This is a genomic window from Tardiphaga sp., assembly GCF_041424195.1.
Classification (GTDB): Bacteria; Pseudomonadota; Alphaproteobacteria; order Rhizobiales; family Xanthobacteraceae; genus Tardiphaga.
The window spans coordinates 1-40,712 of record NZ_JBGMOE010000185.1 but is presented as its reverse complement, the minus strand read 5'-3'; the positions used below and the strand labels follow the sequence as shown (position 1 = coordinate 40,712).

Below are 40,712 nucleotides of genomic sequence, written 5' to 3'. Positions count from 1 at the left end.
AACACCGCAGGCGGAACGTCGGGCAATCGCCCGTGCTTTCCGAAAGTCCTGATGCATAGCCTTGCGGAAGACCGCATCGGCATCAGGCCCAGGGGTGCATCGGGCACCCGGCGTTCCGCACGCCCTCTCGCAAGGGGGCGGGAATGCAGGCGACGACGGCGCCCCCGCGCCGCAAATAACAGGGGCGATCACGCATGTCTGAATGGCAGTGGCTGTTTGACAGTTGAATCCGATGAGGCCGAAGCGTCAGGCCGTAGGAAGGGTAGAGCGGAGGCGCATCGCGCCGGAGCGAAACCCATCAACAAACGCGATGACGGCGATGGGTTTCGCGAAGACGCTCACCCCATCCTACGCTGTGCTCTCCTGCAGAGCGTCATCATGGCTATCTATCATGCCCGGCGCATGCCGCACATGAGAGGCCATAACGTGAGCGCATCATTAACCCTACCCTGCACATTCATCCCAGCCGCTCTCGCCGGGCAACCCAACGCGCATCATCTTGCGTTACGTCATGAGCGGACATCCACCGGGATCTTGGGTCATGGACGTGCATCGCCGCCATCTGCTGACTGCGTCCGGCGCGGGTCTCGCCGCCGGCGCATTTGCCGCATCCCATGACGCGGCACGCGCCGCCCCGCTCACCTCGACGCTCGGGCGCGACGCCACGCAATATGGCGTGCGCCCCAACAGCCAGGACGACCAGACCCGCGCATTGCAACGTGCCATCGACGAGGCAGCACGCACGCAGGCCCCGCTCGCATTGCCACCCGGCATCTATCGCACCGGCATGCTCAAGCTGGCGCGCGGCTCGCACATCATCGGCATGCGCGGTGCGACGACACTCACCTTCAGCGGCGGCGCATCGCTGCTGTCGGGCGAAGGCGCGGACTATGTCAGCCTCAGCGGCCTCACGCTGGACGGCAACTTCGCCAAACTGCCGCCGCGACGCGGGCTGCTGCACATGGTGCAGGCGCGCGACCTCCGCATCAGCAATTGCACCATCACCAATAGCGGCGGCGCGGGCATCTGGCTGGAGAACACCGCGGGGGCGATCACCGGCAATACACTCACCAACATCGCCACCACGGCGATCGTCTCATTCGATGCGCAGGGGTTGATCGTCGCGCAGAACACCATCGCCGGCACCAGCAGCAACGGCATCGAGATCCTGCGCACCGCGATCGGCGACGACGGCACGCAGGTGATCGACAACCGTATCGAGGACATCAAGGCCGGTCCCGGCGGCTCCGGTCAGTATGGCAATGCCATCAACGCATTCCGCGCCGGCAATGTCATCGTGTCCGGCAATCGCATCCGCAATTGTGATTACTCGGCCGTACGCGGCAATTCGGCGTCGAACATCCACATCACCGGCAACAGCGTCTCGAGCGTGCGCGAAGTCGCGCTGTATTCGGAATTCGCCTTCGAGGCCGCGGTCATCGCCAACAACACCGTCGATGGTGCGGCGCTCGGCGTCTCCGTCTGCAATTTCAACGAGGGCGGCCGCATCGCGGTCGTTCAGGGCAACATCATCCGCAACCTGATCCCGAAGCGCCCGATCGGCACGGCGCCCGACGACGATGCCGGCATCGGCATCTATATCGAGGCGGACGCAAGTGTGACCGGCAATGTCGTCGAGAACGCGCCGTCCTTCGGCATGATCGCGGGCTGGGGCAAGTATCTGCGCGATGTCGCCATCACCGGCAACGTCGTGCGCAACAGCTTTATCGGCATCGGCGTGTCGGTCGTACCGGGTGCCGGCACGGCCCTGGTGAGCAACAACATGATTTCAGGCGCGCCGCGCGGCGCAGTGGTCGGCCTCGATCATGCAAGGCCGGTGACGCCGGACCTCACCGCCGATGGCGCACAGCGCTATCAGCAGGTTGCCCTCTCCGGCAACACGGTGCGCTAAAGCGCCGTCCGCAGCATCGGATAGCGCGCGCTTATCACCAGTGGATCGAGCGCTTTCTGCCAATCCAGATCTTGCGGCGTCACCGTCGCTTCGCGTGGCGGAGCCTGCCGCAACAGGGTTTCGATCGGGATCAGGTCGAGCGAAGCCGCTTCAGCCACCGGCGCGACGTCGGGCTGCAATGGCGCGACCACTGGCGCAGCGACAGCAGCAGGCCGTGATGGTTCAGCAGCGCGCGGCGCGCGGTAGATCACCCCTTCCGGAGACAGCACGCGCCTCACGGCGGCGGTCTCGGCCTCGACCATCAGCCGCCAGCGTTCAACCGCTTCCTTGGCTTCCTGAATATTGTCGAGAAACTCGGCTTCGCTGTGAAAGCGGCGCCACCGCCCGCTCTCGAACAGTTCTGTCAGGTAATCCAGCCGGCTCTCGGCAAGATCGCACCAGCGCTGGGCCAATGGCCGACCAATGCCGGCAGGCGGGTAAGGAAAGTTCAGGTGAAGTGACATGGAAATGTCCGCAAGAGAAAAAACGGACGCAAAGCAACAAACGAATCACTCACCAATACTTGGAGAGTTTCTGTGGAAAAGTTCCCGGGGTCCAGCGCAATGTGGCCGAACTTGGACAGTTGCGTTGGAAACACGTGAGAAAGCCCCGTTAAACCTCAGGTATTGCAGTCAAGCCTTGCTTGAGCCTTGCTCGATGCCGGGCCATGCACCGGTAACCTATGACCTGAAGGTTAAAATTTTTGGTTAACAAAAACGAAAGACCCGTCCGGGGGGACAGCCGGACGGGTCAAGCTATACCGGGCGCAGATGTTTGGGCGCACGCGCCGGATATGGCCTCGTTGGGGAGGGAATGCCGCTCCCGCATTCATATGTCCGGCCCACCCGGCCAGACGTTCAACAATGGATCGATTATTTTTGCGGGCCTGATGCCATCGACGGCGACGACGCCTCGAGGGCCCGCGTGGTCGGTGCGGGCGCGGTCACGGCAACGGGCGTCACCGCCGCGGGCGCCGTCGCCACCGGCGGCGAAGTCCCCTGCACTGCCGACACCGCGCTATAGGCATCGGCCACTCCGGCGCCGAACAGGTCGTCACGCCCGGGCGCGCCAAGATCACGCGCGGTTGTCATCAGGATGCTGCGGATCTCGTCCGGCCGCAGTTGCGGATTGCGCTCGATCATCAAGGCGGCGAGCCCGCTGACGTAAGCAGCAGAGAACGAGGTGCCGGATGTCATCTGATATTTGTTGTCCGGCGCGGGCAGGAAGATATCGACGCCCGGCGCAGCCACTGCGATGTGGCTGCCACGGTTCGATGCGGCGAATAGTCTGTCATAGGCATCGGTGGCACTGACGGCGATCACGCTCGGGCTGGCCGCAGGATAAAGCGGCGGCGATTTCGGCCCGGCATTGCCTGACGCTGCGACCATCACGATGCCCTTGCTGGCTGACGCTGCAATACCGCGTTCGATCAGCGGATCCTGCGGACCGGCAAAGCTCATATTGATGACCTGTGCCCCGTTCATCGCCGCATGGTTGATGGCCTTGAGGATCACGAAGGACGAACTCTCGGCACCGCTCTGCGATACGCCAAAGGCGCGAATGGCAAGAATGCGCGCGCGCGGCGCGCTTCCCATCAGCCGTGCATGCGATACGATCGCCCCCGCAATGCCGGTGCCGTGCACATGCGCGCCCTCCTTGCTGCCAAGCGCATCGAAAGATCCGACGATGGCGTCAGCAAGTTCGGGATGGGCGACGTCGATGCCGGAGTCGATGACCGCGACCGTGACATTGGCACCGGCCGACAGCTTGTGGGCCTCGGGCAGACGTAGTTTTGCCAGCGCATATTGCGCGGGATCGCCCTCGCCCGGCACCGGTGTCGTCACCTGATCCTGCAGTAAATAACGGTAGTTGGGCTGCACGGCGCGCACGCCAGCCTCGGCGCGCATCTGGGACTCGACAGTCTCGACCGAACGGTTGTCGGTGATCCGGAACAGGTTGATCGTCGCACCGATGAGCGGAAAATCCTGCGACGACAGACGCTCCAGGCGCAACCGCTGGGCCAGCGCAGAAGCCTGATCGGGCGTCAGCGCGTCGTCGAGTTCGGCAACGATCTGCCGGGGAATATAACGCGTGTTGAGGGCCGCCTGCGGGCCATTGCTGCGCGATCCACCACCGGCATTCTGACTGCGCGGCGTCGGACCGCCGCCGCCGAGATCAGCAACGAACGGCCTCTCGTTGCATTCGCCGGATGCCGCGCGATTGGCATAGGCGCAACTGGGATATGTGTTCGGCGAATAGCGCACATAGGGAATGGCCGGCAGCACGGCGACAATCTTCGCTGGCGGCGTGCGCCCTGGCCGTGTGGGTGCAGGCGGTGTCCGGCTGGCTGTCGTACCGATTGTCGGCCCACGCGCACCGATACCGGTGTTGCCGACCCGAATAGCTGCCGGCCCGCGGCCAGCGATCGACGGCCCACGCCCGGCCATACGGCCCGCCCCGGCAGCGACATTCGGATTGATCCGTGCCGTTGTGCTGGGCGTGATCGTGGGAATACGTGAGCCGATATTGAGGTTCGGCGAACGCATCATGCTCTGCGCGCCGGCGACCGAAAGACCGAACAGCCACGCCACGGCGAGCGAGAGCACAATGGCCGTGCATTTCATCATTGGCCTAGAGGCGCCACGATCATGTCTCATGGAACAGGCCTCGCACGCGCAATGCGGATCGGATCAACCGACGGCGCTACTGCGCCTGAACCGCCATGCTGACGATCTTCTCGTTCTCAAGCCGACGAACCAGACCAGCGATCTGGTCCTTGGTCATGGCGCGATTGCCGAACTGAAGCCGGAACAGTCCGTCCTTGCCGCTATCGACGATCGTGCCCTGATAGCTGTCGAGCAACGCGGTGATGTCGGACACCCGCGCGGTCGGCGCAAAGCGGACGAACAGCCGCGTGGGGGCTTCTGTCGATGCCGGTGCCGGCGCCGGCGCGAGCGACCGGGTGACGGTGGTCGGTGCACTCGCTGGCGACGGCGCGGTTTCATAGGACGCGGTCTGGAATGTACGCGTATCACGCTGCATCAACACGGTGCCGATCACGCCGGCCTGCAGCATGATAGCAAGCGCGCCGACGGCGGCGGAAGCCGCCAGCGTCCGCGGCGACAGCGATGCGAAAAATCCGGAAATCCGCGCCGACAGACCAAGCGAGGTCGCCCCGCTGCGCGCCGGCTCGGCGTCGATCGCAGCAAACAGCTTCTGCATCGCCCGAGAGGACGGCGCACCGAGGCTCTCGTTGAGACCAATGGTCTCGGCATATTCTTCCTGGATCACGGCATATTGTTTCGCCAATTCAGGGTCATTGGCGAGCGCCTCATCGACGCGGCGAGTATCACGCGCGTTGAGCGTGCCTGCGGCGTGCCAAGGCAGCAACGCCTCGATCTCGCCCGGCTCCTGGGTCGGCACCTTGTTGCTCATCGCCATCATGGCCAGCCTCGTTCAATGCCGGCTGCCTTGAGCAGATCGGCTAATTTCTTGCGCGCGTAAAACAGGCGCGTCTTGACGGTGTTCTCGGGAATTCCGACGATCTCGGCCACCTCTTCCACGGACTTCTCGTGGTAGTAGACGAGATCGACGATTTCCCGATGCTCGGGCGAAAGGGACGTCAGGCACTTCCGCAACGCGTCACCGGTATCCTTTTTCTGAACCGACACTTCGGGATTATCGGACGTATCCTCGATCGCGTTGGCCGTCTCGTCGTCCAGTTCAGCATCCTTGCGCTTGCGCAGCGCGGACAGCGCCTTGAACCTCGTAATCGCCAAGAGCCAGGTCGAGACCGCTGAGCGACCCTCGAATTTGCCGGCCTGCCGCCACACATCCAGGAACACTTCGCTGATAAGATCTTCAGCAATCTGTTCGTTCCGCACCAACCGAAGGCCGAAGCGAAACACCCGGACATGGTGCCTGCCGTAAAGCACCTGCATCGCAAGACGGTCGCCCTGCGCAATCCGGGCGATCAGAACCTCATCCGATGCCGCCTGTGTCACGCTCAATGCCCGTCTCGCAATGTTGGTCTGAATGAGGATGTAAGAGGTTCGATTAACAAGGCAAAATCTTCTCGAATGGGCCGGAATATACCGGTTATGGCTGCTTTGACCGCACCGAAAGGGCTTTGGCCCGCCCTTTTATCGAGCGGACCGGGTGACAGGTAGCATAATGCTGAGGGATTTCCGACCCGGACACCAGCGATTCACGTGGCAACCTTACCAAGTCGTGGCTTCCGGAACAGCCTTGAGGCTGCGGAACCGGCATTTTTCAGCCACATCCCGAAACCCTCGTAAATGGATACCGTAACTTGTCCTGGCGGCCTGTCCGCCACATCAAGTGAACTCGCCCGGGCTCGTTCATCGGCCCGGGCATTTTACTTAAATAACAAAGCTACGCTTGTTATCCTCTGGTATTCCCGCAGCACTCGATCCGTTAACATTTTTGTCGCCGAGACCAGCGAATGAAGTAGCTGATTACCAGATTTGGCTGGCGGCAATAGATACCAAACCTAAAGGCTTTGAGCAGTAGAGTTCCGTCAGTAAAACCCGTCGATGGGCTCAATGACCGCAGCCGCTTTATCAGCCTTGAATCCAGTCAACGGCGACTTCGAAGCCGTCGACGGAGAGCTGCCGGCAGATATTCTGGCGCGCCGTCTGAGGCGTCGGCGTCAAATGCTCGCATTGGCGGCTGCCAGTCACACCGTCAACATCGCGTTGCTTCTCGTGTTCCTCGCCGCGGGCACGATCGACGGCATCATCGTCGCAGCCTATGCCGGCTGCGCTTTTGCCTCTGTACTGATCTTCCTCGCGATCTCCGAAAGCGGCCTGACGGACGGCTGGCGCGATCACTTCTTCACAGCGCCCTACACGGCTGTCACTTACGCACTTCAGCTGACCTTCGTTTATGCAGCGCCCAATGTCGCCGTCGTTTTTCTCTGTGCGCTCTTCCTTGTGGCCAATGTCATCGCCCTGCGTACCTCGCCCCGTGAGGCTGTCGGCGCCTGGACCGTCATAACCGGTGGCCTCGCACTGCTCTATTTTTTCTTCGACCTGCCCCTGACGTTGCCCTCCGGCAACTCGATCGAGCGCTTCGGTACCTTGCTGACATTCTCGATGACCATCGCCCGCAGCATGTTCATTGGCATTTTCTCCAGCTCGCTGCGCGATGCGCTGTTTCGGCGCCGCGTTGAACTTGAGGCCGCCTACAAGCGCATCGAAGAACTCGCAGAGCTCGACGAACTGACGGGATCGCTCAATCGTCGCTGCATCATGCGGCAGCTCGACGACGAAATCATTCGCGCACAGCGCAGCAACACGCCCTGCACGGCCGCGCTGATCGACCTCGACTGGTTCAAGCGGATCAACGACAATTTCGGGCATCCGACCGGCGACGAAGTGCTGCGGACCTTCGCCATCACCATTTTCGCCAATATCCGCAGCATCGATAAATTCGGCCGCTATGGCGGCGAGGAATTCCTGCTGGTGCTGCCGGACACGCCGCATGACAAGGCCGTGCATATGCTCGACCGTTTGCGGGGGATTGTCGAAGCACTGGACTGGAGTGCATTTTCCGACGGCTTGACCGTGACGATTTCGGGCGGCGTTGCGACATTGGGTCCAAACGACACACCCGACACCTTGCTCGCACGTGCCGACAGCGCGCTTTATATTGCCAAGGAGCGTGGACGAAACCGAATTGCAGGTGCCTGAACAAATTTGACTACCCCAACTGCAGCACAGTGGCAGCGGGGCACGATTGGAATTGCGGGATTTTATTTATGGCTTCAAAGTCGCCGTTATCGGCAAATTTACTCGACGAGCTTGACGCCGCACTGGCCCACGGGACGGTCGCGCGGCGCGTGGAAACGCTGCGCCGTGTCACGGATCTGTTCGTCAACAACGCCGTGGATTACTCCGACGCGCAGATCGCAGTATTCGACGACGTTTTCGATTGCCTGCTGACGCATATGGAAGCGTCAGCAAAGGCCCTTTTGGCCGAACGACTGGCACCCATCCCTGTCGCACCGCCCCGGATCGTCCGGACCCTCGCATTCGACGATTTGATCGAGGTCGCCTCCCCCGTGCTCTCCCAATCGGAGCAGCTCGATGACCAAGCGCTGATCGAAAATGCACGCACCAAGAGCCAGGACCATCTGCTCGCGATTTCGACGCGTAAGGTCCTGAGCGGCGCGCTGACGGATGTTCTCGTCGAACGCGGCAACGACGCCGTCGTCACCAGCACCGTTAACAATCGCGGCGCCGACATTTCGGAGCACGGTTACAATACTCTGCTCTCCCGCGCTGACGGCAACGATACGATTGCCACATGCGTTGGCCTGCGTCCCTCCATTCCGCGCCACCACTATCTGAAGCTCGTCGCCAAGGCGTCGGCCTCGGTCCGGGCGAAGCTGGAAGCCGCCCACGCACACCATGCGGCCGACATATCGCTGGTGGTCCAGCAGGTCGCCCGGCGGGTGCGCTCCGCACCTGCCGGCATCAGTCAGCAGACCATCATTGCCCATGGTCTCGTGCGCTCGCTGTTTGAAGACGGTCGGCTGGATGAAAACGAAGTGGCGAAATTCGCCGAAGCCGGCAAGTTCGACGAGGCTAACGCCGCGCTCGCGTGCCTGGCCAATGTGCCGGTCTCGGTCGCGGAAACCATGATGATCGAATCCCGCAGCGAGGGCATTTTCATTCTGTGCAAGGTCGCGAATTTTGCATGGAAGACCGTCAAGACCATCATCAACATGCGCGAGCAACTCGCAGGAGCGCAACTGTCTGACAGCGCGACCGACCGCGAGACTTATGAGCGTCTCCGTATCTCCGCGGCGCAACAGGTCCTGCGCTTCCACCGCATGCAGCAGGCGACATCGGAAGCACCGGCCGCCTGAGGTTTGTCAGTCGGCGTGTTTTCACGCGGGTAGCCGCAGTCTGGCCATTGCGATCGAGGGCCGCAACGCCAATTGCGCTGACCTGCCATTCCACCAGCAGGCATCGACTTGCCAGGGAATGCGCTGATAGTGATGCCTCAATCACGGCGAACAACGCTGGAATGGGTTGGCATCAAGCAGGGCGGAATTCATGCGGGTCTTGATCACAGGCGCCGGTGGCTTCATCGGCAGGACGCTCACTTCTGCGCTTCTTCAGGCAGGCGCGCTCACCAATGCTGTGGGCACAGGCGAGACAATCGAGGAGCTCTTCCTTCTCGATACACATTTGCCGCCAACATCCGACCCACGTGTGAGGCACTTGCAAGCCGGCATCGACGCACCCGATACGCTGAAGCAGGTCGCGGCTTGGAAGCCCCATAGCGTGTTCCATCTGGCGGCTGTGCTGACCAGCGCCGCAGAACAGGACCCGGCGCGCGCGCTCGCCGTGAATGTCTCGGCTCTCGCCGAATTGATCGATGCCGTCGGCGCCAAGGATGCCCCGCCCCGCCTGATCTTTCCAAGCTCGATCGCGGTGTTCGGCGGATTGTTGCCAGACAATGTCGATGACGACCACTTGCAGCGCCCGCAGACCTCCTATGGCACGCACAAGGCCATCGCTGAATTGATGTTGTCGGACGCCACGCGCCACGGAATGGTCGATGCACGTGCCTTGCGCCTGCCGATCGTACTGGTGCATCCGGGGCCACCGACCCAATCGGTATCGGACCGTATCGCGGGCATCGTTCGCGATGGCGTCGCCGGAAAGCCGTCGATTTGCCCATTGCGCGCTGACACGAAAGTGCCGGTCGTCTCGGTGGGGACCGTTGCGCAGAATTTGATCACGCTTCACAATGCAGATCCGGTCAAGCTGCGCGGCAAACGTGTGCTTAATCAGCCTGCCCTGACGATCAGCATGGAAGACATCGTTGAATCGATCGCGCGTGTCACCAACACCACGCCGAATGTGACTTATGCCCTCGACCCGGAACTGAAGAAGATCGTCGATAGCTGGCCGAAAGGCTTTATTTCTACTCGCGCGCCGTCCGTCGGTGTCGTCGCCGACAAGAGTTTCGAGGACATCGTGAACCAGTATCGCCAGCACCTCGCCGAGAAATCTGCTGCATGACCGAGCCTGCAGCCGACATCTGCATCATTGGCGCCGGTTCGTCCGGCATTGCAGTCGCCAAGGCCCTGCACAACAAGGGGCTCAATTTCGACATCTACGAGAAGGGCTCTAACATCGGCGTGCTGGCCGTCCAGCGGCTATCGCGTCGGCTAAATGAAGATCATTCTTCGCGGAAAGCGCGCAGCCTATGCGCCGATCAATAGCGCAGCACTTTTGAACCGATGACTGCACCGAGCGCTGTCACCAATAGCGTAGCGAGCGTGTACCAGGTCGCCACGAACAATGGCGAGTCGTCGGTGCAATGCGCGGCATAAAGCGTCGCAGCCAATCCGGCCGACATTAATCCAGCGAACGCACCTGCCAAAGCCGGGCGCGACGGTGCACCCTGACGTAACGCCAGCAGCGAGCCTGCAAGAATGGGCAAAGACAGCACCGGCACCGCCAACATGCAGACCATTGAATTCTTGCCTATCATCCGCATCATCATCGGCATGCGCTGCGGGACCATCATCTCCGCGATGATCGCAGCCACCAAAATGAATGGTGACAGCAGCAGCAGCCAGATCCAGCGACCAAGCGCCGCCTCCGGCCGCGACAGATGAACACTGATAACGATCGCCGGAATGGCGAGTGCTAGTGTGACCGCGAACTTGGTATCGAAAAACGGATTTCGCATTGCCGACATGAAATCCGGACGGATGCCGAGCGTTACCAGCAGCATCGCCGCCGCCACCGGCAGCGCGACCAGCAAGGCCATCGCAAGCTGGGTGTTGGCGGGACGGGCACGATAATCATTATCGGCAGCCAGCGTTTGAATCAGGCGATCGGTATCCATGGTCAGTCCTTTCGCAGCTTGGCTGCGAGGCTCGCAAGCCCACGATGCAACGCCACGCGCACGGCGCCTTCGGTCATCGACAATTTCGACGCCGTGGTCTTGATGGATGCACTCTCTACCGCGATCGATTGCAACACGTCGCGCTGCCGCGGCGGAAGATCGGCGAGATGGTTGGCAATCTCGACGGTCGGTAATGTTTCAGCCGGTGGCTCGCTCGGAATCGTCTCCGCAAAATCGTCGATATTGACGAAGATCCGACGCCCGCGCCGGCGCAGCGCGTCGATCAGCTTGTTGCGGGCGATCGCAAACAGCCACGGCGCGAACGGCGCGTCCGCATCCCAGGTCTGCCGTTTCAAATGGACCGCCAGCAAAATGTCCTGCACGATATCCTCGGCCTGATCGGGCGGCTGGCCTGCCCGTGACAGGCCCCGCCGCGCTCCGGCGCGCAGCACGGGCGTAACTGACTTCAGCAGGCGATGATAAGCAGCGCTATCCCCTGCATTGGCCGACCGCATCAGATCGGTCCATTCGTCGTCACGTCCGCGCACGCGCGCTCCTAAAGCCAATTCGGCGGATACTTCAATTTGTTACGCCAGCTGAAAGGAAAATCACGGAACCGTGAAGCCTAGCCTGCGCCCCAATCCGCGCCCCCAATTTCGAGCCAGGGACTGTAAAGGTATCCGGCTCATAACATCGAACCATCAGAGTGGCATCCGTCGCCTTGATTTCAAAGGCAGATTTTTCCTGACGCCCGTGCAGACGATGACCGCCGCGACCTCCATGCCCCGTTTTTGCCGAACTCGTCCGAAGATTCCCTTTTTTTGCCCCGCTGTGAACACCTCCGCAGTCTCCTTTGCGGCCATTGGGGGCCGGTATTTTCGGGGAGATTTCCATGAACATCAGAACCAGCGGGCGCGCGGCATTGGCCATCGCAGCCGGATTGTGGATCTGCACGTCGGTGCCACTTCATGCGACCGAAAACGACACCCAGGCTGCCGCGCCAGCCGCGATGGTCGGCAGCGCCACAGACACGTCTGCAGAGCCCGCGAAGGCCACCAAGCACCGGGCCAGGAAGACCGAAGCGAAATCGCGCAAATCCGACCGGCAGGCAACCAGGGGGTCAAAAAAGCCGACTGAGGAGGATACCGCCAAGGCGGACGACGCCAAGCCGGAACACGGCGACGCAGCAATTTCGGCATCGGTCGCCAATGCCAATGCGCAGTGGCCCTCCGAGACGACAGCGACCAACACCTACAACATGACATCGCAGGCCGGCAGTACGCTTGGCCAAATCAGCGGCCAGCAGGAACAGCCCGCAACGACCACGCCGGATTCCGGCGCCAGCAATGCGCAGCTCGTTGCCGCTGACCAGCTCAACGACCTCGATCGTGCCATCAGCGAAGACAAGCCACCGCTGACGCTCGCGAAGGCCACCATCGATGCGCCAACACAGGAAGTCGCCAGCGCGGACAGCACGACTTGGGACAAGACCTCCCTCGTCGGCAAGATCTTCATCGCCTTCGGCGGCCTGCTGACCATGGCCTCCGCGGCCCGCATGTTTATGGCTTGAACCCCATCCCCCGAGCGGGCAAATTGCTGGGGGTCGCCGATCCTGGCGGCTTCAGCAAAATCCGCGGGATGGAACATGAGCAGCTACGAACACCTCATCGTTGAGCGCAAGGGCGCGGTCGGCATCATCACGCTGAACCGCCCGAAGATGCTCAATGCGCTCTCTTTCGGCGTGTTCGGCGAAATCAAAATCGCCATCGACGAGCTCGAAGCTGACGCCACTGTGGGCTGCATCATCGTGACCGGTAGCGAGAAGGCATTTGCCGCCGGAGCCGATATCAAGGAGATGCAGCCAAAGAGCTTCATCGACATGTTCTCCAGTGATTTCACTGCGATCGGCGGCGACCGCGTGGCCACCTGCACCAAGCCGACCATTGCTGCAGTCAGCGGCTACGCTCTCGGCGGTGGCTGCGAGCTCGCAATGATGTGCGACATCATGATCGCAGCGGACACCGCGAAGTTCGGCCAGCCGGAAATCACGCTCGGCACCATTCCCGGCATCGGCGGCACCCAGCGCCTCACCCGCGCCATCGGCAAATCGAAGGCGATGGACCTTTGCCTCACAGGCCGGATGATGGATGCGGCGGAAGCCGAGCGCTCCGGTCTCGTCAGCCGCATTGTCCCGGCTGACAAGCTGATGGAAGAAGCCATCGCCATGGCGGAAAAGATCGCGGCCATGTCGCGCCCCGTGGCGACGATGGCAAAGAACGCCGTCAACCGCGCCTTCGAGACGCCGCTCACCGAGGGCCTCAAGGTCGAGCGCGATCTGTTTCACGCGACCTTTGCGCTGGAGGATCGCTCCGAAGGCATGGCCGCATTCATCGAGAAGCGGAAGCCCGTCAACAAGAACCGCTAGGCCGGATTGCTGCGCGCGAGCGCGGCGGATACCAGCACCCGATAAGCTCGTTCGGCCCATGTGGCCGGACGATCGAGCCCGAGCCGCGCAAGCGCCGCTTCATCGGATGCGCTGGCTGTATGCGTCATGCCCTGCCAGAACAACCCGGCGACCTTCTGCGGCGACACCGATGCAGCGCTCAGAATCTGCAATGCAGGGATCAGGCGCTGCTCGACGGCGGTGAAGTCACTACCAAACGGGAACATGGGCAAAAGACCAGCGTCCCGCGCCGGCTTGAGCGCAGCAGAGATCCGCTCGGGCACGTTGTCGCGATATGCTGCAGGAATATCATAGCTCTTGGAAAGCTTTCCCGCATCCTTGGCCTGCTTCATCAGCTCCGGCTGAAAGCGCGAGTCGGACACCTGCAGCATTGCCGCAATCACATCCGCATCGGATTTTCCGCGCAGATCGGCGACACCATACTCCGTCACGATGATGTCGCGCAGATGTCGCGGGATCGTGGTGTGGCCATAGCTCCAGCGAATATTGGAGATTGGCTTTTTGCCGGCACGCGTCGCTTCGAGAGTCAGGATCGAGCGCGCGCCTTCCAGAGCGAAGGCCTGTGACACGAAATTATACTGCCCGCCGACACCACTCACGACCTGCCCGGTCTCGAGACCGTCAGAGATCGCGGCTCCCATCAGCGTCGCCATCATCGTGTTGTTGACGAAGCGTGCATCCACACGCGCACGGCGCTTGCCCTCTTCATCGCCGTAGAGCTCATTGGTGAATGACACCGGCATCATCTGGATTTTTGCCAAACGTTCCGGCGCCATGTCGCGCAGCGCCTGATAGAATGCCTTCGGCCCCAGAAAGAATGCGCCATGCACGATGGTGCCATCCACCTCGCGCTTGAGAATGCCGGCTTCCATCAGACCGAGAAACGCTTCGAACAGCATTTCACTGACGCCATAGAGGCCGTGTTCAAACGTTGCGACTTCCTTCGGAGGCGCGTCAGGAGAAAGGCGCTGCAACAGATTGCGGAACGCCGCATTGTCGCGCTGACGAATGATCAGCCCCCGCGCCAGCGCATCGCCGACTTGTCCGATGCCGATCTGCAGCGTGCCACCGTCACGCACCAGGCCCGCAGCGTGCAAGCCGATGGCATATTTGGTGTCGTTGACGGGTTCTGACGGTGGTGCGAACAGCGGAAATTCGGTATCCGGACTGTCAAGCACCGCGTGAAACTCATCACCTGCGAGATCGCCCTGCCCCGGCATGAATGGCAGTTCCGAATTGACCTGACCGATCAGCCTGAACGAAACGCGACCCTCGTTGCGCGCGCGCAGGAGGTCCAGCGTGGTGTCGGTATTGCAGCTCAGGCTATAGCGCGTGACCCCGTCAACGACGCGTTTCGACACCAGTTGCGTGATCACGTTCAGGCCACGCGTCAGCAGATAGGACGCCGCATGGGTGTAGTTCGCTGAAATATAGTGCTGCTGCGCATCGGCGACCCGCAGCCACTTTCCTGCAAGGAAGAAGAATTCGTTGACCTGAACGTTCGGCGGAAGCTCGCCTTTGTGAAGCGCCGTTGCATAGGCCAGGTCAGGATAGCCACCGAACAAACGCTCTATCACCGGATTGATGAATCGTTTCTCCAGCTCGCTGGACGGCTTCGGCTTCTCCAGGGTCAGCGCGGAGAAGAAAGTCAGCCGGATGCTGCGATCGGCCAGCGCGCGCTGATAGAGCGCATTGATGATGTGGTTTGCCTTGCCAAGTCCGAGCGGCAATCCCACAACGAGCGTAGACCCGACATCGCGAATGATGTCGTCCGCGATGGCGTCGGAATCGGTGAAGATCTTGGGCATGGGCATTCCGGATGGGACAAGATCGGCTGCTCCTCAACGCAATCGCGCAGCGAGGCCGGCGCAGAGTTACCACCGCGCACGGTTATTCAGAAATGTGCCCGACATGCAACACACGCGGCCGTGTGAAGCCGGGTTTATTCGCCGCATTCACGGAGCAGCTCATCCGCCCTATGGTCCTGATCAATCAAGCAAATCGGGGCAGCCAAATGCCCTGTGGGGAAAGCGCAAAAGCTCGGAGGTTCTTCACCGGATGGTTTGCCTGCAAAGGCAACGCCCTCTAAACATACGTGGGCGTCAGCGGGGGGCGGACGTCCGAAGACTGCTTTGGGATAACATGGTTCGTCATCACGGCATATTTGGCCTCGTCGCAAGACGCGCGCTCCGGACAGGCATGGCCCTGAGCCTCACCGGCTATGGCATTTTCGCTGCGGTCGATGCGCGTGCCGAAACTGTCTCGGAAGCGCTTGCCAAGGCCTATCAATCCAATCCGCAACTGAACGGTGAACGGGCTCGCCAGCGCGCGACCGATGAGAACGTCCCGCAGGCGCTGGCCGGCTACCGGCCGCAGGTTGCTGCCACGCTGAGCTATGGCCTTCAGGCCGTGCGTAACCTGCTGGTGGACAACACCATCCAGGGCGCGACGTTGAAGCCATGGACCATCGGCGTCACCGTCACCCAGACGCTTTATAACGGAAACAAGACAGCCAACAGCGTCCGCGTCGCGGAATTGCAGGTGCAGTCCGGCCGGGAAGCGCTGCGGAATGTCGGCCAGGGCGTGCTGCTCGACGCTGTCGTTGCCTATACCAATGTTCTCGCCAACCAATCGCTGGTCGAAGCCCAGCGCGCCAACGTGACTTCGCTCCGTGAGACCCTCGGGATAGCCCAGAAGCGGCTCAATGCCGGCGACGTCACCCCCACCGATACGTCTCAGGCCGAGGCTCGACTGGCCCGCGGTCAGGCCGACCTGAACGCTGCCGAGGTCAATCTTGCGATCAGCCAGGCGACCTATGCGCAGGTCATCGGCACGTCACCCTCGCGGCTCAGCCCGGCCGAACCGATGGATCGGTTGCTCCCGCGCAACAAGGACGATGCGGTCAACCAGGCCTTCAAGGCGCATCCCGCAGTGCTGGCCGCCGGCTACGATGTCGACGTGGCAACCACGACGATCAAGGTGGCCGAGAGCAGCCTGTTGCCCACTCTTACGCTGCAGGGCAGCGCCAGCAAATCCAGCCAATCGGATCCGACGCTTGGCACTTTTGGCACCGACCAGGCTTCTATTGTCGGCCAGTTGACTGCACCGATCTATGACGGCGGCCTCGGTGCTGCACAGACGCGCCAGGCCAAGGAACTATCGTCGGTCAGCCGCCTGGTGCTCGAGCAGGTCCGCAACCAGGCCCGCACCGCAGTCGTCGGTGCATGGGTGTCAAACGAAGGCGCCAAGACCGCGGTGAGTGCCGCTGAAGCCGAAGTGCGCGCTGCTGGCGTTGCACTGCAGGGCGTACAGCGCGAAGCCCAGGGCGGTCAGCGCACGACTGTCGATGTGTTGAACGCACAGCAGGATCTTGTGCAGGCTAAAGCCCGCCTGATCGGTGCGCAGCGTGACCGGGTCATCGCATCCTATTCGTTGCTCAGCGCGGTCGGCAGGCTCGATGTGAAGACGCTTGGGCTGAACACGCCAGACTACCTGCCGGAAGTTCACTACCATCAGGTGCGCGATGCCTGGCACGGGCTACGCACTCCCTCGGGGCAATAAACTATCCGGCCGAGCTCTTCTTCCCCATCGCCGTGGTCATCGCAGCGACCAGCGAAGTGAGATCGTAGGGTTTGCGCACGATCGGCACGTCATCCATCGACGCCGGGATCAGGCTGGTCTCGCCATAGCCCGTCGCGAAGACGAAGGGGATGCCGTGCTCGCGCAATGCCTGGGCTACCGGCATCGAATTGCCATTGCCGAGATTGACGTCGAGGATCGCCACATCAGGCCTCATGATCGTCAGCGCGATCAATGCCTCCTTGACCGAAGACGCCGTCTCGACCGATGCCGCGCCCTCATGGGTCAGCATGGTCTCGACGTCCATGGCAATCAGAAGCTGGTCCTCGACCATCAACACCTTCAAGCCACGCATCGACGCCATCGGCTTGTTGTCCTCGCGTCGGGCGCGCTGGTTGCGCACCGCCACCGGCGCGGGCCAGACAACGAAGCGCGCCGGGATGAGCAGCCGCACGCGTACGCCGGCCGGCTCATAGTCGACGTCACTTTCGCCGCCGAGGTCATAGGGAATGCTGCGACCGATCAGCATCGATCCAAAGCCCCGCCGCAATGGCGGGGTGACAAGGGGGCCATCGCGCTCAAGCCAGTGGATTTCGCAATCGCCGATAGCGGTTCGTTTCCACTGGAGCGACAAGCGCCCCGTGGTTACGGAAAGCGCACCATATTTGGCGGCATTGGTGGCCAGTTCGTGCAGCACCAGAGCAAGTACCGAATAGGCTCGGGCATCGAGCGAAACATCGGGCCCGGTCGCCTCGATCGCTTTCACCGTCTCGCGATACGGCGAAAATTCCGCATCGAGCAATCCCTTTAGCGCACCGCCACCAGCGCCGCGGATAACTTGGTCATGCGCCAGCGACAACGCCTGAATGCGCCCCTTCAGGGAGGCGACGTAATCCTCGATGCTGCGGCCATCCTCCACCGGGTGCGAGACCAGCGATTTGATCAGCGCGAGAATATTCTTGACGCGATGATTGAGCTCTTCATTCAGCATTTTCTGGCGCAGGTCGGCCTTGTGCCGCTCATCCGCCAGTAATTCATTATAGCGAAGCACCACTTCGACCAGAGCCGAGCGCGCAGCCTCTGCGGTGTCACGCTCGTTTTGCAGCCACGGCTGGGATTGACGCTGCACAGTCTCCTTCCAGATCGCGAAGCTCTTGCGTGGCGTCAGCCGATCGCCCAACCGGCCGATTTCGTATGTCTTGTTGGGATCGCCTGCCCAGTTCAGCGTTTGCGTTACTTCGCTGCGGAAGAACAGCAGATAGTCACGCGGAAACTGGGACAACGGCACAGCCAGCACGCCGGAGACGGCAGCAGCATAGTCTTCAGCCGGCGGCAATCGATCCGACAATGCGTTCGTCGCCCACACCCTGCCCTCGGCCACCGTGTTGATGAAGCCCATCAGCGCGGGCACTGCCGCAACCGGCGGCGCATTGCCGTGCGCTGTCCATGTCTTGTTGAGATAAAGGCCGACGCCGTCACACGGCATTAGAGCGCTAAAATCGCGAATGCTTTCCTTGAGCAGACTATCGACATTGCCGTGATGCGACACATTACGCAGCAACTGATCGAGATAGCGCCGCGCATTTTCGCTGGCCGCCAGCTTACGTTTCTGAATGAGCCCGGCCAGTTGCATGGAAAAAAACTCGCCGAACATTTCTGCAGCGACGCGTTTCTCCGTGGAAAGCGCGCGCGGTGCATAGTGATGGCAGGCAATCAAACCCCACAGCACACCATCGTGGATGATGGAAATCGACATCGATGCGCCGACACCCATATTGCGCAGATACTCGCAATGAATCGGCGAAACGCTTCGCAGATATGCAAAGGACAGGTCGAGCGGTTCACCGGATGTGTCGAACTCCGGCTCAATGGCCACGCGCTCGCCACTCGCATCCGAGACGACACGCACCGGGTTCTGAACGTAAAGCGCCCGCGCCTGCTGCGGGATGTCACTGGCCGGAAAGTGCTGCCCCAAAAAGCTCTCGAGATCGCCGCGGCGCGCCTCGCTGATCACCCGACCGGAGCCATCATGAGCAAACTGATAAACCATCACCCGGTCATAGCCGAGCGCGCCGCGCAGCAATCGAGCCGCATTGTCGAATAGCACATCGAGATCGTTGCATTGGCCGATACGACCGATCAGCAGGCGCGACAGTTCCAGAGGTGGCGTCGCGTCGCTGACATTGGCAGGCTCGAACTCGATAATGTTGACGCCCTTGTGCCGGTGCACAGCGACGTTGAACACGGTCTGCGAATACGCGACCTTAAAGTCGATCAACAATCCCGGGCGCTGCTGATTGCCCCATTTGGCGATCGCATTGCGAATGTCGTGCGCCGGCCCCTCGCCGATCAGATCATCGAGCTTTCGTCCATTGATGTTGCCTGACCCCACACCAAGCATCGTGCCAGCATTGACCGAGTGACGCCGGACCATGCCGACGGAGCCATCACAGGCCAGCAGGCATCCATATGGCTGAATGCTCCCGGGAATGTGAATCGGCTCGCGATCGCAGTTGGTCAGGTCGACGGGGTCAGCCTTGGTGAGCATCAAAAAGTCTCTGCAACGGCTTGGGGCTTTAAAGGACGGCCACCAGCATGGCACGGCTGCAAGCTTGAAAAAAGGTCAGCAAATACAGCGTTCAAAAGCACCTACCGAAACGGACCGGCGGCGGCTAAAGCAGCCGAGCGGGGAACCGATTAACGGGCGAGCGCCGGTTTTGATCCCCTGCCAATATCGATTTTCTAGGCCATAGGCGCGCGACGACCCGAGCCGGCACGAACAAGCCGGGTCATTTCGATTGCGAAGCGGCTTAACGGGTCCGGCGTGAGAAGAGCGAGATCAACACCGGGAGGGTAATCAGGATCACCAGCGGCGCCAGCATCATGCCGGTGACGACCACGACCGCCAACGGCTTCTGCACCTGAGACCCGATACCCTCCGAGAGCGCTGCGGGCAGCAGGCCGATGCCCGCCACGATACAGGTCATGAGGACCGGCCGCAGCTGCAGTTCGCCGGTCCGGATCACCGCCTTGATGCGCTCATGACCCTCGTCGATCAGCTGATTGTACTGCGACAGGATCAGAATGCCGTCCATGACAGCAATGCCGAACAGCGCGATGAAACCGATCGCTGCCGATACGCTGAACGGAATACCCGTAATCAGCAGACCGAGCACGCCACCGAAGATCGCCATCGGGATCACGCTCATGGCCAGCAACGTGTCGGCCATCGAGCCAAAGTTGAGCCAGAGCAGCACGCCGATCAAAGCGAGGCTGATCGGCACCACGATGGAAAGCCGCGCTATAGCGTCCTGAAGATTGCCGAACTCGCCGACCCATTCGGTCCGTGAGCCCGGCGGCAACTGGACCTGCGCGGCGACCTTCTCCTGCGCTTCTTGAATGGCGCTGCCAAGATCGCGTTCGCGTACCGAGAACTTGATCGGCAGATAACGCTCCTGGTTCTCGCGATAGATGTAGGCCGCACCCGAGACGAGATTGATCGATGCCACTTCACTCAGCGGGATCTGCGCGATGGTCCCGTTCGGACCGGCTGCGCCAATGCGCAAATTCTGGATCGCCTCGGCGCTACGACGATATTCCGGCGCCAGCCGCACCATGATCGGGAAATGACGATCACTGCCGGACTCATAGAGATCGCCTGCAGAGTCGCCGCCGATGGCTACCTTGATAGTGGCGTTGATATCGCCCGGTGCCAGCCCGTAGCGCGCGGCCTTGGCGCGGTCGACGTCGATCTGGATGGTTGGCTGCCCCAACGATGTGAACACGGCGAGATCCGTCACGCCCTGCACCGTGGACAGTACGGCCTTGATCTCGTTAGCGGTCTTGGTGAGTGCATCCAGATCGTTGCCATAGAGCTTGATCGAGTTCTCGCCCTTCACGCCGGAGACGGCCTCAGACACGTTGTCCTGCAGATATTGCGAGAAGTTGAATTCAACGCCCGGGAATTTCGTCTGCAGTTCCTTGAGCAGGCGCGCCGTCAGCGCATCCTTGTCCTGCGGCGCCGGCCACTCGGTGGCCGGTTTCAGCGGCGCGAAGAATTCTGCGTTGAACAAGCCGGCTGCGTCGGTGCCGTCATCTGGACGGCCATGCTGTGAGACGACGGATTCCACCTCGGGCTGCTGGCGAATGAGCCTGCGCATCTCGTTGACGTAAGTATTGCCCTCCTGCAGCGAGATCGTCGGCGGCAGTGTGGCACGGATCCAGAGATTGCCCTCTTCCAGCTTCGGCAGGAATTCCAGGCCGAGCATGCGCACCATGAACCCCGTCAAGACGACGAGGCCGATGGCGAGGCCCATGACGATCTTACGATTAGCGACAGCCCAGTTCAGCACCGGCACATAGAGATCGTGCAGCTTGCGAACGATCCAGGTCTCGGTTTCCTGAACATGCGCTGGCAGGATAATGGCGCTCAGCGCCGGCGTGATGGTGAAGGTCGCGATCAAACCGCCGGCGAGCGCATAGGCGTAGGTGCGCGCCATCGGCCCAAAGATGTTGCCCTCGACACCGGACAGCGTGAACAGCGGCAGGAAGGCTGCGATGATAATGGCCGCAGCGAAGAAGATCGAGCGCGACACGTCGGCTGACGCACTGAGGATACCGTGCTTCTTCATCCCCATGATGGTTTCGGCAGAGATGTGACTGCGCTCTGCCTCCGACAACGGCGTCGTCTGAGTGAGCCGTCTGAAGATGGCCTCGACCATGATGACTGTGCCATCGACGATCAGACCAAAGTCGATAGCGCCAACCGACAGAAGATTCGCGGATTCCCCACGCAACACGAGAATGATAACGGCAAAGAACAGCGCAAATGGAATCGTGGCGCCGACAATCAGAGCGCTACGCAGATTGCCGAGGAAAATCCACTGCAGCAATACGATCAACAGGATGCCGACCACCATATTATGGAGCACCGTATGGGTGGTGAGATCGATCAGATCCTTACGGTCATAGATGCGCTCGATGCGCACGCCGGGCGGCAGGACGCCTCCCCGGTTGATCGTCTGCACCAGTTGTTCGACCCGCGCGATGGTCGGTGAACTCTTCTCACCGCGGCGCATCAGGACGATGCCCTGTACGATGTCGTCGTCCTGATTGAGACCGGCGATGCCGAGCCGCGGCTTCTCGCCGACGGAAACCGTGGCGACGTCCTTGACCAGAACGGGGTTGCCGTTGGTCTGGGAGATCATCGTATTGGACAGATCGTCGATCGAGCGAATGAGACCGACACCACGCACCACCGCCGATTGCGGACCGATATTGACGGTATTGCCGCCAACATTGATGTTGGCATTGCCGACTGCGGTCAGCAATTGCGGCAGCGTCAGGCCGTAGGCGACGAGTTTGTTGAACTCGACCTGGATTTCATAGGTCTTGGTCTTGCCGCCCCAGCCAATGACGTCGATGACACCCGGCACCGACCTAAAGCGGCGCTGCATCACCCAGTCCTGCAGGGTCTTGAGATCGAGCACGCTGTAGTTCGGTGGTCCCACCAGGCGATAGCGGAAGATTTCACCCACCGCCGAGATCGGCGAAATAGTTGGCTGGGCGTTGCCCGGCAACGTCCCAAGCTGCGACAGCCGGTTTAGCACCTGCTGCAGTGCTTCATCATAGGTGTAGTCGAACGAGAACTGCAGTTTGACGTCAGAGAGACCATAGAGCGAGATCGTGCGGATCGTTTTCAGGTTCTTGATACCTGCGACCTGTGTCTCAATCGGGATCGTGATGTAGCGTTCGATTTCCTCCGCTGACAGGCCGTTGCTCTGCGTGACGATATCGACCATCGGCGGAGTCGGATCGGGATAGGCCTCGATATTCAGCTGATTGAAAGCGAACAGACCGCCGATGAAAACGACGGCGAACATCGCCACCATCAGCAAGCGACGGTCGACGGCCAAGGCAACAAGACGATCCATCCAGATCGGACCTTTCAGAAGAGCCGAAGCTGGGGGTTAGCTGGCGGAAGCCGCCCGGTCGATGAACAGGCTGCCCCTGGTGACAATGCGTTCGCCAGCTTTCAGATTGCCATGGACCTCGACAAGATTGCCGTTGGTCATGCCGGTCTTGATCTGGCGCAGTTCGATCGTCTTATCCTCGTCATGGGCAACCCAGACGCGGACCTGATCGCCTTCATAGATCAGCGCGGTCTTCGGCACACCGATGGTCGGCCGATCGCCGGGCGCGTAGATCGTGACGGTGGCAAACATCTCCGGCTTCAGCAGACCGTTGCTATTGTCCAACGTGGCGCGCACGAGCAGGCGGCGCGTCGCAGGATCGAGCGCGGTCGCGACGTAGCTGATGCGGCCAGTGAGCACACGGCCGGGGAGCGCCAGGACGGTGAAGCTCATTTCCTGACCGATCTGCACGGCAGCGGCCTCCGTCTCGCGCACAAATGCAGTGAGCCACACCGATGAGAGATCGCCGATCACGAACACCGGATCGGCAGCACCTGCGCTGATATATTGGCCGGGACCGATCTTGCGCTGAACTACAGTGCCCGCGAGCGGCGCATAGATGGTGGTTTCCGGATTGATGCGGCCCTTCTCCTGAAACGCCGTGATCGCTTCTTCGGAGAGGCCAAGGATGCGCAGACGATTGCGCGCCGCTTCCAAGGCCGTTTCGGCTGTGCGCTGATCGTTCAACGCCTGCAACAGCGTGGCCTGGCTCTGCTGATAGTCCTTGAGCGGTACCGCCTTGCCTTCGAACAGATCCTTGGCGCGTTTGTCCTGAATTTGCGCGAGGTCAAGCTGCGACTTCGCCTTGTTGAGCGAGGTGACCGCGGCAACGAAATCGTTCTGTGCGCCGACAGTGTCGGCCGCTTCGATGATGAAGAGCGGCTGGCCCTTTTCGACATGGTCGCCCGGCTTGGCCATCAGCTTGGTCACGCGGCCGGCATAGGGCGAGAAGATCGGTGTCGAGCGATCTTCATCGACCGCAATCTTGCCCTCGGTGACGTGTTCGGCACGGAAGGCATGCACGGTAACCGGTTCGATGGTCAGGCTGGCCCATTCAGACGGCGAGGTGGTATAGCGCTGCGGATTCTTCCGGGACTGGCTCGAAACGTCGGAATGCCCCTTCGACGGGGTCAACAGCCGCGCGTAGCCAATACCTGCGGCGACCAGCATAGCAGCAATGCAACCGCCCGCGATCAGGCGCTTTCCGCTAAACATCTGAGATTGTTGATCTAAATTCGTCACTGCCAAGTCCTTGGTAGGAAACGCACTTATTCCGCGGCGATTTGTCCCATTCACGCGCTAATAGTGCGCATCTGGTCGTTCAGACAATCTAAAAACGCATGTGCACTTACGAATCTTCGTTAAAACTTTGAAATCCCGAGAGTGAATTTCAATTACCGGTCGGCCATACCGCCGGATGGGTGCCGAGGGGCATGGCCGGACGCGCCCATGATGCTGGTGTGCGCGATAACACCGCTGCATGACAAACCGTAGACAACATGCCGAATCCCGACGGCATATCCTCTATAAACTCTTTCACCGTCTCCCCCGCCAGATCCGCCGCAGCCAAGCCATCGGGCAGCCGCCCCATATCCCATAGCCATTTACCTGTGCGGGCAAGAGAGACCTGGACGTGCCAACTCCCCCCTTCGCGCGCCTGACGTGCACGCGCCATCATGGCCCCGAACGCCATCAGGTAGCCCGTAGCGTGATCGAGCATTTGCGCCGGCAATTCCTTGGGTCCCTCGACGCCTGCCGCCTGCCCTTCGGCATGGTTGAAGCCGGTGGCGCATTGCACCAGTGAATCGAAACCGCGCCGTTCCGCCCAGGGACCAGAGCGGCCATAGGCCGAGAGCGAGACATAGACGATGCCCGGGCTGAGCCTGGCTGCTTCAACCGGCGAAAAGCCGAGTGCCGCAAGAGATTGCGGGCGATAGCCCTGCGAGAAGATATCCGCCTGCGCGAGCAATCCTCGCAAGGTGTCGCGCCCCTGCTCGCCCTGGAGATCCACGAAGCTCGAGAGCTTGCCGCGCCCGGTGTCGATGGTGAGCCACGGGATCGCCGGCAGATCGGGGCTGGAAACCAGCATCACATCCGCGCCATGGGCCGCAAGGGTACGACCTGCGACGGGGCCTGCGATGACGCGTGAGAGATCGAGCACGCGCAGTCCCGCGAGCGGCCGGGCGCCGATCGGCCACGGCTTGGGGTCGGCGTCGCCAATCCGGGTGATTTCCACAAGCGGCAGTTCTGCGATGGCTTGCGCCTGCGGCAGCGCCATCCATGCGTCATGGGACCGCATCAGCGCCACGACGCCGCCAGCTGCATAGGCCGCAGTCTCGAAGGCCTCGCCGTTCCATTGCATCAACGCCGCCTGCACGGCTTCGCGCTCCGGCGCGCATGACAGCACCTGGCAGACGGCGTCGCGATGATGCCGAAAATTGGTATGCAGCCGCACGAACTTGCCGTCACCGGTCTTGTAGACGCCTGCGATCGCATCCCAGGCGGGCGGCGGCGGATTGCCGTCGCAGCGCAGATAGCGCTCGCTGCGGCATTCGACGATGGCGTGGCGCATGTCGACAGAGACAGTCTGCGTCTGCCCGCTGCGTAGCCGCCAGATTTCGGCGGCCGCCATTCCGGACGCAGCGATACTGATCTGAGCGGCCGTGCCGACATGGAACGACGACGGCAACTGCGGCTCATGACCGGTCAACGTGACACGCTGAAGCGCCGCAATATCACCGCCGACCTGCTTCCAGAGGTCCGCAAGTCGTTCACGATTGTTGTGCATCAACGCCCTTCCCCTTTCCCACGCCACCGATTCAGCTCACGCTTCCAGGTGACCACATCCGTCATCGCGCCATCTTGCACAAGCGTGGAGGAGAGACCATGGCGATCATCGATCCATTGACAGCCGGCGCCGTGGTGCTGGCTACGGCTGCCACCGACGCGGTCTATGTGATGTTCACCTCTGCGGTGGTGGCCCGCCGACGCGTACCTGCGGCCACCTGGAGCAGCGTCTGGTATCTACTCTCGTCCTATGCCGTCATCAGCTATACCGAAAACTGGATATATGTAGGTTTCGCCGCCGTCGGCTCATGGATCGGCGCCTATGCCACTATTACTTTCCTGCACCGGCCGCCCGGCGGACCGCCAGTCGGCGCATCACCTGAATAGGTAGTAGCGGCTGAATGGTTTCTGAACGGCGCTTAATGGAAATCCCGCGAGCGCGGCAGGATCCGGACATTGCGCGGATGGCGCATGCGTTGCGCGGGACTGTCGGGATGCTCGCGGTGATCGTCATTGACCGGTTCGGGGCCTGACAGCATTTGTCGGGGCCCGCCAAGCGCATCGTTGGCGAGATGTTTCAAATCGTCCGAGCGATCGACCAGCCGTTCTGCAACCAGATGGACGACCTTTTCTGGACTACTCTGGATGCGCCCCTCGACCAGGATGAGTCTGGATCCCATGACTTCCCTGCGAAACTGCTCCATCACCTTCGGCCATACCACGATATTGGCGATACCGGTCTCGTCTTCCAGCGTCATGAAGACAACGCCATTGGCGCTGCCCGGCCGCTGCCGCACCAGCACGACACCGGCACAGCGCACCCGCCGTTTGTCATTGGCATCCACAATGCTCGCGCAGGTTACCACTTTTTCCCGCGTGAAATTCGCGCGCAAGAACTCCATGGGATGTCCCTTCAGCGACAGCCGGATAGTCTGATAATCGGCGACCACCTGTTCGGGCAAAGGCATCTCAGGCAGAGGCTTCGCATTCTCGTCCGGCTGCTCGCGTGCGGTCGCGACTTCGAACAGCGGCAGTGCCACGTCATCGGGCAGCCGCCGCACTGCCCACAACGCCGCGCGACGATCCAGTCCGATGGAGCGGAACGCGTCAGCATCCGCCAGCATAATCAGTGCGCGCTTCGGCAAAGCGGTGTCGCGGGCGAAGTCTTCCAGGGAGGTGAAGGGCCGCCGCTCACGCGCCGCAACGATGCGCGCGCCCCAGTCTTCTCCCGGCGGCTTGCCAGCTTTTACACGTTCGCGCTCCTCATCCGGATCCGCCCATTTGAATCCATCGATCTGGCGAAAGCCAAGGCGAACCGCGCAATAGTCTCCGCTGGGTTCTTCCAGCGTATTCTGCGAATGACTGAAGGATACATCGATCTCCCGCACATCGACGTCGTTGTCGCGCGCATCGCGCACGATCTGCGAAGGTGCGTAAAATCCCATCGGCTGCGAATTCAAGAGCCCGCAGCAGAATACATCCGGATGATAATGTTTCAGCCATGACGAGACATAGACCAATTGCGCAAAACTCGCCGCATGGCTCTCGGGAAAACCGTAGCTGCCAAAGCCCTTGATCTGATCGAAGCAACTGGTGGCGAAAGCCTTGTCGTAACCACGATCGATCATCTTACCGACCATCTTCTCCTCGAACGTATGCATGGTGCCGACATTGCGAAACGTCGCCATGGCGCGGCGCAGACCGTTAGCCTCCTCCGGAGTGAAATGCGCCGCCTTGATGGCGATCCGCATTGCCTGTTCCTGGAACAGCGGGACACCAAGAGTTTTATGCAAAACGTCTTTGAGTTCGTTCCTGTTGCCGCCTTTCGGATACGGATATTCGATCTCGTCAGGGTCCATCGCCCGACGCTTCAGATAGGGGTGCACCATGTTGCCCTGGATCGGTCCCGGACGCACGATCGCGACCTCGATGACGAGATCGTAGAACGTCTTCGGCTTCAGCCGTGGCAACATATTCATTTGCGCGCGGCTTTCGACCTGGAACACGCCGAGAGATTTACCTTCCTGAAGCATTTTGAAGACGTCAGGGGCGTCGTCGTCCTCTGCCTTGATATCTTTGAGGCCGTAGCGCTGCCCTTTGTGATGGGCAATCAGGTCAAGACATTTCCGGATGCAGGTGAGCATGCCCAAAGCGAGCACGTCGACCTTCATCATTTTCATGGTGTCGACGTCGTCCTTGTCCCATTCGATGAAGGTGCGGTCGTCCATCGCCGCATTCCCGATCGGCACATAGGTGTCGAGCCGGTCCTGCGTCAGCACATAGCCGCCGACATGCTGCGACAGATGGCGCGGAAATTCGATCAGCTCGGTGGCCAGCTCGACAGCGCGCACGATCATCGGATTGGACGGATCGAGACCGGCTTGCTTGACCTGCATCTCGTTGAGGCCCTTGCCCCAGCTCCCCCAGACCGTATCGGCCAGCGCCGCTGTGACATCTTCTGTCAGCCCCAGCGCCTTGCCGACATCGCGGATTGCCGAGCGCGGCCGGTAATGGATAACAGTGGCGATGATTGCCGCGCGATGCCGGCCGTAGCGCCGATAAACATATTGCATCACCTCCTCGCGCCGGACGTGTTCAAAATCGACGTCGATGTCCGGCGGCTCAAGCCGCTCCTTGGAGATGAAGCGCTCGAACAAAAGGTCGACCTCGGCGGGATTGACCGAGGTGATGTCCAGCATGTAGCAGACCGCGGAATTAGCTGCCGAGCCCCGCCCCTGACACAGGATGTTCTGACTGCGCGCATAGCGGACGATGTCGTGGACGGTCAGGAAGTAATGCGCGTAACCGAGCTCGGCGATGAGCGCGAGCTCCTTGTGTAAGGTGGCTTCGAGTTTCGGATCATGGATGCCGGGGAAATGCCGATTCATGCCCTCCCATGTCAGATCCTCAAGATGTTGCTGCGCGCTCTTGCCGGGCGGCACAGGCTCGTCGGGGTATTGATACTGGAGCTGGTTGAGCGAGAATGTAATGCGATCGGCAAAACGGATGGTCTCGCGGATCGCATCCGGATAATCGCGAAACAGCCGCGCCATTTCAGCAGCCGGCTTCAGATGCCGCTCGGCATTCATTTCCAGCACGCGGCCGGCCTGCTCGATCGTCGTCTTCTCACGGATGCAACTGACCACATCCTGCAGGATGCGGCGATTTGGCGTGTGATAGAGCACGTCATTGGTGGCGATCAGCGGCACGCGCGCAATGGATGCGATGCGCTGCAGCTTTGCCAGACGACGCTTGTCATCCCCGCGATGAAACGGACTGGCGCCAAGCCAAATGCCTTCCGCTGGCAGGCCCGATAGTGCATCGAGCGTGCGCAGGACAAGATCACTGTCGATCCGATAGGTCGGCATTAGAACAAGCAACACCCCTTCGCTAAACTCCGCGAGATCGCCGAGCTGCAGCAGGCATTCACCCTTGTTGCCACGCAGCTTGCCCATGCTGAGTAACTGGCACAGCCGACCATAGGCGTTGCGGTCGCACGGATAGGCAAGGATGTCCGGCGTGCCGTCATTGAAGACCAGCCGCGTGCCGATCAGAAGCTTCGGTTTGTAGACAAGATCCTTGTGGTCCAACTCGGCAAAGGCACGCACCACACCGGCCATGGTGTTGTGATCGGCAATGCCAATGGCATAAAGCCGCTCGGCACTGGCCTGGTGCACATAGTTCTGCGGATGCGACGCGCCGCGCAGGAACGAGAAATTGGTCGTGACGCCGATTTCGGCATAGTCTGCGTCGAGCCTGCTCATGCGAACAGCCCGTGCACGAACCATTTCGGCGAAACGATGTGATTTTCCGCATCCCTGATCTCGCCATACAATCCGTCGCGGAAAAGCCAGAAGCGTTGACCTGCCTCATCCTCGACACGAAAGTAATCGCGCGTCGGCTTCGCCTCCTGCGCACGCCACCACTCCATCGACACACGCTCCGGGCCTTCCACATGAACGACGTTGTGAGACACCCGTCGCCAAGTGAATTTCTTAGGCGGCTTGTCTGGAAACTCCGCAAGCGGGACGTCAATCAGTTCGGGCTGCTCGAACAATCGTAACGGCCGCAGCGGCGGTTCGTCTTCGCGCACCGGCCAAACGGCCTGCATGGCGGCGGCCAGATGATGCTGTGCCGGCACCGCCAGCATCTCGCGTTCGGGAACGTGGCTCTCGACTGGCAGATAGACCTGCACGCGACGTGGCCCGATCCGCGCGGCGATACGGTCGATCAGGTCAGCCAGTTCATCATTGGCGTGCACATTGGCATCAAGGTCGCGCTGCTGCTGCACGACAATCTCGGTACGGCTGGCCGACAGGCGGATCATATCGAAACCGAAACCGGGATCGAGCGGATCGGCAATCGCGTCCAGTCGTTCGCGGAACAGCCGGTCGATCACTTCGCCTTTGGAGACGACCTGCCCGGTTTCCACCGTGATGGCCCGCACTGCGCCATCGGTGCGGAAGAACGCCGCTTCCAGCCGCCGCGCGCCCTTGCCCTGCCTGTCCATCGCATCGATCAGCGTGCGTGCCAGCTTGGCCAGTGTCAGCGTAATCACGACATCGGTCGCAATCGGTTCGGCAAAACGTTGCTCGACGATGTAATCCGGCAACGGCTTGCGCGGCGAAATCGGCGCATCGCTGTGCCCCAGCGCCTGTTCCAGCAGCGTCGTGAATTCCGCGCCGAAACGTGCAGTGATTTCGGGGCGCGAGCGCGAGGCGACATCGCCGATGGTCTTCAAGCCGGCGCGGCGCAATCCGCGGATGATCGCCTCATCGGCGCCGAGCGTGAACAGCGGCAGCGGCGTCACCGCTTTGGCCTCCTCGCCCGCAGCGACGATCCGGCCATGCGCATAGCGACTGAGCGTGCGTGCGCATGTGGATGTCCCCGCAATCGCTGCGCTGACGATAAACCCCTGCCGCGACAGCGTCACACAGAGCTGTTTCATCAGCGCCGCCTCGTCGCCGAACAGATGGGCGCAGCCGGTGATGTCGAGAACCAGACCATGCGGCAGATCCAGCGCGATCAGGGGCGTGAAACGATCGCACCAGTCGGCGATGTCGGTCAGCGTCTGGGTATCGGCGACGGGGTCGGCGTCAAACACCTGGATGTCCGGACAGACCGCGCGAGCATTGGCAAGCGGCAGGCCGGGCTCGAGGCCGAGCTTCGCCGCGGCATCATTCAGCGTGGAAATCTGCAACGCATTGTTTTGCTTGGCGACGACGATGCAGGGCTGCGGACTATCCTGTTCTCCGTTGCGGATACGCTGCCGCTTGATGCGATCGGTCGGCAGGCGTGGCAGCCACAGGCTGAGGATACGCCGAGATGTCACGGAACACGCACTCATCACACTTCCATTCCATGATCCATTGGCCGTTCGGGCCATGGCGGTTGCGAACCAGTTGCACGTCGAGCATTGGCGCGCCCCATGCTTCCCAGGACCTGACCGGCGGCGAATGCGCGGAGCGGATGAGCCAGCGGGTTTCCGCCGTACTCGGCGCCGGAACACCTGCGGTCCGCAGCAAGAGACAGGTGACGCCCGAGCCCCGCGCTGCCAGCGTGAGTTTACGGCTGGCGACCATGTCGAACTGCCTGCTGTCGCCCCAGGTCTCCAGCACGACGCTGCCCAGCGCATCGCAGGCCAGCGCATCAGCCGTGGTCCGTAATGCCGTCTCGACATCCGGCGCGCGCACGGTGACCAGTAAACGCGGATCGAGGCCGAGCTCACGCCAGCCGCTCATGGCCAACGCGCCACATTCGCGTTCGGAGAAATCCTGCCGGATCCACAGCAGCGGCCGCTTTGCCGAAACACGATGCGCAAGGCCGGCGACAAAGCCCGTGGCCGCCGCGCTGTGACGGCCTTCGGCGAACACCTCATGCATCGTGCCACGTGCGAGCCCGCCTTGTAGCGCCGCGTCCGCCTCGGCATGACCGAGCGATACCCGATCCGGCGCGTAGGTATCGCTGTGGGTCTCGATGCGCTCGATGCTGCCGCGCAGACGCGCGAGCGTGGTCATGCGTGCGCCGGTCATGCGCCGCTCCTCGAAATTGTTTTGCCGTGGCGGGTTTTTAGTGAACCCATGGCCGGGCCATTTGTTCATGATATGTTCTAATATAAAGCCAACATGGCAAGCCGAGTCAATCGGGATCATCAGCCACTTTTTTAGCATTTGAAATCAAAGGGATTTTTGAACATGGACGTGAAGCGCAAGCTGGAGATCCTGGCGGATGCCGCGAAGTACGACGCGTCCTGTGCGTCCAGCGGTACCGAGAAACGGGACTCCCGCGACGGTAAAGGCATCGGCTCGACCGATGCAGGAATGGGGATCTGTCATTCCTATGCGCCGGACGGCCGCTGCATCTCGCTGCTGAAGATCCTGCTCACCAATGCCTGCAATTACGATTGCCTTTATTGCGTCAACCGGGCCTCCAGCAATGTGACGCGCGCCCGCTTCACCGTGGACGAAGTGGTGCAACTGACGCTGGATTTCTACAAGCGCAATTACATCGAGGGACTGTTTCTCTCGTCGGGCATCATTCGCAGCCCCGATTACACGATGGAACAGGTTGTCGCCGTCGCGCGGAAACTGCGCGAGGAACATCACTTCCGCGGCTATATCCATCTCAAGACCATTCCGGAAGCCGACGATGTACTAATTACCGAGGCCGGCAAATATGCCGACCGCCTCTCCATCAATATCGAGGTGCCCGAGGAAGACAGCCTGGCAAAGCTGGCGCCGGAGAAAGACGTCCGCGCCATTCGTCGCACCATGGGTCGATTGCGGTTGAAGCTCGATGAAGCCCGCGAAGAACGCAAGCCGACGCCACGCGGCAAAGTCGGGCCGCGTTTTGCACCGGCCGGCCAGAGCACGCAGATGATCGTCGGCGCCGACAGCGCCAATGATTCAACCATCATCCGAACCTCGGCCAATCTCTACGGATCCTACAATCTCAAGCGCGTCTATTACTCCGCTTTCAGCCCGATCCCCGATGCCAGCCGTTCGCTGCCGCTACGCGCGCCGCCGCTGATCCGCGAGCATCGGCTGTATCAGGCCGACTGGCTGATGCGCTTTTACGGCTTCGACGCCGACGAAATCGTCGATGACAATGACGGCATGCTGTCGCTGGACATGGATCCGAAGCTCGCCTGGGCGCTCCGACACCGCGACCGCTTCCCGCTCGACGTCAACCGCGCCAGCCGTGAAGACCTTTTGCGCGTGCCCGGTTTCGGCGCCAAGGCCGTGCAACGGATCATCGAAACGCGCCGCATCTCGTCGGTCCGCGTCGGCGACCTCGCCCGGCTGCATATTCCGCGGAACAAGGCACTGCCTTTCATCGTTCTTCCGGATCACCGCCCGGCCGTGAATTTGCTGGATGGCGCGAAGCTGGCGGAGCGGTTCAAACCGAAGGCAACCCAATTGGGATTTGGATTCTAGAATTTCATTTCAGGAGACCTGATGCACACCATTGTGCTGGAGAGCGACACCGACTTTGAAGGCTGGCGCAAGGCGGCACGCAAACTGGCGCTCAACGACATTGCTCCCACTGACGTGACATGGACGGTTGCAGGCGCCGAGCCCGAATTGTTCTCCGCCTCACCGGCAACGTCGCTATCAGACGCTGCAAAAGGCACGTTCAACGTTCCGGCCAAATTCGTCGAACTCGCCCAGACCGCCATCCTGCATCGTGATCCCGAACGCTTTGCCCTGCTCTATCGTTTGCTGCGGCGGCTGCGCGACAATCCCGATCTGATCCACGTCGCCATCGACTCCGACATCACCAAACTTCAGGCCATGGCCAAGGCTGTCCGACGCGACGAGCACAAGATGCATGCTTTCGTGCGGTTTCGCGAAATCGGCCGTGAGCCGAATTCGCATTTCGTCGCCTGGTTCGAGCCAGAACATCACATCGTCGAACTCGCGGCGCCCTTCTTCGCGCGGCGCTTCGCCGACATGGCGTGGTCGATCCTGACGCCGGATCTCTGCGCGCATTGGGACGGCCATGCGATTTCCATCACGCCCGGCGTCAACAAGTCGGATGCGCCAACGAAAGATCGGCTCGAAGAGGTGTGGCTGACCTATTACGCCAACATTTTCAATCCGGCGCGGTTGAAGACCAAGGCAATGCAGAACGAGATGCCGAAGAAATACTGGCGCAACCTGCCCGAAGCCGCACTGATCAAGCCGCTGATCGCAGAAGCTGAACGCATCACACGAGACATGATCGCGGCAGAAGCCGGCGCGCCCAAGAAACCGCAACGTCGGGAGGAGACCATGGCCAAGTCGCATGCGCCCAAAACGGTCGATACCGGGACGGAAAGTCTTGCCGCGCTACGCGAGAAAGCGGCCGATTGCCGTGCCTGTCATTTGTGGAAAGACGCGACACAGACCGTGTTCGGCGAAGGTCCGCAGCATGCTTCTGTAATGATGGTCGGCGAACAGCCCGGCGACAAAGAAGACCTCGCCGGCAAGCCGTTTGTCGGACCTGCCGGACAGATGCTTGACAAGGCCCTGAAGGAAGCCGGCATTGTCAGAGATAGAGTCTATGTCACGAATGCCGTGAAGCATTTCAAATTCGTTCCGCGTGGAAAATTCCGTCTGCACCAGAAGCCGGCAACGCCGGAAATCAAGGCGTGCCGTCCCTGGTATGAGCGCGAAAAAGCGTCCGTGAAACCCGAGCTCGTCGTCGCGATGGGCGCGACAGCCGCGCAAAGTGTGCTCGGCAAGATCACGCCGATCGGCAAGACGCGCGGCCGGATTATCGAGGCTGACGACGGCACACAGGTTCTCGTGACCGTGCATCCATCCTATCTGCTACGACTACCGGACGAGGATGCCAGAGCCCGCGAATATGCGCATTTCGTCGATGACCTGCGCATCGTCGCCAAGCATCTGAGCGCGGCAGCGCACGCAACCTGATCTTTCAGATTACGAATTCCCGCATCACGCGCCTTGTATCCATCTCGAATTCGAGATCGACAACCGGCGGCCGCGCAAAGTGCCAGGTCATACCCTGCCGCGAGGCACCACGCCTGACCAGTTCGTCGGCCACCACAGGATGGAAATCCTGCACCGTGTAGATCTGCGTCGCGGTTGTGTCCTTCCATGAGAAGCCGAACGCGCCGAGGCGCTCTTCCATATTGCTCATGGTCATGCGCGCCTTCTCACGAAATGCGTCGGGTGAGGTTTCGCGATAGCGCGTGATGCGCTCCGGATATGTTCCAGGTCCGCCACGCGCTTCAGCGCCGCCGGCAATGACGAAGCTTGGCTTCGCGCCGAGTGCCGGCCGCGTGAAGGAGAAAGCATAGAACGACGGCTCACTCGGCGGATCGATCTCGAGACAGACATTGCTGCGCGCCACGGGATTGTTGGTACCGTCGAAGATGCCCCACTCTGCGAGCGTCTTGACATAGTGCTCGTTGAATTTCCGGAAGCCTGCTTCATCGACAACCGCAGGCGAGCGCAGCTCGCAGGCGCAAAACGACGTCAGCGGACGATCGGCAGCGAGAATGTAGTCGGCAATACGCGCGAAGCCATCGGCTAGAGGCAACCATCGGTCGAAGCGAACGCGCTCGATCTCGAAATCCGCATTGGCAGCAACGCCGCTCGAATACTGAAACACTGCGGGAATGTAGCGATAATTGCCGGCCGGAAAATCGCGCGTCATGGGTGGGTCCTGTGGGGTCACGCGGACCGCCAAAAGATAATGGCGGACCGCATCAAGCGATCCGCCATCCAACCTCAAACCATGTGGCCCTGCAAGCTCGGCTTCGCAAGGCCACGTCGTGCGATCAGGCCGTACGCGTGTGCTCCAGATCGAAGTCGGCAATCTGCTTGGCGCGATCGGTCTCCTTGCTGGCGCGGTGATCGGTGGCGATGGCCACATAGACCGCGGGCAGCACGAACAGCGTGAACAGCGTACCGATCATCATGCCGGAGACGACCACGAGGCCGATCGAGAAGCGGCTCGCCGCACCTGCACCCGCCGCGGTGAGCAGCGGCAGCAGACCGGTGACCATCGCAGCCGTGGTCATCAGGATCGGACGCAGACGCACGCGAGCGGCCATCTCGATAGCCGAGCGACGATCGAGACCTTCCTTGAGCTGCAGCTCGTTGGCGAACTCCACCATCAGGATGCCGTGCTTCGAAATCAGGCCCACCAGCGTCAGCAGACCCACCTGGGTGTAGATGTTGATCGTCGCCAGACCGAAGAACAGCGGGATCAGCGCGCCCAGGATCGCCATCGGCACCGTGATCATGATCACCAGCGGATCGCGCAGACTTTCGAATTGCGCTGCCAGCACCAGGAAGATGATGATCAGCGCGAAACCAAAGGCGACCGCGAGCTGATTGCCTTCCTGCACATATTGCCGACTGTCGGCGAGATAGTCGTGGTTGAAGCCCGACGGCAACTGCTTGGCCGCGCCTTCGAGGAAGTCGACCGCCTGACCAACCGTCACGCCCGGCATCGGCACGGCCTGGAAGGTCGCCGAATTCAGCTGATTGTAGTGCGACAGGGCATTCGGATTGGTGCCGGTCTCGACCTTGACCAGCGTCGATAGCGGCACCTGCTGGCCCGTATTCGTCGGCACATAATAGTCCGCCAGCGAATCCTGCGAGATGCGCATGGCGCGCGGCACCTGCGGGATCACCTGATAGGAGCGCCCTTCCAGATTGAAGCGGTTGGTGTAATTGCCGCCGAGCAGCGTCGCCAACGTGCTGCCGATGCTCGCCATGGTAATGCCGAGATCGTTCGCCTTCGAGCGATCGACGGAGACGCGCACCACCGGCTGGTTGAAATCGAGGTCGCTGTCGCTGACGATGAACAGACCGCTCTTGCGCGCGGTGTCCTTCAGCTTGACCATCTCCTCATAGACCGACTGGAAGCCGTTGGTTGAGCTGATCACCATCTGGATCGGCAGACCACCGGGACCGCCCGGCAGCGCCGGAAGGTTGAATGCGAAGGCATTGACGCCCTCGATCTTGCTGAGTTCGGCCTGCACCAGCGGCTTCAGCTGCGTGGAGGAACGCGTGCGTTCGTCCCATGGCTTGAGCAGCATGCCGGCGATGCCGTTGCTCGGACCATTAGTGCCGTTGATGATGAAACGCAGATCGGTTTCCGGGAATTTCTTGAACACCTCGTCCATGCGATCACCGTAGAAATCCGCGTAGTCGATATTGGCGTATTTCGGCGCCTTGGTCACCGCGAACAGGATGCCCTGATCCTCCTCGGGCGCCAGCTCCTTCGACGTATTCATGTACATGAAGCCGACGAGACCGAGGATCACGACGGCGAACATGGCCGTGATGGGGCGATAATCCAGCGAGCGGTCGAGCTGCCGACCATACCAGCGCGTGGTGGCGCCGAACACCTTGTCCACCTTCTTGGCAAACCAGCCCGGCTCTTCCTGCTTCAACAGCACCGAGCACATCATCGGTGACAGGGTCAGCGCGATGACGCCGGACACGATCACCGAGCCCGCCAGCGTGAATGCGAATTCGCGGAACAGCGCACCGGTCAGACCGCCGATGAAGCCGATCGGCGCATAGACCGCCGCCAGCGTGATCGTCATGGAGATGACGGGACCGACGATCTCGCGTGCGCCCTCCAGCGACGCCTGCACCGGCGATTTGCCCTCCTCCAGATGGCGATGGATGTTCTCCACCACCACGATGGCGTCGTCGACAACGAGGCCGATGGCCAACACCATGGCCAGCAGGGTCAGCAGGTTGATGCTGAAGCCCATGATGAGCATGAGGCTGCAGACGCCCACCAGCGACAGCGGAATCGTCACCACCGGGATGATGACCGAGCGGAACGAGGCCAGGAACAGGAAGATCACCACGATCACGATGCCGACGGCTTCGATCAGCGTGTGTTCCACTTCGTCGATGGACGACGTGATAAACTTGGTGGAGTCGTAGGCGACCTTCATCTTCAGCGATGGCGGCAGGTTGCGTTCGAGCTCGGGGAACAGTGCGCGCACGCCCTTGACGATGTTGAGCGGATTGCCGAGCGGCGTCGACTGCACGCCGATGAAGATCGCGCGCTCACCACTGAACGCCACGCTCGCGTCCGTACTCTGGGCCGCAAGCTCGACGGTGGCGATATCCTCCATACGGACAAAGCCGCCGTCCTTGGCTTTCACCGTCATGCGCTTGAATTGCTCGACGTTCTGTAGGTCGGTATCCGCCGTCACGTTGGAGACGATGTAGTAGCCCTTGGTCTGACCGGCCGCCGCCTGGAAGTTGTTGGCGCGGATCGCCGCGGCGACATCGTCCGGAGATACACCGCGCCCCTGCATGCGCAGCGGATCGAGCCACAGGCGCATCGCGAAGGTCTGGCCGCCAAGGATTTCGGCCGACGCCACGCCATCCACAGTCGACAGGATCGGCTGCACCGCGCGCGTCAGATAGTCGGAGATCGCCGAGCCGGACAGTTCCTCGCTGGAGAAGCCGAGATACATCACGGCCGTGGTCGAACCGGTCGATTTCAGGATGACGGGGTCGTTGGCTTCCTTCGGGATCAGATATTTGACCGAATTGACCTTCGACAGCACTTCGGTGAGCGCGGCGTTGGGATCGACGTTCAGCTTGATATAGACCGAGATCAGGCTCTGGCCCTGCGTCGATGCCGACGTCATGTAGTCGATGCCTTCAGCAGCCGCGACGGCCTGCTCGATCGGCGTGGTGATAAAACCCTGCATCAGATCCGGCGACGCACCAGGATATGCCGTGGTGACGGTGATCACGGTGTTCGACAGTTTCGGATACTGGCGGATCGGCAGGCTGGTTGCAGCCTTGAAACCGATCAGCAGGATCAGCAGGCTGACGACCAGCGCCAGCACCGGGCGCTTGATGAAGATATCCGTGAAGACCATTGCGGTCGCTCCGTCATCGGCACCGTCTGCAGGCCATCACAGGCCGCGCGACGATGCGAGAAAATTCATTCAGATGAAACGGGACGGACCGCATGTCGCGGCCCGTCCATCGGGTCTTAGTTCAACGGCGGCTTCGCCGGAATCTGCGGCAGCGGATCGGTCGAGATTGACACCAGCGCACCCGACTGCAGCTTGAGCTGGCCCACTGCGACCACACGATCACCAGCCTTCAGGCCCTGCGTGATCACCGCGCGGCCATCGAGGCGAGCGCCGGTGCGCACGAAGGTTCGCACCGCGGACAGCTCGGTCTTGCCATCGTCGGTCTTCTTCTCGGTGATGAGGTAAACCGAGTCACCATAGAGCGTGTAATCGACGGCGGTTTCCGGGACGGTGATGACAGCCGGCTTGTCCGGCAGCACGACAGTCGTGGTCGCGAACATGCCCGGCTTCAGGATGCCTTCAGGATTCTGCAGCGTCGCCTGGACACGAATATTACGCGTATCCGAGCTGATCTGCGGCTCGATCGTGGTGATCTTGCCTTCGAACTTGCGGCCCGGATAGGCGTCCACCGAAATGCGCACAGCCTGACCGACCTGCAGCTTGCCGGAATCTTTTTCCGTGACCGTGAAGTTGTTGTAGACGGCGGACAGATCCGTCAGCGTCACAATCTGCGTACCGGCGGTCAGATACTGGCCGACTTCCACACGACGCACGCCGAGCACGCCGTCGAACGGGGCGCGCACCAGCTTCTGCGAGATCACGGCTTCGGTCCTGGCGATGCCCGCCTGCGCCTGATCGTAAGCTGCCTGCGCGGTATCGACCGTCGCCTGCGGACCGAACTGGCGCGATGCGAGTTGCTTGGCACGGTCGAGATTGAGCAATGCCACCGTGGCCTGCGCCTTGAAGCTGGCGAGGTCGCCCTGCTCGGGACCGTCGAACAGCTGCAACAGCGGCTGGCCGGTCTTCACCGTCGCGCCTGCCGTGAACATGATGTCGGTGATGCGACCATTGACGTCGGAGGTGACATTCACCTGGTGCACGGCGGCGAGATCGCCGACTGCGCTGATCAGGTTCGGCACCACTTCGGACTTCGCTTCGGCGATGCTCACCGCAGTCGGCGGCGGCTTCATGGTGGCGAAGAACTGCTTGATCATGTGGGCGCGGAACGCGTTGAAGCCCACGAGGCCGCCCACCAAAACCGCCAGCAGGATGCCGACAATGATGAACCAACGCACCATCCGCGGACGCGGACGGGGCTTCTCGACGGTCGCGCGCGGCGCCGTAGTGCTGTTGGACTCGGTCGTGAGTGTCATGTCATGCGCTTTCTGTCGTAGTCGCTGGCATCAGGTCCGCCGGAAGCTCGCGATCGATATATCTTGCGATCGCCGTGTCTTTCAGTCCGATTCCGCGGAGAATAAACTCGCAAAGTTGCCGCTCGTTGTCGGCGGTGCTGGCATAAGGCAAACAGGGAACCGAGGGAAGTCTCGAGATCGCCGCCATCATCGCCGTGTGATGCGCAAACCAGAAAAGCCCCATCGGCTCCCTTCCGATCCGCACCGCATCGCCTGCCCCGACAGCGTGGTCCAGCGACGTTGTAAAGTTCGGTCCGATCAGTGCACCGATCTTGTCGAACAACAGCCGGGCGAATTCGCCATCCTGTAACTGGCTGATCACCATCAGCCGCAGACGCTGCGCCTCTTCATGATCGGGATCGGGATCGCGCGGAATGTCGAGGAAGTGCCCGACCATGCTGCGGATCAGAATCACCAGTGTCTCGGTCGAAGCCGGCAGACCCAGCAGCTTGTTCAGTCCGGGATCGGCTTCGCATTCCTCGGCCAGGATCTCGGCATAGAGTGCGGACTTCGTCGGGAAGTGTTTGAACAGCAGGCCTTCCGAAATGGAGGCTGCAGCTGCCACGCTCTTGGTCGTGGTGCCGGCAAATCCATTGCGCGCAAAGCATCGCTTCGCCGCGCTGAGGATCAGCTCACGCCTGAGATCATGGGTCATTCTTAGTGTGCTCATAGCGTCGTGAGTAAGCACTCACCTCTATTCGTGTCAAGAAAATGGTGCGTTGCATCCTGAGAATGACTGCAGGTGGTATCTGGCCGCCACAGTGTTGCATTCTCGCGACGCCAAAGCGCCCGAGCTATACCGCCCCCTCAAGATGAGGGGTGGCAGCGCGCC

29 protein-coding genes are annotated in these 40,712 nt (G+C 61.3%); 11 read left to right on the top strand and 18 right to left on the bottom strand.

Features of this window, described 5'->3' with window-relative positions:
• Positions 1–541 precede the first annotated feature (541 nt).
• On the top strand, positions 542–1,912 hold the full coding sequence (locus tag ACEK02_RS24675; RefSeq protein WP_371424130.1) for a TIGR03808 family TAT-translocated repetitive protein: 1,371 nt from the start codon (positions 542–544) through the stop codon (positions 1,910–1,912).
• On the opposite strand, the gene ACEK02_RS24670 is transcribed toward ACEK02_RS24675, so the two are convergent.
• The 4 genes from ACEK02_RS24670 to ACEK02_RS24655 form a co-directional block, all read right to left on the bottom strand.
• Positions 1,909–2,415, bottom strand: a complete 507-nt coding sequence (locus tag ACEK02_RS24670; RefSeq protein ID WP_371424129.1) for a TIGR03809 family protein — start codon at positions 2,413–2,415, stop codon at positions 1,909–1,911. The genes ACEK02_RS24675 and ACEK02_RS24670 overlap by 4 nt on opposite strands.
• A 408-nt stretch (positions 2,416–2,823) precedes the next feature.
• The gene (locus tag ACEK02_RS24665; RefSeq protein WP_371424128.1) at positions 2,824–4,578 is read right to left on the bottom strand and encodes a S8 family serine peptidase; all 1,755 of its coding nucleotides are present in this window, start codon (positions 4,576–4,578) and stop codon (positions 2,824–2,826) included.
• A 76-nt stretch (positions 4,579–4,654) separates the two neighbouring features.
• Entirely contained in the window at positions 4,655–5,395 is a 741-nt protein-coding gene (locus ACEK02_RS24660; RefSeq protein WP_371424127.1) for a hypothetical protein, read from the bottom strand.
• Positions 5,392–5,961 (bottom strand): sigma-70 family RNA polymerase sigma factor, encoded by a 570-nt coding sequence (locus ACEK02_RS24655; protein WP_371424126.1) that lies wholly within the window; start codon positions 5,959–5,961, stop codon positions 5,392–5,394. The genes ACEK02_RS24660 and ACEK02_RS24655 overlap by 4 nt, the downstream gene beginning before the upstream one ends.
• A 555-nt stretch (positions 5,962–6,516) precedes the next feature.
• On the opposite strand from ACEK02_RS24655, the gene ACEK02_RS24650 reads away from it, so the two are divergent.
• The 4 genes from ACEK02_RS24650 (at position 6,517) to ACEK02_RS24635 (ending at position 10,214) form a co-directional block, all read left to right on the top strand.
• Positions 6,517–7,665 (top strand): GGDEF domain-containing protein, encoded by a 1,149-nt coding sequence (locus ACEK02_RS24650; RefSeq protein WP_371424125.1) that lies wholly within the window; start codon positions 6,517–6,519, stop codon positions 7,663–7,665.
• A 68-nt stretch (positions 7,666–7,733) separates the two neighbouring features.
• On the top strand, positions 7,734–8,846 hold the full coding sequence (locus ACEK02_RS24645; protein ID WP_371424124.1) for a DUF2336 domain-containing protein: 1,113 nt from the start codon (positions 7,734–7,736) through the stop codon (positions 8,844–8,846).
• A gap of 190 nt (positions 8,847–9,036) precedes the next feature.
• Positions 9,037–10,011: an NAD-dependent epimerase/dehydratase family protein gene (locus ACEK02_RS24640; protein ID WP_371424123.1), complete on the top strand. Its 975-nt coding sequence runs from the start codon at positions 9,037–9,039 to the stop codon at positions 10,009–10,011.
• The gene (locus ACEK02_RS24635; RefSeq protein WP_371424122.1) at positions 10,008–10,214 is read left to right on the top strand and encodes an NAD(P)-binding protein; all 207 of its coding nucleotides are present in this window, start codon (positions 10,008–10,010) and stop codon (positions 10,212–10,214) included. Before ACEK02_RS24640 ends, ACEK02_RS24635 begins: the two co-directional genes overlap by 4 nt.
• Here the strand turns inward: ACEK02_RS24635 and ACEK02_RS24630 are convergent.
• Both ACEK02_RS24630 and ACEK02_RS24625 read right to left on the bottom strand, forming a co-directional pair.
• Positions 10,208–10,846, bottom strand: coding sequence for an NrsF family protein (locus ACEK02_RS24630; protein WP_371424121.1), 639 nt, complete (start codon positions 10,844–10,846; stop codon positions 10,208–10,210). The two genes, ACEK02_RS24635 and ACEK02_RS24630, sit on opposite strands and share 7 nt — an antisense overlap.
• A gap of 2 nt (positions 10,847–10,848) precedes the next feature.
• Positions 10,849–11,394: a sigma-70 family RNA polymerase sigma factor gene (locus ACEK02_RS24625; RefSeq protein ID WP_371424120.1), complete on the bottom strand. Its 546-nt coding sequence runs from the start codon at positions 11,392–11,394 to the stop codon at positions 10,849–10,851.
• 344 nt (positions 11,395–11,738) lie between these two features.
• Between ACEK02_RS24625 and ACEK02_RS24620 the strand changes: the two genes are divergently transcribed.
• Together ACEK02_RS24620 and ACEK02_RS24615 are read left to right on the top strand one after the other, a co-directional pair.
• The gene (locus tag ACEK02_RS24620; protein WP_371424119.1) at positions 11,739–12,416 is read left to right on the top strand and encodes a hypothetical protein; all 678 of its coding nucleotides are present in this window, start codon (positions 11,739–11,741) and stop codon (positions 12,414–12,416) included.
• A gap of 75 nt (positions 12,417–12,491) precedes the next feature.
• Positions 12,492–13,271, top strand: coding sequence for an enoyl-CoA hydratase (locus tag ACEK02_RS24615; protein ID WP_371424118.1), 780 nt, complete (start codon positions 12,492–12,494; stop codon positions 13,269–13,271).
• On the opposite strand, the gene ACEK02_RS24610 is transcribed toward ACEK02_RS24615, so the two are convergent.
• Positions 13,268–15,118 carry an acetyl-CoA hydrolase/transferase C-terminal domain-containing protein gene (locus ACEK02_RS24610; protein WP_371424117.1) on the bottom strand — a complete coding sequence of 617 codons (1,851 nt, stop codon included), beginning with the start codon at positions 15,116–15,118 and terminating at the stop codon, positions 13,268–13,270. The two genes, ACEK02_RS24615 and ACEK02_RS24610, sit on opposite strands and share 4 nt — an antisense overlap.
• Positions 15,119–15,509: 391 nt before the next feature.
• On the opposite strand from ACEK02_RS24610, the gene ACEK02_RS24605 reads away from it, so the two are divergent.
• Positions 15,510–16,871 carry a TolC family outer membrane protein gene (locus ACEK02_RS24605; protein WP_371424116.1) on the top strand — a complete coding sequence of 454 codons (1,362 nt, stop codon included), beginning with the start codon at positions 15,510–15,512 and terminating at the stop codon, positions 16,869–16,871.
• Between the two features lies 1 nt (position 16,872).
• Here ACEK02_RS24605 and ACEK02_RS24600 read toward each other — a convergent pair whose 3' ends face one another.
• The 4 genes from ACEK02_RS24600 to ACEK02_RS24585 form a co-directional block, all read right to left on the bottom strand.
• A complete protein-coding gene (locus ACEK02_RS24600) occupies positions 16,873–19,437 on the bottom strand; it encodes an HWE histidine kinase domain-containing protein (RefSeq protein WP_371424115.1) in 2,565 nt (854 codons plus the stop codon).
• A 262-nt stretch (positions 19,438–19,699) separates the two neighbouring features.
• A complete protein-coding gene (locus ACEK02_RS24595) occupies positions 19,700–22,822 on the bottom strand; it encodes an efflux RND transporter permease subunit (RefSeq protein WP_371424114.1) in 3,123 nt (1,040 codons plus the stop codon).
• A gap of 36 nt (positions 22,823–22,858) precedes the next feature.
• Complete coding sequence (locus ACEK02_RS24590) at positions 22,859–24,031, bottom strand: efflux RND transporter periplasmic adaptor subunit (RefSeq protein WP_371424132.1); 1,173 nt, start codon at positions 24,029–24,031, stop codon at positions 22,859–22,861.
• A 220-nt stretch (positions 24,032–24,251) separates the two neighbouring features.
• On the bottom strand, positions 24,252–25,649 hold the full coding sequence (locus ACEK02_RS24585; RefSeq protein ID WP_371424113.1) for a CoA transferase: 1,398 nt from the start codon (positions 25,647–25,649) through the stop codon (positions 24,252–24,254).
• A 98-nt stretch (positions 25,650–25,747) separates the two neighbouring features.
• Here ACEK02_RS24585 and ACEK02_RS24580 point away from each other — a divergent pair, with 98 nt between their 5' ends.
• Positions 25,748–26,035 carry a hypothetical protein gene (locus ACEK02_RS24580; protein WP_371424112.1) on the top strand — a complete coding sequence of 96 codons (288 nt, stop codon included), beginning with the start codon at positions 25,748–25,750 and terminating at the stop codon, positions 26,033–26,035.
• A gap of 32 nt (positions 26,036–26,067) precedes the next feature.
• Here the strand turns inward: ACEK02_RS24580 and ACEK02_RS24575 are convergent, their stop codons facing one another.
• Genes ACEK02_RS24575 through ACEK02_RS24565 form a run of 3 tightly spaced genes read right to left on the bottom strand, consistent with a single transcriptional unit; the run spans position 26,068 to position 31,680 of the window.
• Complete coding sequence (locus tag ACEK02_RS24575; RefSeq protein WP_371424111.1) at positions 26,068–29,412, bottom strand: error-prone DNA polymerase; 3,345 nt, start codon at positions 29,410–29,412, stop codon at positions 26,068–26,070.
• Entirely contained in the window at positions 29,409–30,995 is a 1,587-nt protein-coding gene (locus ACEK02_RS24570) for a DNA polymerase Y family protein (protein WP_371424110.1), read from the bottom strand. The genes ACEK02_RS24575 and ACEK02_RS24570 overlap by 4 nt, the downstream gene beginning before the upstream one ends.
• Positions 30,889–31,680, bottom strand: coding sequence for an ImuA family protein (locus tag ACEK02_RS24565; RefSeq protein WP_371424131.1), 792 nt, complete (start codon positions 31,678–31,680; stop codon positions 30,889–30,891). Before ACEK02_RS24565 ends, ACEK02_RS24570 begins: the two co-directional genes overlap by 107 nt.
• Before the next feature lie 162 nt (positions 31,681–31,842).
• Here ACEK02_RS24565 and ACEK02_RS24560 point away from each other — a divergent pair, with 162 nt between their 5' ends.
• Both ACEK02_RS24560 and ACEK02_RS24555 read left to right on the top strand, forming a co-directional pair.
• A complete protein-coding gene (locus ACEK02_RS24560) occupies positions 31,843–33,084 on the top strand; it encodes a putative DNA modification/repair radical SAM protein (protein ID WP_371424109.1) in 1,242 nt (413 codons plus the stop codon).
• A gap of 21 nt (positions 33,085–33,105) precedes the next feature.
• Positions 33,106–34,566 carry a UdgX family uracil-DNA binding protein gene (locus ACEK02_RS24555; RefSeq protein ID WP_371424108.1) on the top strand — a complete coding sequence of 487 codons (1,461 nt, stop codon included), beginning with the start codon at positions 33,106–33,108 and terminating at the stop codon, positions 34,564–34,566.
• 4 nt (positions 34,567–34,570) lie between these two features.
• Here the strand turns inward: ACEK02_RS24555 and ACEK02_RS24550 are convergent, their stop codons facing one another.
• From ACEK02_RS24550 to ACEK02_RS24535, 4 genes are all read right to left on the bottom strand, one after another.
• Complete coding sequence (locus ACEK02_RS24550; RefSeq protein ID WP_371424107.1) at positions 34,571–35,314, bottom strand: hypothetical protein; 744 nt, start codon at positions 35,312–35,314, stop codon at positions 34,571–34,573.
• Between the two features lie 124 nt (positions 35,315–35,438).
• Positions 35,439–38,528: a MexW/MexI family multidrug efflux RND transporter permease subunit gene (locus tag ACEK02_RS24545; RefSeq protein WP_371424106.1), complete on the bottom strand. Its 3,090-nt coding sequence runs from the start codon at positions 38,526–38,528 to the stop codon at positions 35,439–35,441.
• 116 nt (positions 38,529–38,644) lie between these two features.
• On the bottom strand, positions 38,645–39,841 hold the full coding sequence (locus ACEK02_RS24540) for an efflux RND transporter periplasmic adaptor subunit (RefSeq protein WP_371424105.1): 1,197 nt from the start codon (positions 39,839–39,841) through the stop codon (positions 38,645–38,647).
• 1 nt (position 39,842) lies between these two features.
• Entirely contained in the window at positions 39,843–40,550 is a 708-nt protein-coding gene (locus ACEK02_RS24535; protein WP_371424104.1) for a TetR/AcrR family transcriptional regulator, read from the bottom strand.
• Positions 40,551–40,712 lie beyond the last annotated feature (162 nt).

Bases quoted from the DNA above. Each gene is read 5' to 3' on its own strand.
- ACEK02_RS24635 (WP_371424122.1), top strand. From the start codon at position 10,008: ATGACCGAGCCTGCAGCCGACATCTGCATCATTGGCGCCGGTTCGTCC.
- ACEK02_RS24600 (WP_371424115.1), bottom strand. From the start codon at position 19,437: ATGCTCACCAAGGCTGACCCCGTCGACCTGACCAACTGCGATCGCGAG.
- ACEK02_RS24570 (WP_371424110.1), bottom strand. From the start codon at position 30,995: ATGAGTGCGTGTTCCGTGACATCTCGGCGTATCCTCAGCCTGTGGCTG.
- ACEK02_RS24585 (WP_371424113.1), bottom strand. From the start codon at position 25,649: ATGCACAACAATCGTGAACGACTTGCGGACCTCTGGAAGCAGGTCGGC.
- ACEK02_RS24595 (WP_371424114.1), bottom strand. From the start codon at position 22,822: ATGGATCGTCTTGTTGCCTTGGCCGTCGACCGTCGCTTGCTGATGGTG.
- ACEK02_RS24575 (WP_371424111.1), bottom strand. From the start codon at position 29,412: ATGAGCAGGCTCGACGCAGACTATGCCGAAATCGGCGTCACGACCAAT.
- ACEK02_RS24675 (WP_371424130.1), top strand. From the start codon at position 542: ATGGACGTGCATCGCCGCCATCTGCTGACTGCGTCCGGCGCGGGTCTC.
- ACEK02_RS24665 (WP_371424128.1), bottom strand. From the start codon at position 4,578: ATGATGAAATGCACGGCCATTGTGCTCTCGCTCGCCGTGGCGTGGCTG.
- ACEK02_RS24555 (WP_371424108.1), top strand. From the start codon at position 33,106: ATGCACACCATTGTGCTGGAGAGCGACACCGACTTTGAAGGCTGGCGC.
- ACEK02_RS24670 (WP_371424129.1), bottom strand. From the start codon at position 2,415: ATGTCACTTCACCTGAACTTTCCTTACCCGCCTGCCGGCATTGGTCGG.
- ACEK02_RS24660 (WP_371424127.1), bottom strand. From the start codon at position 5,395: ATGATGGCGATGAGCAACAAGGTGCCGACCCAGGAGCCGGGCGAGATC.
- ACEK02_RS24565 (WP_371424131.1), bottom strand. From the start codon at position 31,680: ATGACCGGCGCACGCATGACCACGCTCGCGCGTCTGCGCGGCAGCATC.
- ACEK02_RS24540 (WP_371424105.1), bottom strand. From the start codon at position 39,841: ATGACACTCACGACCGAGTCCAACAGCACTACGGCGCCGCGCGCGACC.
- ACEK02_RS24580 (WP_371424112.1), top strand. From the start codon at position 25,748: ATGGCGATCATCGATCCATTGACAGCCGGCGCCGTGGTGCTGGCTACG.
- ACEK02_RS24645 (WP_371424124.1), top strand. From the start codon at position 7,734: ATGGCTTCAAAGTCGCCGTTATCGGCAAATTTACTCGACGAGCTTGAC.
- ACEK02_RS24590 (WP_371424132.1), bottom strand. From the start codon at position 24,031: ATGCTGGTCGCCGCAGGTATTGGCTACGCGCGGCTGTTGACCCCGTCG.
- ACEK02_RS24605 (WP_371424116.1), top strand. From the start codon at position 15,510: ATGGCCCTGAGCCTCACCGGCTATGGCATTTTCGCTGCGGTCGATGCG.
- ACEK02_RS24615 (WP_371424118.1), top strand. From the start codon at position 12,492: ATGAGCAGCTACGAACACCTCATCGTTGAGCGCAAGGGCGCGGTCGGC.
- ACEK02_RS24620 (WP_371424119.1), top strand. From the start codon at position 11,739: ATGAACATCAGAACCAGCGGGCGCGCGGCATTGGCCATCGCAGCCGGA.
- ACEK02_RS24550 (WP_371424107.1), bottom strand. From the start codon at position 35,314: ATGACGCGCGATTTTCCGGCCGGCAATTATCGCTACATTCCCGCAGTG.
- ACEK02_RS24545 (WP_371424106.1), bottom strand. From the start codon at position 38,528: ATGGTCTTCACGGATATCTTCATCAAGCGCCCGGTGCTGGCGCTGGTC.
- ACEK02_RS24535 (WP_371424104.1), bottom strand. From the start codon at position 40,550: ATGAGCACACTAAGAATGACCCATGATCTCAGGCGTGAGCTGATCCTC.
- ACEK02_RS24610 (WP_371424117.1), bottom strand. From the start codon at position 15,118: ATGCCCAAGATCTTCACCGATTCCGACGCCATCGCGGACGACATCATT.
- ACEK02_RS24640 (WP_371424123.1), top strand. From the start codon at position 9,037: ATGCGGGTCTTGATCACAGGCGCCGGTGGCTTCATCGGCAGGACGCTC.
- ACEK02_RS24560 (WP_371424109.1), top strand. From the start codon at position 31,843: ATGGACGTGAAGCGCAAGCTGGAGATCCTGGCGGATGCCGCGAAGTAC.
- ACEK02_RS24630 (WP_371424121.1), bottom strand. From the start codon at position 10,846: ATGGATACCGATCGCCTGATTCAAACGCTGGCTGCCGATAATGATTAT.
- ACEK02_RS24650 (WP_371424125.1), top strand. From the start codon at position 6,517: ATGACCGCAGCCGCTTTATCAGCCTTGAATCCAGTCAACGGCGACTTC.